The organism is Enterobacter sp. SGAir0187 (assembly GCF_002952735.2).
Taxonomy (GTDB): Bacteria; Pseudomonadota; Gammaproteobacteria; order Enterobacterales; family Enterobacteriaceae; genus Enterobacter; species Enterobacter quasiroggenkampii.
Genome location: NZ_CP025034.2, coordinates 1,422,785 through 1,479,734, shown reverse-complemented (window position 1 = coordinate 1,479,734; position 56,950 = coordinate 1,422,785). Strand labels below are relative to the sequence as shown.

Below are 56,950 nucleotides of genomic sequence, written 5' to 3'. Positions count from 1 at the left end.
CGTGACGGGAAAGTGCCGTTTGAGGAGTGGGTAGCGAAGATGAAGCGAAAGGATCCGGAATCAGTGTTTCGGATTCTTTTGCGAATTGACCGTGCAGAGAAAGGGAATTTCGGCGATTACCGGTATCTCAGAGAAGGTATCTGGGAATTGAAAATTGATTGTGGTCCCGGATATCGAATCTATTTTGCAGTACAACATCGGGAGATTCTATTGTTGCTGATTGGGGGTAACAAAAAGAGTCAAAGGACCGATGTGAAACTGGCAATAGATTACTGGAGAGAACATCAAAAGGATAAACCGGATGAGCAAGAGCCAACGAAAATTTTCTAGTTCCGTCAGCCATGATGAAGCCGTCGTAAAAATGCTTCGCGAAAACCCTTCCTACGCTCAACTCTATCTGCAGGTTGCGTTGGATGAGATTTATGAGGAACAGGGGATCCCAGCATACTTGATCGCGTTAAGACGTGTCATCGAATCCCGCGGCGGCATAGGTACAATCGCTGCCAAAGCAGGCCTGTCCCGTCAGCAGCTATACCGAACGTTATCAGACAACGGCAACCCAACGCTGACAACGCTGATGAAAGTCACCCGTGCTGCCGGCGTGAAACTGTTCGACAGCACGGTTAAGTAGCCCTATTTAAGCCCGGTTTTTTTCTGCATAGCGGCCATCACGCCGGCTTTATCCGCCAGATAGTGGTTCAGCCCATTCGCGCGCAAATTACAGGCGGCGCACTGCCCGCAACCGTCGCCTTTGATGCCGTTATAGCAGGTGAGGGTTTCGCTGCGAACCAGATCCAGCTTGCCCCAGTAGTCCGCCAGCGCCCAGGTTTCGGCTTTATCCAGCCACATCAGAGGGGTTTCAAAGCGGGTCTCTTTCGCCATCCCCAGATTGACGGCGTGGTTTAATGCCTTCACGAACTCATCACGACAGTCCGGGTAGCCGGAGAAATCTGTTTCACACACGCCCGTGATCACCGCTTCGGCTTTCACCTGGTAGGCGTAGATCGCCGTCAGGGTCAGGAAGAGGATATTACGGCCCGGCACGAAGGTATTCGGAATGCCGCTGGCATCGGGTTCGTAGTCCGGGACGGGAATACTGTCCCGGGTGAGGCTACTCACGGCCAGTTCATTTAACAGCGTAACGTCCAGCACCTTGTGCGCGCGTGCGCCCAGTTTCAGGGCCAGTTCACGGGCAACGTCGATCTCAGCGCGATGACGCTGACCATAATCGAAAGTCACACAGTGAACTTCATCGTACTGATGAAGAGCCTGAACCAGGCAGGTAGTAGAATCTTGTCCTCCGCTGAACACGACGACGGCACGTTTCATAAATCATCTCGACTGTTACGGTAAAAACATTATGTTACCGTCTGACCACGACGGCGACCAGCTTCTTCACGCTTTGGGGGCGGGCAGCCAGGCTTCGGTAAAGTCAAACCAGCCGCGGGTGTTGAGGCGTATGCCGTTGACACCCGGCGGGGCGCTGATCTGGTATTGATAATTGAACAGTGGGGTGATCACCGCCTTTTCCATGAGTCCAGAGAATATGGCCCTGAGCCCGGCATGTCTGGCCTGCTCATCGGACTGAGTCTGTACCGCATCCAGCGTGGCCTGCAGATGGGCATATTGCGGCGCGCTCAGCAGGTGTGGCCAGAGGGCATCACAGCGTAGCCACTGCTCAAGCGTATATTCCGGCGCTTCGCCAATCAGCCTGTCACCCATCATGAGATCCGCGTCCGCCAGTTGCTGGCATCCGTCCCAGGTTTTTGCGTCGTGAAAGATAACCGTTAGCTCGCAGCCCTGCTGTGCAAGGTACTGTTTTAGCTGACGCGCCATCGTGTGCAACTCAACCGGCAAATGGTAAATCAGGGTTAAGGTCTCCGGCAGGGGGACATGGGCCAGATCAGACCACTGAGGGATCGCCCATCCGGGCAGTAGCTCCTCTGTTGGGGTAATCAGCCCCTCGTTAAGCGGTAGCGTATGCAGAAGCGATGAGAGATGAATGATGTTGATGAGCCGTCGTGCCTGCATTTCACTCAGCCGCGGGCTTTGCTTCAGGGTGAGGTAACAAAATCCCAGACTGGTGCTGTTCGTCACCAGGCGCAGGCTCTCCAGTTCATCCGGCTCGCCAATGGCGATCTGCACCGGATGGCGACAGCTGGTCCCTAACCCATAGTCAAACAGCGACGGGGTGATCCAGTATTCGATAGCCTTAAGCAGCGGATGGCTGAGATGGTACTGCTCATGGCTTTCCAGACGAACCAAATCCGGTTCATACACGCTGACTCTGAAGGGGCCGCTGCCCGTCATGGGCTGTTCGGGATGTGCAAGCCGACTACAGTAGGTGGCCAGGCGATGCGCCAGCCAGTAGTCCGGCTGGTGCAGCGTAAACGTCAGACACTGAGGATGGGTAACGTCAACGCGTAAGACGCTCTGGAACAGTTTACGCAGGGCAGGCAAGGCGAAAAGCGCATCCAGGCTTTGCTGAAGCTGTCCGGTTTCGATTTTATCGCCGTTATGCCAGTGCAGCGTGGAACGAATGTAGAAATGCCAGCGCAAACCGTCCTTCGACACCTCCCAGTGATGGGCAAGGTCGCCAGTCGGTTCACTGCTGTTGCCGTGAAAGCGCGTCAGTCCGGAAAAAATCTGTCCTGCCAGATGCTGTTCCGCCCGACCGGGTAAAAAACCCGGATGCAGCGGATCCAGCGAGCGGTAATAGGGGATGCGCAGCGTTGGCGTGTCGTTTTGCCACTGCCCGCCTAAAAACGGATGCAGCAACGATCGTAATTCTGCGGGGGCAAGCTGGGCCAGTTCCAGCGCGTTATGCTGCTGCCCGCTCTTCAGCGCCTCCTCCATCATCGCATTGCGCAGTGACTCCGGCGTGACATGGAACGTAAGCTCACCCCGCTTACCGCGGCCAGACTGCGCTCGCCAGCTCAGCCAGCCCGCCTCCTGGGCCTGACGCAGCAGCGTTCGGACATGCCGCTCGCTACAAAAACAGCGGGCGGCCAGCTCGCTGATGGTGACCTGTTGCGTTGCACCCTCGGAAGGCTGCCAGAGCCGGTGATACTGGTTAAGTCGATTGAGCTGGCGCATGCTAAACCCGGAACAATAATTATCATCTTTTCACTATTACTTCCGTATATCTCACACGATACTGATGCACAAGTTAACCGCATCACATTTCGGGAGTAATCATGGCTCGGCTCGCTGCATTTGATATGGACGGTACGCTGTTAATGCCGGATCACCGTTTAGGGGAGAAAACCCTGAACACGCTGAAGCGTCTGCACGAGCGTAATGTCACCCTGACGTTTGCCACTGGCCGCCATGTACTGGAGATGCGCCACCTGCTGGGCGCGTTTTCCCTCGACGCCTTTCTGATCACCGGCAACGGGACGCGAATTCACTCCGTGGAAGGCGATGTGCTGCACCGACAGGATCTCAACCCGGAAGTGGCGGACATCGTGCTGCACAGCACCTGGGACACGCAGGCCAGCGTCCACGTCTTTAACGATCGCGGCTGGTTTACTGGAAGCGACATCCCGGAATTATTGCACGCGCATGTGTATAGCGGTTTTACATATCAGCTTATCGATCTGCGCCGGATCCCCGCCCATGCGGTGACCAAGATCTGCTTCTGTGGCGATCACGACGATCTCTGTCGCTTACGGATTCAACTGAATGAGGCGCTGGGTGACCGGGCACACCTGACCTTCTCGGCGGTGGATTGCCTGGAAGTGCTGCCGGTGGGCTGTAACAAAGGTTCCGCTCTGGCGGTGCTGAGCGACCACCTGGGCTTAACGCTGCAGGAGTGTATGGCGTTTGGTGACGCCATGAACGACCGCGAAATGCTGGGTAGCGTAGGTCGCGGTCTGATCATGGGGAATGCGATGGCGCAGCTGAAAGCAGAACTTCCCCATCTGCCGGTTATTGGTCACTGCCGTAATGAAGCGGTGTCCCATTTTTTGACGCATTGGCTGGACAATAACAACCTCCCCTATTCCCCCGAATAGTGAGACCCTTCCAGCAAGCCAGACTTCGGTCTGGCTTTTTTTTATTTCAGCAGCTGCGCAATCTGCGCTTTCCACGGGGCAATATCGCCGATGTTAGCCTGCACCCACTCCGCATTGTAGTAGCTCTCAAGGTAACGCTCGCCGCTGTCGCACAGCAGCGTGACGATGGAACCGCTGCGCCCCGTTTCGCGCATGCGTGCGGCAAGCTGCAGCGCGCCCCACATATTGGTGCCCGTCGAGGCACCCACTTTGCGGCCCAGCTGCGTCTCCAGCCAGTGTGCGGTGGCCACGCTGGCGGCATCCGGCACGCGCATCATCTCATCCACCACGTCGGGGATGAAAGAGGGCTCGACGCGCGGACGGCCAATGCCCTCAATTTTACTGCCTACCGGGCTGCGCAGGCCGGCATCGCGGTTTTGCCAGTAGTCGAGGAACACGGAGTTCTGCGGGTCAACCACCATCAGCTGCGTATCGTAGCCCTGACAGCGGATGTAGCGCCCGATCGTGGCTGAGGTGCCGCCGGTACCGGCGCTCATGACAATGTACGACGGAACCGGATGCGGTTCGTGGGTCATCTGGCGGAAAATACTGTCGGCAATGTTGTTATTCCCGCGCCAGTCCGTTGCGCGCTCGGCGAAGGTGAACTGGTCCATATAGTGGCCGTTCAGCTCACGGGCCAGCATTTCGGAGGCGGCGTAGATTTCGCAGGCGCTTTCCACAAAGTGGCAGCGACCGCCGTAAAATTCGATCTGCTCGATTTTGCGTTTTGCGGTGCAGGACGGCATCACCGCGATAAACGGCAGACCCAGCAGGCGGGCGAAATAGGCTTCGGATACCGCCGTTGAACCGGAAGAGGATTCAATAATGGTGGTACCCTCTTTAATCCAGCCGTTACATAAACCGTATAAAAACAGCGAGCGCGCCAGGCGATGCTTCAGGCTGCCGGTAGGATGGGTGCTTTCATCTTTCAGATAGAGCTGAATGCCGTCAAATCCCGGCAGGGAAAGGCGAATCAGGTGCGTATCCGCCGAGCGCTGATAGTCGGCATTGATTTCGCTGATCGCATGTTTAACCCAGGTGCTATTCATCGTCGTTATCCGTTTGTCATTTTGTGCCTAGCATAGCGAAAAGCACAGAAAAAATTGTTGCTATCTGGCCTTTAAAATAGAATGAAGGGAGAAAAATTTTCTCTGTGAGGTGGGTATGCTAGATAAAATTGACCGCAAGCTCCTTTCATTGCTGCAAAGTGACTGTACCCTCTCTTTGCAGGCGCTGGCAGATGCCGTTAATCTGACCACCACCCCGTGCTGGAAGCGTCTTAAGAAGCTGGAAGATGACGGCATTCTTCTGGGGCGCGTCGCGCTGTTAGATCCCGAAAAACTGGGGCTTGGGTTGACGGCATTTGTGCTGATAAAAACCCAGCATCACAGCAGTGAGTGGTATTGTCGCTTCGTCACCCAGGTGTCTGAGATGCCCGAAGTGCTCGGTTTCTGGCGCATGGCCGGCGAGTACGATTACCTGATGCGCGTCCAGGTGGCCGACATGAAGCGCTATGATGACTTCTACAAGCGGCTGGTGAACAGCGTGCCGGGGTTATCTGACGTCACCTCAAGCTTCGCCATGGAACAGATTAAATACACCACAGCATTACCTATTGAATAACTTCGTAAAATACCTTCAGGAACAAACCGCGTGCGATTATTTGCCCAATTAAGCTGGTACTTTCGTCGGGAGTGGCAACGCTACCTCGGTGCAGTCGCCCTGCTTATTATCATTGCCATTCTGCAGCTGATCCCGCCGAAAGTGGTGGGCTACGTCGTGGATGGCGTCACCGAACAGCATTACACCACCGCACGGGTGTTGATGTGGGTTGGCACGCTGGTGCTGACGGCGGTCATTGTTTATCTGCTGCGCTACGTCTGGCGCGTGCTGCTGTTTGGTGCGTCCTATCAGCTGGCCGTTGAGCTGCGCGAAGATTTTTATCACCAGCTGAGCCGACAGCATCCCGAATTCTATCTGCGCCACCGCACCGGGGATCTTATCGCGCGCGCCACTAACGACGTTGACCGTGTGGTCTTTGCCGCCGGGGAAGGGGTGTTGACGCTGGTGGACTCGCTGGTGATGGGATGTGCGGTGCTGATCGTCATGTCCACGCAGATCAGCTGGCAGTTGACCCTGCTGGCCCTGCTGCCGATGCCGCTCATGGCGCTGGCGATCAATCGCTATGGCGAACAATTGCACGAGCGCTTCAAGCTGGCGCAGGCGGCGTTTTCGTCGCTGAACGATCGCACCCAGGAGAGCATGACCAGCATCCGCATGATCAAAGCGTTTGGCCTGGAAGACCGGCAGTCTGCGCTGTTTGCAGCCGATGCCGCGGACACGGGAGCGAAGAACATGCGCGTCGCGCGCATTGACGCCCGCTTTGACCCGACGATCTATATCGCAATCGGCATGGCAAACCTGCTGGCCATTGGCGGCGGCAGCTGGATGGTGGTACAGGGCACGCTCACCCTGGGGCAATTGACCAGCTTCGCGATGTATCTGGGGCTGATGATCTGGCCGATGCTGGCGCTGGCCTGGATGTTTAACATTGTGGAGCGCGGCAGTGCCGCCTACAGCCGCATTCGCGCCATGCTGGCCGAAGCGCCGGTGGTCATCGACGGTAGCGAAGCCGTACCGGAAGGGCGCGGCGTCATGACCGTCGACATCCGCAAGTTTGTCTACCCGCATACCGAGCATCCGGTGCTGGAGAACGTCAGCTTTACGCTGCAGCCAGGGCAGATGCTCGGCATCTGCGGCCCGACGGGATCCGGTAAAAGTACCGTGCTCTCGCTGCTCCAGCGCCACTTTGACGTCACGCTGGGCGATATTCGCTTCCATGATATTCCGCTCACCAGACTGCTGCTGGATGAGTGGCGTGGTCGCCTGGCGGTTGTCAGCCAGACGCCGTTTCTTTTTTCTGACACCGTGGCGAACAACATCGCGCTTGGGTGCCCGGCGGCAACGCAGGAAGAAATCGAGCATGTGGCGCGTTTAGCTAGCGTACATGATGATATTTTGCGCCTGCCGCAGGGCTACGACACCGAAGTCGGGGAACGCGGCGTCATGCTGTCCGGAGGGCAAAAACAGCGTATCTCCATTGCCCGCGCGCTGCTGCTGAATGCGGAAATCCTGATCCTTGACGATGCGCTCTCCGCTGTGGATGGCCGTACCGAGCATCAGATCCTGCATAACCTGCGCCAGTGGGGCGACGGACGCACGATAATCATCAGTGCCCACCGTTTGTCAGCGCTTACCGAAGCCAGCGAAATTCTGGTATTGCAGCACGGCCATCTTGCCCAGCGCGGGCAGCATGACGCGCTGGCCGAGCAGCCGGGCTGGTATCGCGATATGTACCGCTATCAGCAGCTTGAAGCGGCGCTGGACGATGCGCCGGAGCAGAATGAGGAGGCCGCAAATGCGTAAGCTCGGAACGATGTGGCCGACGCTCAAACGTCTGCTGGCCTACGGCTCGCCGTGGCGTAAACCGCTCTCGGTTGCCGTGCTTTTACTCTGGATAGCGGCGGTTGCTGAGGTGAGCGGTCCACTGCTCATCAGCTATTTTATCGACAACATGGTCGCCAAAAGCTATCTGCCGCTGGGGCTGGTGGCGGGCTTAGGCGTGGCCTACGTTGGCTTACAGCTGACGGCGGCAGGATTGCACTATGCTCAGTCGCTGCTGTTTAACCGGGCCGCCGTGGGCGTCGTTCAGCAGCTGCGTACCGATGTCATGGACGCGGCGCTTCGCCAGCCGCTCAGCGAGTTTGATATCCAGCCGGTCGGGCAAGTGATTTCGCGCGTGACCAACGATACCGAGGTGATCCGCGATCTGTACGTCACCGTGGTCGCGACGGTATTACGCAGCGCGGCGCTGATTGGCGCGATGCTGGTGGCGATGTTCAGCCTCGACTGGCGCATGGCGCTGGTGGCGATCACCATCTTCCCGGCGGTGCTGATCGTCATGGTGATTTATCAGCGTTACAGCACGCCGATTGTGCGTCGTGTTCGCGCCTACCTGGCCGATATCAACGATGGCTTCAACGAAGTGATTAACGGCATGAGCGTCATCCAGCAGTTCCGCCAGCAGGCGCGCTTTGGCGAGCGCATGGGCGAAGCCAGCCGTTCACACTATATGGCGCGTATGCAGACGCTGCGCCTCGACGGTTTCCTGCTGCGACCGCTGCTGAGCCTGTTCTCGGCGCTGGTGCTGTGTGGGCTGCTGATGCTCTTTGGCCTGAGCTCAAACGGTACGATTGAGGTGGGCGTGCTGTACGCTTTTATTAGCTATCTGGGACGCCTCAACGAGCCGCTGATCGAGCTCACTACGCAGCAATCGATGCTGCAACAGGCGGTCGTCGCCGGTGAGCGCGTCTTTGAGCTGATGGACAGGCCGCGTCAGGCCTACGGCAATGATGAGCGACCTCTGCAAAGCGGGACTATCGCCTTTGATAACGTCTCGTTTGCCTACCGCGAAGACCGTCTGGTGTTGCAGAACATCACGCTTGACGTTCCGTCGCGCGGTTTCGTCGCGCTGGTGGGTCATACCGGCAGCGGTAAAAGCACGCTCGCCAGCCTGTTGATGGGCTACTACCCGGTCACGCAAGGCGAAATCCGCCTCGACGGGCGCCCGCTCGCGTCTCTTAGCCACACGGTGTTACGCAAAGGCGTTGCGATGGTGCAGCAGGATCCGGTCGTACTGGCCGATACCTTCTTTGCCAACGTAACCCTGGGACGGGACTATTCGGAGGAGCAAGTTTGGGCGGTACTGGAAACGGTGCAGCTGGCAGAGCTGGCGCGCGGGTTCAGCGACGGGATCAACACGAAGCTGGGCGAGCAGGGCAACAATCTCTCCGTGGGGCAAAAACAGCTCCTGGCGCTGGCGCGCGTCCTGATTGAAACGCCGCAGGTGCTGATTCTTGACGAAGCCACGGCCAGCATAGATTCCGGTACCGAGCAGGCGATTCAGCAGGCGCTGGCCGCCGTACGCGACCATACGACGCTGGTGGTGATTGCCCACCGTCTTTCCACCATCGTCGACGCGGACACTATTCTGGTGCTGCATCGCGGACAGGCCGTGGAGCGCGGTACGCACCGCGAGCTGCTGGAAGCAAAAGGGCGCTACTGGCAGATGTATCAGCTGCAGTTGGCGGGCGAAGAGCTGGCCGCCAGCGTGCGTGATGAAGAGTCGCTTAGCGCCTGATGCACTAAAATGAGGCGCCGCGCTAACAGTCATTCCTGTTGGTGCAAAACTGAAACGCACCCTGCACCGGCATGGTGCGTTTTTTTTCACCGGTTCATTTATCAGGACCGTGTAACGCACATCGCACCGCGATTCCCTCCTGTTTTCATTTCTGGCACATCCCTTGCAATACCTTCCTCGTAAGCTGCGGCCATTACCGAATTCTGACTGGAGGGGATCTATGAAGCTGGTTACGGTTGTAATCAAACCATTCAAACTCGAAGACGTGCGTGAAGCATTGTCTTCAATGGGTATTCAGGGACTGACTGTCACCGAAGTGAAAGGCTTTGGTCGTCAGAAGGGTCATGCCGAGCTTTATCGCGGGGCGGAATACAGCGTTAACTTTCTGCCAAAAGTAAAAATTGATGTCGCGATTGCTGACGATCAGCTTGATGAAGTCATTGATGTCATTAGCAAAGCGGCCTACACCGGCAAAATTGGCGACGGCAAAATTTTCGTTGCCGAACTGCAGCGCGTCATTCGCATCCGTACCGGCGAATCTGACGAAGCGGCTCTGTAATTAACGCCTGGCACACAGTGATAGGGATCGAGAAAATGAAGATAGCAACACTTAAAACGGGTCTGGGTTCGCTGGCGCTGCTGCCGGGCCTGGCGCTGGCTGCTGCCCCTGCGGTGGCCGACAAAGCCGATAACGCCTTTATGATGATCAGCACCGCGCTGGTGCTGTTCATGTCCATTCCGGGCATTGCGCTGTTCTACGGCGGCCTGATCCGTGGCAAAAACGTTCTCTCCATGCTGACGCAGGTTGCCGTGACGTTCGCACTGGTCTGCGTGCTGTGGGTGGTTTACGGTTACTCGCTGGCGTTCGGCACGGGCAACGCCTTCTTTGGTAACTTCGACTGGGTGATGCTGAAAAACATTGAACTGACCGCGCTGATGGGCAGCTTCTATCAGTATATTCACGTGGCGTTCCAGGGCTCCTTCGCCTGCATTACCGTCGGGCTGATTGTGGGCGCGCTCGCCGAGCGTATTCGTTTCTCTGCGGTCCTGATCTTCGTGGTGGTCTGGCTGACGCTCTCCTATGTGCCGATTGCGCACATGGTCTGGGGTGGCGGTCTGCTGGCGACACACGGTGCACTGGACTTCGCAGGCGGTACCGTTGTTCACATTAACGCCGCGGTCGCGGGTCTGGTGGGCGCATACCTCATTGGCAAACGCGTGGGCTTCGGTAAAGAAGCGTTCAAACCGCACAACCTGCCGATGGTCTTTACCGGTACCGCGATCCTCTACTTTGGCTGGTTTGGCTTCAACGCCGGCTCAGCCAGTGCCGCGAACGAAATTGCCGCACTGGCCTTCGTGAACACCGTGGTGGCCACGGCGGGTGCAATCCTCTCCTGGGTATTTGGCGAGTGGGCGGTGCGCGGTAAACCTTCCCTGCTGGGTGCCTGTTCAGGTGCGATTGCCGGTCTGGTTGGTATCACCCCTGCGTGTGGTTATGTCGGTGTCGGCGGCGCGCTGCTGGTCGGTCTGGTGTCCGGTCTGGCGGGTCTGTGGGGTGTCACCGCACTGAAACGTGTTCTGCGCGTGGATGACCCTTGCGATGTGTTCGGCGTGCACGGCGTGTGCGGGATTGTCGGCTGTATCATGACCGGTATCTTCGCGGCGAAATCACTCGGTGGTGTGGGCTATGCAGAAGGCGTCACCATGGTTCATCAGGTGCTGGTGCAGCTGGAAAGTATTGCTATCACCGTGGTGTGGTCTGCCGTTGTCGCGTTCATCGGCTATAAGCTGGCGGACATGACGGTTGGTCTGCGCGTACCGGAAGAGCAGGAGCGCGAAGGTCTGGACGTCAACAGCCACGGCGAGAATGCGTATAACGCGTAATAAACAGCAAAACGGCAACCTTAGGTTGCCGTTTTTAGTGTGTATTCCCTCTCCCCGTGGGAGAGGGGCAGGGTGAGGGCATCTGGCCGCACAACATCAACCTCTGTTACGCATTACCCCTTCCTGCACCGTTGAAGCGACCAGCACACCGTCCTGAGTATAAAACTCCCCACGCACAAACCCGCGGGCACTGGATGCCGACGTACTCTCCACGCTGTAGAGCAGCCACTCATTCATGTTGAAGGGACGGTGGAACCACATCGAGTGATCGATCGTCGCGACCTGCATCCCTTTTTCCAGGAACCCAACGCCGTGCGGCTGCAGCGCCACCGGCAGGAAGTTGAAGTCAGACGCATAGCCCAGCAGATACTGATGAACGCGGAAATCTTCCGGCACGGTGCCGTTGGCACGGATCCACACCTGGCGTTTTGGCTCGGCGGTGTGGCCCTTCATCGGGTTGTGGAATTCGACGGGGCGGATCTCAAGCGGCTTATCGCAGAGAAACTTCTCTTTGACCTGCGGCGGCAGCAGATGCGCCAAGGCGCGAGCGATATCCGTTTCCGATTTGAGATCGTCCGGCGAGGGGGCAGGGGGCATGACTTTCTGATGCTCATAACCCGGCTCTGGCGCCTGGAAGGAGGCGGTCATGTAAAAGATCGGCTTACCGTTTTGAATGGCCGCGACGCGGCGCGCGCTGAAGCTGTTACCGTCTCGCAGAACTTCAACATCATACACGATGGGTTTCGCGCTATCGCCAGGGCGTAAGAAATAGCTGTGGAATGAATGCACCAGACGGTCTGCCGGGACAGTCTCCTTTGCAGCGTACAGCGCTTGTCCAACGACTTGCCCCCCGAAGACCTGGCGTAAGCCTAAATCTTCGCTCTGTCCGCGAAAGAGTCCTTCCTCAATTTTTTCCAGATTCAGTAATGTCAGCAGATTGTTCAGTGCCTGACTCATAGTTGTCCTCAATAAACGCCGTAGCGAAAGATAGGCAGAGTATAACGCAGAAATGAAAGTGGTCCGATGGGTAGAATAATCTGAATATCGGGATGATTTCAGGCATTAATCAGTGAGTTGTGCCACACTTAACTACGTTATGTGATTGAAACGACATCGGATGGGATCGATCCCGCTGGTGCATTGATGATAAGGAGACTTCAATGAAACTCGTGCCTATGCTAAGTGGTGTAGCGATTGCGGTGGCGTTGTCCGCCTGTGCCGGTAAGAGCGCCCAGGTGCCAGTGCCAGCAGCTGACCCGAACGGGATTAATACCCTTTCGCAGCAGTCCATTCAGCAGCCTAACGTTTCCGGTACCATCTGGATTAAACAGAAAGTTGCGTTGCCGCCGGATGCGGTATTAACGGTGACATTGTCCGATGCTTCCCTGGCCGACGCACCGTCGAAAGTCGTGGCTCAGCGTGCCGTCCGTACTGAAGGCAAGCAGGCGCCGTTTAGCTTCGTGTTGCCGTATAACCCGTCGGACGTGCAGCCTAATGCCCGTATTCTGCTGAGCGCAGCGGTCACCATCAACGGTAAGCTGGTGTTTATCACCGATACGGTCCAGGAAGCGATTAACAATGGTGGGACCAAAATCGACCTGAACCTGGTGCCTGTGCAGCAGACCGAAGTGCCGATCGCCCCGCAGACCAATCAGCCGTCCCTGCCAACCCCACCCACTCAGATGTAATGGGTATTCCCCTCTCCTTCGGGAGAGGGGTTAATACACCCACCGGTACTTCTGCAGATCGATCTGACCCGACCCTGACACCTGCACCCCCTCTGAAAGTAACGCCTGACGCTGACGCTGGAGATCCGGCCCGGTGAGCGAGATGACACCATGACGGTTCACCACCCGATGCCAGGGCAGCGTACTGCCTTCCGGCAGCCGTTTCAGGACGCCTCCAACCTGTCGCGCCGCGCGCGGGGAACCGGCCAGCCGCGCGACATCACCATAGGTGGTGACATAGCCCTCCGGGATTGAAGCCACGATTTGCCATACGCGCTGTGGAAAGGAGTCGTGCTCGTCCATACCTTCACCTGTGGGGAGTTTCTGGAGAGCCATGGTAAACGAAGATCGTCATGATTGCTGCGCCTGTTTGCGCAAGAAACCAGCATCCGGTTCCTGGCGGCTTGCAATTGGGCCTTCGCACAGGGATAATGTGCCAGCGCGTTGGTTATCAACGCTCTCAATGGGGGCTCTGTTGGTTCTCCCGCAACGCTACTCTGTTCACCAGGTCAGGTCCGGAAGGAAGCAGCCAGGGCAGACGACGTGTGTGCCGGGATGTAGCTGGCAGGGCTCCCACCCATTTCCGCCTTCATAAAATCTTCCTGCTTTCAGCTCTCACTTTTGACCGCTATCCCACATTAATATTATGCCTATATCGTGTAATATATATTTCATCCCGCTGCAATATTATTGTCATAAACTTGTAATAATAGTCGGGCATTTTATTATTGGACGGTTATTTTCTGGCATAACTCAAAAAAATATATATCTGGATAACATTGTTAACTTCGTGTATTAAATAAAGTACTTATTCCGAAGGGAAGTGACAAACATGGCTACAGCGGTGTTAAACGTTAAGATTGATGATGCGCTGAAAGAAAGACTTCGCCACTATGCGGAAGTGAATAACGAGAATTTAAGCGTGACGACAGAGAAACTGCTGCTGCTGGCGTTCGAAGCAGTAGAAGAGGCGGGAGTATCGGAAGAGGATATTGATAATCAGCACACGGAAGAAGAGAGTGTTTCTCCTTTTACTCCTAAAGAAATCAAGGCTCTACGCAAACTTCTGAAGAAGAGAAAATGAAACAACAACTGTCAACTGCCAGTGACTACAAAGAGGCCTGCGACCTGCTGCGTTCAGGCTACGTGAAGCATGTACGTCTTGGCTGGAATGTCGGAAGTGATGAGTTCTTTCGTATTGCGTCTGACTGGTGTGATACTGGCGCAAAAATAAAGAAAGACGGTGAAAACTTCGTTATTTCACTGAAAGGTTTTCCTATTCCTGCTCAGCATTAATTCCGGATGGGTGAAAACTGCTGACTGTATCCGTGACAGTCAGCAGTTTTTATTTTTTATGATCGGCTTCAAACTTTTGCTATTAAACCACGCTGCGTTTAACGGCTGGCACGTTTTTATTCAGGGCGAGCCATAACGGTTTAATCCTCAGCAGCGCCTGTTCAAGCTCTGTTGGCTCGAGCGAGAAGGGCATCCGCAAATAACGGTCAAACGCGCCCGATAAGCCAAACCGCGTACCGGTTCCCAGATTAATCCCCAGAATCTCAGCCCGCGCGGCAAGCTGTGTCGCCAGCATGCCCGGTAGCTCGATCCAGTAAGAGAGCCCGCCTTCCGCTTCATGGAATTTCCAGTCCGGGAAATGTTCACGCAGCAGTTCACCGCATCGATTGCGTCGTTCCGCCAGCATTTTGCGGCGGGCGGGTAGAAACGTCTCGCTGTTGTTGATGAGCCACAGCGCCGCCAGTTGTTCCAGCAGTGGCGAACCTAAATCGAGGGTATCCCGCGTCTGGGCAAGCGTGGCGATCGTGCGCGAGGAGGCGCGGATCCAGCCGAGACGCAGCCCGCCCCAGAAACTTTTTCCGGCGGAGCCTAAGGTGATGACGGTGGCCTGCGGGTTAAAGGAGGCCAGCGGAGGCGGAGGAGGGGCGTCAAACCAGAGATCCACCATCGTTTCATCCACCACCAGCGCCGTACGGGTTTGCGCAGCAATATCGGTAATGGCCTTGCGCGTCGCAATATTCATACAGCGCCCGGTGGGGTTATGAAAATCAGGCATCAGGTACGCCAGGCGCGGCGCGGTTTGGGCAAGCGTGGCGGCGAAACCATCCGTATCCCAGCCCGTTTCCGGCAGCGACACCCCCACGGGCCGACACTGCGCGCCCTGAATGGCGGCAATCGCCAGCGGATAGGTGGGGTGATCGACTACGACGCGATCACCGGGCCCGGTCATCATCCGCAGGACCAGCGCGAAGCCGCTGACGGCGCCATTGACCACCATCACTTCGTCTGCGCGGGTGGGAAGACCCCGCGCGGTATAACGCGCAGCGATGGCCTCCCGCAGCGTTGGCAGTCCTAGCTGATCGTAGCCCGTCAGCGAGAGGTGCTGCGTAATGGCCGTGAGCGCATGGGTATACGCCTGGTGGATCTCCGGCCCGGCATTGAGGGCGGCAGTGGAGAGATCCAGTGCGGCACTCGCTGCGGAAAGCGTGGGAACGGCGCGCGTATCCGGGAGGATCACGCGTGACCCGCTGCCGTGGCGGCTCTCAAGATATCCCTCCTCGCGCAGATGGGCGAGGGCGCTGCTGATGGTGGTCCGGCTTACGTCCAGCGCCGTGGCCAGCTCGCGCTCTCCCGGTAGCCGTGAATTCAATGCCAGACGTCCATCAAGGATTAACAGGCGCAGCGCATCGGCCAGCTGCCGCCAGAGCGGCGTGCGGGATGAGGTTTGCTGCCAGTGGCCTAAAAGGCGTACCAGAGACTGGCTTCCGAAGCGACGTGATGACATATGCAGTCCACTATTTGAAAACTGGACATTAATCATAGTGCCATTTTAGGTCAGGATGAAAGCCTGGTTCACTGGAGAAGATAAAAATGGTACGTCGTCTGCTACAACTCTATGTCGGTTTAGGACTGTATGGCCTGTCCACCGCGATGTTTATTCGTTCCGATTTGGGTGTCGATCCCTGGGATGTTTTTCACCTTGGGGTGGGGATACAGCTGGGGATGACCATCGGGACGGTGATCATTTTAACCGGTGCTGCGGTGCTGCTGCTGTGGATCCCCCTGCGCCAGATGCCGGGCCTTGGCACCATCAGCAATGTGATTTGTATCGGTCTGGCGGCGGACGCCAGCATGGCGCTTATTCCTGAACTGGATTCGTTACCTGTGCGCATCGCTTTCCTGGTGTCGGGCATCGTGATGAACGCGATTGCGACCAGCATGTACATTGGCGCCGGTTTTGGCCCTGGCCCGCGCGACGGCCTGATGACCGGCATTCATGCCCGGTTAGGGTGGTCCATTCGCAGCGTGCGTACCTCCATTGAGGTGTCCGTCCTGCTGATTGGGTGCGTGCTTGGCGGCACGTTTGGGGTGGGAACCCTAGTGTATGCCTTGACCATTGGCCCCCTTATCCAGCTCTGTCTGCCCTGGTTCCGCCAGAAGCCGCGCATTGAAGAAATACCTCAGCCGGAGCGGGTTGTCTAAATTTGCGAAGCGCTCACATGCTTTAACGGCGTCGCTGTGCCACAATAATGGGCCATGACTCACGCGATGCCACAATGCATGAAAGCGATCACTCTCTATGATGTCGCCCTCCTTGCGGGGGTTTCTTATCAGACCGTCTCTCGCGTCATTAACGACGCGGAGCATGTCTCTGCCCGCACACGGGAAAAGGTGCAGCAGGCGATGGCGGAGCTGCACTACGTGCCTAACCTGCGGGCACAGCAGCTGGCGGGTAAACGCACCCGCACGCTGGGACTCATCACCACCGATCTTGCCCTGCATGCGCCCTCGCAAATTGTGTCGGCGGTAAAATCACGTGCGGCCGAAAAAGGGGCGAGCGTCCTTATCTCCATGGTCGAGCAACCGCAGCAGTGTCAGGCCGCGCTTCAGGCGCTACTGGCGCAGCGGGTGGACGCGCTGCTGGTGAATGTGCCGCTCGACGATCCTGACGCCGAAGCGCTCAGGGCGCTGGCATCACCTGTTCCGGTGCTGTTCCTTGATGTCTCGCCTTCAGCGCAGGTAAACAGCCTCGTGTTTAACGCCGGGCAGGGGGCGCATCTTGGCGTTGAGCACCTGCTTTCGCTGGGGCATCAGCGCATTGCGCTACTGAGCGGGCCGGAAAGCTCGGTCTCTGCTCGGGCGCGTCTGGCAGGATGGAAAGCGGCTCTGGCCCGCGCGGGGCATGACGCCGCTGCGGTGGTCTACGGGGACTGGAGCGCGGCCAGCGGATATGAGAAGGGGTATCTGCTGTTATCTGCGGCGACATTACCGGACGCGATTCTGGTGGCGAACGATCAAATGGCGCTCGGAGTGATGCGCGCCTGTGCTGAAAAGGGGATCGCGATTCCAGGTCAGATGTCGGTGGTCGGGTTCGACGATACGGCTGACAGCGCCTGGTTTTCCCCGCCGCTGACGACCATTCGCCAGGCATTTCGCGAGGCGGGCGAACGCAGCGTGGAGTGGCTGCTGGCCCCCACCGAAGGCGAGACGTGCTGGCAGGTTCAGCTGCCGGTGGCGCTGGTTACCCGGCATTCCAGCGCGCGCCGCGCGCCACAGCAGGCCGAACGCGAGGAGCTGGCGCAGCAGCTCAGAAGCCTTGCCTTGCTGGCCGAGCAGCTTGCCCGCAAATAAAACTTTGTGATCGGACTCGCTACCCTGCGATCGAACGCTTTACCGTCGAATAATGCCAGGGCATGTTAACCAAAATTGTGAGCGCTTCGCAAAGAGGTTGATATGTCTCATACACCTTCGCTGACCCTCAGCGACATCCTGGCCCGTCGGGACTGGGAAAACCCCGGCGTTACCCAGTGGAACCGCCTGCCTGCACACGCGCCATTGCACAGCTGGCGTAATGAATCTTCCGCCAGGGATGACGCTGGATCCCTCAGCAGGCGCTCCCTCAACGGGATCTGGCGGTTTAGCTACTTTTCTGCTCCCGAGCGGGTTCCTCAGGCATGGGTAACAGAAGATTGCGCTGATGTCGTCGCGATGCCCGTGCCGTCTAACTGGCAGATGCAGGGGTTCGATACGCCCATCTATACCAATGTCACCTATCCGATCCCCGTAAACCCACCTTTTGTACCGCAGGAAAACCCGACCGGTTGTTACTCGCTCACATTCGACGTGGATGACGCCTGGCTTCAGAGCGGGCAAACCCGAATTATTTTTGATGGCGTGAACTCGGCGTTCCATCTGTGGTGCAACGGGCAGTGGATAGGCTATTCCCAGGACAGTCGATTGCCCGCCGAGTTTGACCTCTCGGCGGCATTACGCCCCGGGCAGAACCGCCTGGCGGTCATGGTCTTGCGCTGGTGTGACGGCAGCTATCTGGAAGATCAGGACATGTGGCGCATGAGCGGCATTTTCCGTGATGTCTCCCTGCTGCATAAGCCGGAGACGCACATTGCGGATTATCATGTGGTCACCGATCTGAATGCGGAGCTGGACCGCGCGGTGCTGAAAGTCGAGGTCGCGTTGACAGGCGCTGACTACGCGGAGTGCGACGTGACGATAACGCTGTGGCGCAACGGTGAACGCTGTGGCAGCACTACCCAACGGCCAGGCTCTGCCATTGTGGACGAGCGCGGCAACTGGGCCGAGCGGTTAACGGCGGCGATCCCGGTTACAGCCCCCGCGTTATGGAGTGCGGAAACCCCGGAACTCTATCGCCTGACGATCGCGCTTTTGGATGCGCAGGGCAGCGTGCTGGAGACGGAAGCCTGCGATGTCGGCTTCCGCCGGGTTGAAATCAGCAGCGGCCTGCTGAAGCTCAACGGTAAACCGCTGCTGATCCGCGGGGTTAACCGGCACGAGCATCACCCGGTAAACGGCCAGGTGATGGACGAAGCGACGATGCGTCGCGATATCGAGATCATGAAGCAGCACAACTTCAACGCCGTGCGCTGCTCGCATTACCCGAATCATCCGCTGTGGTACCGGCTTTGCGACCGCTATGGGCTGTACGTTGTTGACGAAGCCAACATCGAAACCCATGGCATGGTGCCGATGAGCCGCCTTGCTGACGATCCGCGCTGGCTGCCCGCCATGAGCGAGCGCGTGACCCGTATGGTGCAGCGCGATCGTAATCATCCCTCAATTATCATCTGGTCGTTGGGCAATGAGTCCGGCCACGGTGCAAACCACGACGCGCTGTACCGCTGGGTGAAATCCACGGATCCGACGCGTCCTGTGCAGTATGAAGGTGGCGGCGCGAACACGGCGGCGACCGATATTGTCTGTCCGATGTATGCCCGGGTCGATCAGGATCAGCCCTTCCCGGCAGTGCCTAAATGGTCAATCAAGAAATGGATCGGCATGCCGGATGAAACACGCCCGCTGATCCTCTGCGAATACGCCCACGCGATGGGGAACAGCTTCGGCGGGTTCGCGAAATACTGGCAGGCGTTTCGCAGCCACCCTCGCCTGCAGGGGGGATTTGTCTGGGACTGGGTCGATCAGGCTCTGACGAAGCAAGATGAAAAGGGCAATTCGTTCTGGGCATACGGCGGGGACTTTGGCGATAAGCCAAACGACCGACAATTCTGCCTGAATGGGCTGGTCTTTCCCGATCGCACGCCGCACCCGGCGCTGTACGAGGCGCAGCGCGCCCAGCAGTTCTTCACCTTTACGCGGGTCAGCACCTCTCCGCTGGTGATTGAGGTGCAAAGCGGCTACCTGTTCCGCCATACCGATAACGAAGTGCTGAGCTGGACGGTCGCCCGGGATGGGGAGGTGCTGGCTTCGGGCGAGGTGACGCTGGCGATAGCCCCTGAAGGCGCTCAGCGTCTGGAGATCGCTCTGCCAGAATTGAAAGCCGAGCCGGGGGATGTCTGGCTGAATGTTGAAGTGCGCCAGCCGCGTGCAACGGCGTGGTCACCGGCTGACCATCGCTGCGCGTGGGAGCAGTGGCCGCTTCCGTCTCCGCTGTTTGTCGCACCGCCAGCCTCTGCGGGCGAGCCGCCGGTTTTGACGCAAAACGACCGCATCCTGGCGATCGCGCATCGTCAACAGCGCTGGCAGTTCGATCGCGCATCCGGAAACCTGACCCAATGGTGGCGAAATGGCGTGGAAACGCTGATGTCACCTCTGACGGATAACGTCAGCCGTGCGCCGCTGGACAATGATATTGGGGTGAGTGAAGCGACGAGGATCGATCCGAATGCCTGGGTTGAACGCTGGAAAGCGGCGGGCATGTACGATCTCACCTTACGCGTTTTGCGCTGCGAGGCAGAGCAGCATGCGGGCGAAGTCGTGGTCAACACCCTTCACGTCGGGGAGTATCATGGCAAAACGCTGTTCCTGAGCCGTAAAGTCTGGCGGGTGGATGACCAGGGGAAGCTGCACGGCGATATTCAGGTCGATATTGCGTCCGATATCCCGGAACCCGCACGTATTGGCCTGAGCGTTCACCTCGCCGAAACGCCGGAAAACGTGTCCTGGCTGGGGCTGGGGCCGCATGAAAACTACCCGGACAGAACGCTGGCGGCGCAGCAGGGGCGCTGGACATTACCCCTGGCGGAGATGCACACGCCGTATATCTTCCCGACGGAAAATGGTTTGCGCTGCGATACGCGGGAGCTGGTGCTGGGAACGCATCAGCTACATGGACGGTTCCATTTCTCGGTGAGCCGCTACAGCCAGCAGCAACTGCGCGAGACAACCCATCACCATCTGCTGCGGGAAGAGCCGGGGTGCTGGCTCAACCTCGACGCGTTCCATATGGGCGTGGGCGGCGACGACTCCTGGAGCCCCAGCGTTTCACCGGAATTCATTTTGCAGACACGCCAGCTTCGCTACGCCTTTAGCTGGCAGCAAAATCCTTAACTGACCGAGAGATGCGGCCACAGGGCGTGGCCGCAGGCTTACGCCATAATGCCGCTCAGACCGTGCAGGCTCATATAAATCCCTACCAGGGTAATCAGCGCAGCGGAAATCCATGGCGCTTTACGGGAAAGTTCATTAAACCCGGGCCAGCGTTTTGTCGCGTGCTTAAGGCTTAAGGCGGCAATCGCGCCGGAAGCGACAAGCGTTAACGCCAGTCCAATACTGAAGCTGAACACCAGCGTTGCACCGAGGGCAAAATGCTTCAGCTGCAGGCAGATCAGCAGAACGGTAATGGACGCCGGGCAGGGGATAAGCCCGCCGGTCAGGCCAAACATAACGATCTGTCCTGTGGTGACGTTTTGTCCGCTAAAGCGCCGGTTGATATCCTGCGCGTGCGCACGTTGGTGGGCATCCTGCCACTCCTCTTCAACCAGCGGGTGTTCGTGGTGGTAATGATCATGATGATGGTCATGGTGGTGATGATCGTGATGGTGATGATCGTGTGGCTGGCTCTCTTTCCAGGTTCGCCACGCCATCCACAGGGCGATCGCAACGATCAACACCCCGGAGATCAGCTGGAACCAGGGTTCGGACGTATGCGCATCCCATCCCCGCCCAAACCATAATCCCGCCATAGCAACGAGCCAGACCACCGCCGTATGGGAAAGCGTGGCCGCCAGGCCGAGCAGGACCGCCTGTTTCAGCGTACCGCGGATAGCCACGATAAAGGCGGCCATCATGGTCTTTGAGTGGCCCGGTTCCAGGCCATGCAGCGCGCCAAGCAGGATGGCGCTGGGAACAAACAGCCAGGCATTACCCTGTTGCAGAAGTGAAGCAAAATCGGTCATGGGGGATTCCGGCATGGAAAATGTCTGCAAATACTACTCCCCCCCAGTAGGCTAATACTACCCCCCAGTAGAAAAATACTCAGGGGGAGTAGAGCGTGTTATGCTTTAAAAGCCAAAAATAAGGATAGAGAGATGTCACATACCGTTCGCGACAAGAAAATGTTACTGACTCGGCTGAAGAAAATTCAGGGCCAGAGTAACGCCCTGGAGAAAATGCTGAACAGCGATCACGAATGCGCCGAGGTGTTACAGCAGCTGGCGGCGATCCGCGGGGCGGTCAATGGCATGATGATGCAGGTGATCGAAGGGCATTTAACCGATCATGTGGTGAAAGAGCCTGAAGAAGCGCAGCGTGAAGCCGATCTCGGCGTGGTGTTGCGGGTGATGAAATCCTATCTCAAGTAGCGTGCGTGCCGAGGTTATTCTCTGCCCAGAGAATAAATTCCGCTTTTGGCAGCGCTTTGCTGTAGTACCACCCCTGCCCGTATTGCACGCCGTGCTGGTGCAGCCAGGCGAGCTGCCCGGCGGTTTCGACACCTTCCGCCACCATTGCCAGCTTCAGCGACTTTGCGATTTCAATGATGTGTGGCGTCACGTTTTTATATTCCAGCGCATCCACGAACGATTTATCAATTTTAAGCGTGTCGACATCCAGATCCTGCAGATAGCTCAGGCTGGAATAGCCCGTACCAAAATCATCTATATAGACAGGGTGCCCCGAACGGCGGAATGCAGCGATAGCCGGCGCGCTAATTTTGGGATCGGCAAAGCCGCGCTCGGTGAGTTCAAGGGCGATTTGGCTCGGGTGGACCTTCCATTTGTTCAGCAAGTGACTCAGCAGCGGCGGCAGCGTGCCGGAGGTCAAATCGGCGGGCGCGAGGTTGATGGAGATATGCTGATCGGGGTGAAGGTGCAGCCAGTTGCCCATATCCTCGAACACTTTTTCGATAACGAGCTGCGTCAACTGGGAGATAAGCCCGGTTTGCTCGGCAAGAGGAATAAAAATATCAGGCGAGAGGCTGCTTCCGTCCGGCTGTGGCCAGCGCGTCAGCGCTTCTGCGCCGACAATTTTTCCGCTACACAGCGCCACGATGGGCTGATAGTGAACCACAAAATCGCGGCTGTTAATGGCATCGAGCAGGCGGTTGCGCGGCGACTGGATGCGACGCAGTATCCGCAGGACAAAGAGCGCGGCAAGCAGGCTTATCAGGATGCCGAAGGGCAGCCACAAAAGCAGCTGCCGGTGCCAGGTTTCCGCCAGCGGTTTGAGCGTAGCCCATGCAACGACGGTAAACCCCAGTTCAGGGACGGGCTTCATAACGTACATTGAACCGTCGTACTGTATGCTGGTCATCTCCTGACCTTTGATCATGTCACGGATATGCGGATCGAGTGTATTGCTGCTGGCGAAGATGCGGCGTGTGGTATTTCCTACCAGGGCAGCATCAATCGCTATCTCGCCGAAAGGGATGACATCCACCAGTGAGGCCGGATCGACCAGGACAAGGTAGTGACCTTGCCCCAGCACGGCCATGTAGCGATGAAACCCAAGATCGTTTTGCGTGGTCAGCCATGCGCTGTAACCGTCTTCGGTAATGCGCATCGGCGGGGGGAAAGGGGCGGCATGGCTGGTTTGCTCAAGAGAGGAGCAGAGCGGCCTGAGGTTGTCGATATAAATCACTTCCTGAATGTATCGCCACGAGAAAGCGACCCGTCGCATCTCTCTTAACTGCAACGGGCTGCACGGCACGCCTTCAAAGGCCTGCAGATGATTAAGCGCTTCTTTCGCCTGATCCACGACCTTGTCGGTGCGTATCAGCACGCGTGAGGCATAGTTTTCCAGCGCATCGACAAATTTATCTTCCGCCTGGCGATGGGCCAGCCAGATGCTCAGGCAAATGGGGACCAGCACGGAAAAGATGAGTACGCCAGTCACCAGACTGACCAGATGTCGGGTTTTCATGCTGTCGTGTCCTTCCTCGTATACCCGTTCCTGAGTACTGAGTTCCCTGCCTGAAGAGAAAGATTTTACCGCGAAATGATATAGTTATAGCACGTGGGTGGCCTGGTTTTCATTTTATCTCAGGTAAACCAGAAATTATCGTCAGAGGGGAGGGGTTGTTTTTTGAATCTGGCCTGGATATTATTTTGTTATGTTATAACAAAACATAACAGGATTGACGATGAAACCCAATATCCATCCCGCCTATCGCACCGTGGTCTTCCATGACACCAGCGCGAATGAATACTTCAAAGTGGGCTCAACCATTAAGACCGACCGCGAAATTGAACTCGACGGTGAAACGTATCCATACATCACCATCGAGGTTTCTTCAAAATCGCACCCGTTTTATACCGGTAAGCAGAAAACGTTCTCCACGGACGGTAGCGCAGCGCGCTTCCGCAAGCGTTTTGGTGGCTTTCTCAATGCGAAGCGGGGCTAACCATGCAGGTACTTAACTCATTGCGCAGTGCAAAACAGCGTCACCCGGATTGCCAGATAGTCAAACGCAAGGGACGCTTGTACGTGATTTGCAAATCCAATCCGCGCTTTAAGGCGGTTCAGGGACGTAAAAAAAGACGCTAAACGCGCGTTTCTCGCCAGCTTTCCAGGGATCTTTTCTGTTTGCCATCGGCAGTAAAATTGTCGGTGGCAAGCCAGCTCTCAAAGGCGTTCGCCAGCGTCGGCCACTCTTTATCGAGAATCGAAAACCAGTCGGTATCCCGGTTATGGCCTTTTATCACCAGCGCCTGACGAAAACGCCCCTCAAACTGAAAACCCAGACGCAGTGCCGCTTTGCGGGAAGGTTCGTTCAGGCTATTGCACTTCCACTCATAACGCCGGTAGCCCAGGGTATCGAACACATACCGCATCAGCAGATATTGCGCCTCTGTCGACATGGGCGTGCGGCTTAACAGAGGCGAGAAGTGAACGTGCCCCACCTCCACGACCCCGTTTTTAGGATCAATCCGCATCAGGGACAGCGTCCCGACCGGAGACCGGGTCTGGTTATCGATAACGGTAAAGTGTATGGGGTCGGATAACTCACTCACGCTCGCCACCCATTCGGCAAATTCCTCTGCGGTAGCGTCGGGTTCACGCAGCAGCCACGTCCAGCTGCGCGTATCTCCGGCCAGGGAATAGGCGGAGAACAGCGCGTTGGCATGTTCCACGCGCAGCGGTTCAAGGCGACAATACCGGCCCTGAAGCACGACCCGGGATGGGGGCTGACGAGGTTGCCAGTCGCTAAGCGCTTCGCCCACTGGCTGTCCGAACTGATTGAATGTCTTCATCTTCATTTCCGTGACGTTGAAAAGAGTTTCAGACTAGTGAATTGCTGGTTCCTTAAAAAGAACCACTGCGCTATGTTTTTATGGTGCCACGAGGAGGCGAGATGAATATACCGGGTGATGAATTTTATACCTTGCTCAACGCAGCCCTGAAAAAACGCGGGGAAGAGACGCTCCAGCGCGCGCTTTATCTTGCTTTACGGGAGGCGATTCTGTGCGGAAGACTCCTGTCCGGCAGCCAGCTTCCCGGTTCGCGAACGCTGGCCCAGCAGCTCTCCCTTTCCCGCAATACCGTCAATGCGTCGCTGGACCAGCTCACGCTGGAAGGGTATTTGCAGCGTAACCGCCAGGGAACGCGGGTGGCACAGCTGGCTTACCGCTCGACCACCCGGACATTGCCGGACCCTGACATCAGGCTCGCCCGGCGGGTTGGCCTGCTGCCTGCGCCGGTGCAACGGGATACTCCGGTTCTGGCATTTACGCCGGGGACACCCGCCATCAACTATTTCCCTCTGCCGCTGTGGCGGCGATTGTACGATCGCGTGATGCGGGAGGAGGGAAATGCCCTGCTGGGGTATGGCGACCCGGCCGGTGAACCGTCGCTGCGGGCAGCGATTGCCCGGCATCTCGCCCTGTCCCGCGGTATCGACTGCGACGCGAGCCAGATTGTGATCACGGAAGGCGCGCTTGAGGGCGTCAACCTGTGCACAATGCTGCTGAGCGAGCCGGGGGATATCGCGTGGGTAGAAAACCCCGGCTATAGCGGGGCAAAAAGCGCGTTTGTTAAAACCGGCCTGACCATGACGGGGATCCCGGTTGATGACGAGGGGATGTGCTGGGAGGGACTGAATGCCCCTTCTCCCTCGTTAATTTTTACCTCACCTTCACACCAGTTCCCCTTCGGGAGCGTGCTCAGCGCCCAACGGCGTCTGGCGCTGCTGGAGCTCGCCCGGCAGCACAACGCGTGGATCATAGAAGACGATTACGACAGCGAATTCCGTTATGCCGGAGAGCCCGTGCCGGCGATGCTGGGAATGGTCAATAATGCGCCCGTGGTTTATCTCGGGACGTTCAGTAAAACGCTGTTTCCGTCGCTCCGAATAGGGTTCATGGTCTTGCCGCCTGCGCTGGCCAAGGCGGTTCGTCCGGCCATCGGCTCGCTGTTGCGCGGTGGGCATCGTGCCGAACAGCGCACGCTTGCGCTGTTTATCGAAGAAGGTCACTATGCCCGTCATCTTGCCGCCATGCGTCGGCTCTATCGTAAACGATACCGCCAGCTGCGAGAGGTGCTGGGCGCAGAGCTTCATGCGCCGCACCGGATTCTGGCCGGTGAAGGCGGGATGCATCTGACGCTGGCGATAGACGATATTGATGACCAGAAACTGGTGGCGCAGGCGAGGGCGTTTCAGCTGGCACCCGCTGCATTGAGCGGGTACTACCTGGAGGCGAAGCAGGGGCAAACCGGTCTGGTTTTAGGTTACGGCAATACCTCTGCTTCTCAGTTTGCCCCGGGGATCCGGCGTCTGCAGGCGTTAATTACGCAGCAGCAGGGCGCGAAAGGGTAAAGACGTCATAGAAAGAGAGCTGACCTTTGGTAGAGACCATTTTCTGCAGCTTCTCTTTTTGCACGGTTTCAACGGCCGGAGAGTGCAGGATGCTGTCGATCAACTCCTCTGGCACGTAACGCGTGTTGTACCATTCGCCGTTATAGCAGACCCGAAAATCGAGGACGTCGATATCTTCGTAACGGTAGCGCGGATTCACGTCGAAAAAGAAAAAGGCGTTAAAGACCACAAACAGCACCACCAGCAGCCAGACGGAGTCCACCAGCGTTTCAGACTTCAGCATCACAATAAGCGTCGCCAGCCAGGCGGCATACATGGCGACAAACAGTCCAGGATGTTTGCGAATAAAGCTAATGCTAAAGCGCGGGCGATTGTCGCGCTTTTCGCGGAGGTTAAGATCGTCGATGGTGGCGATGAGCAGGCGCTGTATCTCGGTCATTTTTTGCCTTTATGAGAGTTGACAATACAGGGTGTCTGCCAATTTTAGGGGAGCCATTGGGCTGAAAAAAGTAACAGTCTGGCGCTAAAAGACCATAACAGTTGACTCCCCACTCCCTCAGAGCGTTTTAATGATTTTTGCCGGATTGCCGCCCACGACAACGTTAGCCGGGACGTCTTTCGTCACCACGGCACCGGAGGCCACCACCACATTATCACCAATGGTGACGCCAGGGTTAATAACCGCCCGTCCACCGATCCAGACATTATTCCCAATGGTGACGGGTTTGCCAAACTCCACGCCGCTGTTCCGTTCCTCTGCATCCAGCGGATGGGTGGCCGTATAAATATGCACACCCGGCGCGAGCATGCAGTTATCGCCGATACGAACGGGGCAGACATCCAGCATCACGCAGTCGAAGTTCGCGTAAAAGTTTTTACCCAGAGAGATGTTATATCCATAGTCGCAGCGGAAGCTCGGTTCGATATAAGCGCCTTCGCTTTGCCCCAGCAGTTCCGCCAGGATGTTCTGGCGTTCTGTCTTTTCATCGGGCGCGGTGTGGTTATAGCGGTACACCAGATGGCGGGCCCGCAGTCTGTCGGCCCGTAACGTCTCATCGCCGGGGCGGTAGTGTTCACCGGCAATCATCTTCTGTTTTTCTACGCTCATAGGAAACCTCTCTGGAAATGATTACCGCAGGGTAATAGGAACAGGCCAGGAGGGGAACGTTCCCGAAAAGCCGATGTGACTTTCGTCACAACAATGTTGCTGATAAACACGTTTTACACGGAGACCTGGCCTGGGCACAGGGAGCATAACGGGATAGGTAAAAACAGCTTAGAACGTGGCGTAGAACTCTACAGACACCCTTCAAACATTAACGGACAAATTTCCATACAGAAGTAGGGATTTTGTCATACAGCTTATTCATGGTCAGTTCAGCAAGACGATGGTCCGCGGCTGAATAAAATACGGCCAGTTCATTATCAGAAAGCTCGTATTTATTCTTTTCAATGACGCGTTCGAGCGTGTCAATTGACTGGCAACGTCGTAAGCGCATCAAATAATCGATTTTTGTGAGTGGTTTATCAGACATAAATTCACCTTAGTAATTGTAATAATTTTAACAGGAAAGACTAACCGGGTTAGCTCTGCTCACGTTGACGAAACAGCGGAATAGCCGGTTTCCCGATTTACGCCATTTTTGCAAATCCTGGGCGTTAATGCCGTAACTACTGAACAACATAAAGGTGTCGTCCAGGTATTCATCAATTTGCTCAATGAGCTTATTATCTTCATTGTACTTAATTTTATAATTAAGTGCGAAGGTTGCGATATGCTCTATCAGCTCATTCAACTGTAAATTGATGGCAGACGTTGGGTCGTTTACCCAGCCATGGTTACTTTCATCAAGGTTGGCAAGGCAGTCATGGTACAAGGATTCGCAGAGAAATTTCAACTGCGCGATATCATGCCTTTTTGGCGAGTACTCGTCCATAGCGCATCCCCTTCTGAGTGATTTCTTACTCACCGAACATCATAGTCGGGATGGATACAACTGACTTAGCTACATGAGTGCTGTGTTCCTGATAACTTAACTATAAGCCACTCCTTCCTGGATTTCATCGCGCTATTACGAAAAATTACAAATAAAACCGTAGACTGCGAGAACGTACGCAATGTTCCGTCCTGGGCACCTTTTTTTATCCAAATTAACGCGATTTCTTATCGCTTCCTTACGTTTCATTGGCTTAGCAAAACGGCCTGAAAAGTTCAGATTCGAACTTATCTTTGTCAGAACTTCCTATTAGGAATATTCCTAATGGCTTAAGCGGGGAAATGAAATTAAAAAAATCCTGAATTCACCGATTAAGTTATCAGTTAATTATGATATGTCTAATTAAGATGGCAGAAAATAAATAGAACCACAATAAGCGTAATTTATGATTTTTTCTGAAAATGAAAAAGGCCGCTAATGCGGCCTTTTTATCATGTGAAACCGGTATCAGTGAGGTTCTACCGAATGCGTGTGTTCAATATCCTCATTTTTCCGGCTGAAGCGGCGGCGAACCACCACGAAGAACACCGGTACGAAGAAGATAGCGAGTACGGTTGCGGTAACCATACCACCCATCACGCCTGTACCAACCGCGTTCTGCGCACCGGAGCCAGCACCGGAGCTGATAACCAGCGGCAGTACGCCGAGGATAAACGCCAGTGATGTCATCAGGATTGGGCGCAGACGCATACGAACAGCCTCAAGCGTCGCCTCAATCAGACCTTTACCTTCTTTCTCCATCAGATCTTTGGCGAATTCAACGATAAGTATCGCGTTCTTCGCCGACAAGCCAATGGTTGTCAGCAGGCCTACCTGGAAGTACACGTCGTTGGTCAGTCCACGGAACGTTGCCGCAAGCAGCGCACCGATAACCCCAAGCGGTACCACCAGCATAACGGAGAACGGAATTGACCAGCTCTCGTACAGCGCTGCCAGACACAGGAAGACGACGATCAGTGAAATCGCGTACAGGGCAGGGGCCTGGTTTCCGGACAGACGTTCCTGATAGGACATACCGGTCCAGTCATAGCCGATACCCGCAGGCAGCTTGCTTGCCAGCTCTTCCATCAGGTTCATGGCTTCACCGGTGCTTCGGCCCGGAGCGGCCTGACCCAGGATCTCCATCGATGGCAGACCGTTATAGCGTTCCAGACGCGGCGAACCGTATTCCCAGCGAGACGTTGAGAACGCCGAGAACGGTACCATCTGACCATTGCTGCCGCGCACGAACCAGCTGTTGATATCGTTTGGCAACATACGGTATTGCGCCTCGGACATCACGTACACTTTCTTCACGCGACCGCGGTCGATGAAGTCGTTAACATAGCTACCGCCCCAGGCGGCGCCCAGCGTGGTATTAATGTCACTGATGGATACGCCCAGCGCCTGGGCTTTCTCCTGGTCGATGTCGATTTTGTACTGCGGCGTATCTTCCAGGCCGTTCGGACGCACGCCGACCAGCAGGTCAGGGTGCTTAGCCACTTCGCCAAACAGCTGGTTACGCGCCTGCGTCAGTTTTTCGTGACCCAGACCGCCCTGGTCAATCAGCTGGAAGTCGAAGCCGGTCGCGGTACCCAGTTCAACAATCGCTGGCAGGTTGAAGGCGAACACCATCGCATCTTTAATCTGCGAGAAGGTGCCCATCGCACGGCCGGTAATGGCTTCAACCTTGTTCTCTTTGCCCGGACGTTCAGACCAGTCTTTCAGAGAAACGAAGGCAATACCGGTGTTCTGACCACGACCCGCAAAGCCAAAGCCGTTAACCGCAAACACGGATTCAACGTTGTCTTTCTCTTTGGTGAGGTAGTAGTCCGTCACTTCGTCCAGCACTTTCTGGGTACGCTCTTGCGACGCGCCCGCAGGAAGCTGTGCCATCGTCAGGAACACGCCCTGGTCTTCATCCGGCAGGAACGAGCTTGGCAGACGAACGAACAGGAACGCCATCCCCACGACGATGATGATATAGAGCAGCAGGTAACGACCGGTGCTGCGCAGGATGTTGCCCACGCTGTCGGTGTAGTGGTGCGTGCTCTTATCAAACATGCGGTTAAACCAGCCGAAGAATCCTTTATGCTCCCCGTGACCGCCTTTCTGAATCGGCTTCAGCATGGTGGCACACAGGGCAGGGGTCAGGATCAATGCGACCAGCACCGACAGCGCCATCGCGGAAACGATGGTAATCGAGAACTGACGGTAAATCGCACCGGTAGAGCCCCCGAAGAAGGCCATTGGGATAAATACCGCAGACAGCACCATCGCGATACCGACCAGCGCGCCCTGGATCTGACCCATTGATTTACGGGTCGCTTCCTTCGGCGGCAGACCTTCTTCTGCCATTACGCGCTCGACGTTCTCGACCACGACGATGGCGTCATCCACCAGCAGACCGATGGCGAGCACCATCCCGAACATCGTCAGAGTGTTTATCGAGTAGCCAAATATCGACAGGATCGCAAAGGTCCCGAGCAGAACAACCGGCACGGCAATCGTTGGGATAAGCGTCGCGCGGAAGTTTTGCAGGAACAGATACATCACCAGGAACACCAGGATGATGGCTTCTACCAGCGTTTTAACCACTTCGTGAATCGAAATTTTGACGAACGGCGTGGTGTCATACGGGTAAACGATTTTCAGACCTGACGGGAAGAACGGTTCCATTTTCTTCAGCTCTGCGCGGATCGCCGTGGCGGTGTCCAGGGCGTTAGCCCCTGTCGCCAGTTTGATACCCAGACCGGAAGCCGGTTTACCGTTAAACTTCGCGATGATGTCGTAGTTCTCACCGCCCAGCTCGACTTTCGCCACGTCGCGCAGGCGAACCTGGGAACCGTCCTGATTCACTTTCAGCAGAATTTTGCTGAACTCATCGGCAGAGGTCAGACGGGTCTGTGCGATGATCGAGGCGTTAAGCTGCTGGCCTTTCACCGGCGGCGTACCGCCTAACTGACCGGCTGCCACCTGGGCGTTCTGCGCTTTAATCGCATTGATCACGTCAACCGGGGTCAGCTGGAAGTTGTTCAGTTTGTTCGGATCCATCCAGATACGCATCGCGTACTGAGAACCGAACAGCTGAACGTCACCCACACCGGAAGTACGGCTGATGGCGTCCTTCATGTTGGCCCCCACGTAGTCGGAAATATCCTCCTGCGTCATGGTGCCGTTGGTGTTGATAACGCCGACAACCATCAGGAAGCTGCTGGACGATTTCTCGACGCTCACACCCTGCTGTTGTACTTCCTGCGGCAGCAGAGGCATCGCCAGCTGCAGTTTGTTCTGCACCTGAACCTGCGCAATGTCAGCATCCGTACCTGACTGGAAGGTCAGGGTGATCTGCACCGTACCGGTAGAGTCACTGTTTGAGGACATGTACATCAGGTTATCGATACCGTTCATGTTCTGTTCGATAACCTGAGTGACGGTGTCCTGCACCGTTTTCGCATCAGCCCCCGGGTAGGTTGCGGAGATAGTCACCGCCGGTGGCGCAATCGTTGGATATTGCGCGACAGGCAGCTTCAGGATCGCAAGTCCCCCGGCCAGCATGATGATAATGGCGATCACCCATGCAAATATGGGGCGATCGATAAAGAAATTAGGCATGTCTTAACGGCTCCTGTTTAAGTTAAGACTTGGTTTGTTCTGACTGGCCAGCGGCCGAAGCTTGTTGTTTATCGTCAGATTTCACTTCCTGTGCTTTAACCTGCGCGCCAGGACGAACTTTTTGCAAACCAGAAACAATCACGCGATCGCCATCTTTCAGACCTTCCGTCACCAGCCATTTATCGCCAATCGCCTGGGTGGCGGTGATATTGCGCGTTTCGACTTTGTCATCTGCTCCGACAACCAGCGCGCTCGCATCGCCGCGTGGCGTACGGGTCACACCCTGCTGTGGAACCAGAAGTGCGGTTGGATTCGTCCCTTCTTCCAGACGCGCGCGGACGAACATACCTGGCAGCAGATTCTTGTCAGGGTTCGGGAAAATCGCACGTAAGGTGATGGAACCGGTGGTCTGGTCGACCGTCACATCAGAGAATTCCAGGGTACCTTCCTGCGGGAACTTGATACCGTCGTTGGTGATCAGCTCCACTTTGGCTTTGCCGTTTTCCTGTTTCAGGGTGCCGTTAGCCAGCTCCTGTTTCAGGCGCAGGAAATCATTGCTGGACTGCGTAACGTCAACGTAGATCGGATCGAGCTGCTGCACGGTCGCCAGCGCAGTGGTCTGACCGTTCTGCACCAGAGCCCCTTCCGTCACGGAAGACTTACCAATACGACCGCTGATAGGCGAGGTCACTTTGGTATAGGCCAGGTTAATGCGCGCGGTTTCGACGGCCGCTTTGGCTGCCACCACGGCTGCGTTAGCCTGCTGGGCATCCGCCAGGGCGGTATCGTAATCCTGCTGACTGATGTACTTGGTACCGAGCAGTTTTTGATAGCGGTTCAGCGTCAGCTGAGCAATTTTAGCCGCGGCCTGTGCTTTAGCCAGATCGCCTTTCGCGCTTTCATAAGACGCCTGATAGGTTGCGGGATCAATCTGATACAGAGACTCACCGGCCTTCACATCACCGCCTTCGGTGAAGTTACGTTTCAGGATAATGCCGCTAACCTGAGGACGCACTTCCGCAATACGGTAAGCATTTGTACGGCCGGGTAATTCGGTGGTGATTTGTAGAGGTTCAGATTTGAGCGTCACAACGCCTACTTCTGGCGCCTGCTGAGCTCCTTGTTGAGCCGGTTTGTCGTCACATCCTGTTAGCGCTAAGCTGCCTGAGAGCATCAGAACGACCGCCAGAGGCGTTAACCCTCTGTTTTTGTTCATATGTAAACCTCGAGTGTCCGATTTCAAATTGATCAAGGGTCCTGAGTCTAAAAACCCATTGCTGCGTTTATATTATCGTCATGCTATGGTACATACATTCACAAATGTATGTAAATCTGACTCCTGTAAATTCACCCACCTATGGCACGAAAAACTAAACAACAAGCGCTGGAAACCCGACAACACATTCTGGATGTGGCAATACGTTTGTTCTCGCAGCAGGGTGTTTCATCTACCTCGCTGGCGCAAATTGCTCAGGCCGCCGGTGTGACGCGAGGAGCGATTTACTGGCATTTTAAAAACAAGTCAGATCTGTTCAGTGAAATCTGGGAGCTTTCAGAGTCCAGCATTAGCGATCTCGAGAGTGAGTATCGGGCAAAATTCCCTGACGATCCACTCTCAGTATTGAGAGAAATATTAGTATATATCCTTGAAGCAACGGTAGTTGAAGAACGTCGCAGATTAATGATGGAAATAATCTTTCATAAATGCGAATTCGTGGGCGAGATGGCGATTGTTCAGCAGGCACAACGCAGCCTCAGCCTGGAGAGCTATGACCGTATTGAATACAACCTGAATCAGTGCATGCAGGCAAAACTGCTACCGGCCAACCTGTTGACCCGCCGGGCGGCGATTCTGATGCGTAGCTACATTTCCGGTCTGATGGAAAACTGGCTGTTTGCACCACAGTCGTTTGATCTTAAAGCGGAGGCCCGCAGCTACGTCGCGATTTTACTGGAAATGCTACAGCTCTGCCCCACGCTGCGCAGCGACGCGCCGTCGCTAACCGCCTGACCCATTTCCAGGATTTATCTCAGAGGCTCACGTTCGCGCTATTCTGCTTTCGGCGAGCGTGATATTCTTCACGCCGGACTATTTTCGGTCATCTTCTGACATCATTCACAACTATGCTGCCCATCAATCGCTCGCAACATCCTGTTTTTGCATTGCTCTTTGCGATGCTGTTTTTCTTCGCCACGGCGCCGCTGACCTGGGCCCGCGCCGACAACAGCAACGATATCCCCACGCGTGCGGATGTTCAGTCGCAGCTCGACACGCTGAACAAACAAAAAGAACTCTCTCCTCAGGAAAAACTGACGCAGCAGGATCTGACGGAAACGCTGGAAACGCTGGATAAAATTGAACGCGTTAAGGCTGAAACCGCACAGCTTCGTCAGAAGGTGGCGCAGGCCCCAGAAAACATGCGCAAAGCGACGGAATCGCTGAATGCCCTGAGCGATGTGGATAACGACGACGAAACGCGCAAAACGCTCGCCGCGCTCTCCTTACGCCAGCTCGAGTCGCGCGTGGCGCAACTGCTCGACGACCTGCAAACGGCGCAGTCCGATCTCGCCACCTACAACAGCCAGCTTGTCTCCCTGCAAACCCAGCCCGAGCGCGTGCAAAATGCGATGTATACCGCGTCTCAGCAGCTGCAGCAGATCCGCAACCGCCTGAACGGCACGACGGTGGGCGAAGGCACGCTGCGCCCGACGCAGCAAACCCTGCTGCTGGTGCAGCAGTCATTGCTCAATGCGCAGATCGAACAGCAGCGTAAAAGCCTGGAAGGGAATACGGTGCTGCAGGACACCCTGCAGAAACAGCGCGATTACGTCACCGCGAACATTAATCGTCTGGAGCACCAGCTACAGCTGCTGCAGGAAGCGGTTAACAGCAAGCGCCTGACGCTGACGGAAAAAACCGCCCAGGAGGCCGTATCCCCTGACGAAACCGCCCGCATCCAGGCCAACCCGCTGGTGAAGCAGGAGCTCGAAGCCAACCACCAGCTTAGTCAGCGCCTGATACTGGCGACCGAAAATGGCAACTCGCTGGTTCAGCAAAATATCAAGGTGAAGAACTGGCTGGATCGCGCCCTGCAGGCGGAACGCAACATCAAAGAGCAGATCGCGGTCCTGAAAGGCAGCCTCCTGCTGTCGCGTATTCTCTACCAGCAGCAGCAGACGCTTCCGTCCGCCGATGAGCTGGAAGACATGACTAACCGCATTGCGGATTTACGTCTGGAACAGTTTGACGTCAACCAGCAGCGTGATGCTCTTTTCCAGAGCGATACCTTTGTCGCCAAAATTGAAGAAGGGCACTCCAGCGACGTGAACCCGGAAGTGCATGACGCGCTGCTCCAGGTCGTGGATATGCGTCGCGAGCTGCTGGATCAGCTTAACAAACAGCTGGGCAACCAGCTGATGATGGCCATTAACCTGCAAATCAACCAGCAGCAGCTGGTGAGTGTCTCGAAAAGTCTGCAGGAGATCCTGACCCAGCAGATTTTCTGGGTGAACAGCAACAAACCGATGGACTGGGACTGGGTTAAATCCTTCCCAGAGACGCTGAAAACGCAGATTAAGAGCATGAAGATCACCGTAAACTGGGAGAAAGCCTGGCCTGCGGTAATGATTGCTTTTCTGGCCGGTTTGCCGCTGCTGCTGATTGCCGGTCTGATCCGCTGGCGTCTGGGCTGGCTGAAAAAATACCAGGCGAAGCTGGCCTCCGAAGTAGGGCAACTGCGCAACGATAGCCAGCTCCATACGCCAAAAGCGATTCTGATCGATCTCATCCGCGCCCTGCCGGTGTGCCTGATTATTCTGGCCGTGGGCCTGATCCTGCTCACCATGCAGCTCAACGTCAGCGATCTGCTGTGGGCGTTCAGTAAAAAACTGGCGCTGTTCTGGCTGGTGTTTGGCCTGTGCTGGAAGGTACTGGAAAAAGACGGCGTGGCGGTGCGTCATTTCAACATGCCTGCGCAACTGACCAGCCACTGGCGTCGTCAGATTGTGCGCATCAGCCTGGCGCTCCTGCCGCTGCACTTCTGGTCGGTTGTCTCTGAGCTTTCCCCGCTGCATCTGATGGATGATGTGCTGGGCCAGTTGGTTATCCTGCTGAACCTGCTGCTGATTGCTATCCTGATGTGGCCGATGTGCCGCGACAGCTGGCGTGATAAAGAGTCCCACAATATTCGCCTGGCCACCGTGACGGTGCTGGCGATCATTCCGCTGGCGCTGATGGTGCTGACGGCAACGGGCTACTTCTATACCACGCTGCGCCTGTCCGGGCGCTGGATTGAAACGGTCTATCTGGTGATCGTCTGGAACCTGCTCTATCAGACCGTGCTGCGCGGCCTGAGCGTGGCGGCCCGCCGCATTGCCTATCGCCGTGCCATCGCGCGTCGTCAGCATCAGGTGAAAGAGGGGGCCGAAGGCGCGGAGCCGCAGGAAGAGCCGACCATCGCGCTGGAGCAGGTTAACCAGCAGACGCTGCGCATCACCATGCTGGTGATGATCGCCCTGTTTGCCGTGATGTTCTGGGCGATCTGGTCCGATCTTATTACCGTTTTCGCCTATCTCGACAGTATTACCCTCTGGCAATACAACGGAACCGAAGCCGGCGCGGCGGTCATGAAAAGCGTGACCATGGGCAGCCTGCTGTTTGCGCTGGTGTCGTCGGTGGTCGCCTGGGCGCTGATCCGCAACCTGCCTGGCCTGCTCGAAGTGCTGCTCCTGTCACGTCTGAATCTTCGCCAGGGGGCGTCCTACGCCATCACCACGATCCTCAACTACGTCATCATTATTGTTGGAGCGATGACGGTCTTTGGTTCGCTTGGCGTCTCGTGGGATAAACTGCAGTGGCTGGCGGCCGCCCTCTCGGTCGGTCTGGGTTTTGGCCTGCAGGAGATCTTCGGTAACTTTGTCTCCGGCCTGATCATCCTGTTTGAACGTCCGGTACGTATCGGCGATACCGTCACCATCGGCACGTTCTCGGGAACGGTCAGCAAGATCCGCATTCGTGCGACCACCATCACCGACTTCGATCGCAAAGAGGTGATCATCCCGAACAAAGCGTTCGTGACCGAGCGTCTGATCAACTGGTCGCTCTCGGATACGGTGACGCGCGTGGTGATCCGCCTGGGCGTGGCCTATGGATCGGATCTGGATAAGGTGAAAGAGGTGCTGCTGAAGGCGGCGTCTGAGCATCCGAAAGTGATGCACGATCCGGCTCCGGCGGTCTTCTTCACCACCTTTGGGCCGAGTACGCTGGATCACGAGCTGCGTTTATACGTGCGTGAACTGCGTGACCGCAGCTACACGGTGGATGAGCTTAACCGCTCTATCGATCGTCTGTGCCGTGAAAACGATATTAATATCGCCTTCAACCAGCTTGAGGTTCACCTGCGTAACGAGAAAGGTGATGAGCATACGGAAGTGAAGCGCGACATTAAAGGCGACGACCCGACTTCGGCTTAATCTATTTTCCCTCTCCGTGTGGGAGAGGGTTAGGGTGAGGGGGAAGTTTCCCCTCAAAATCCCGCCGTACAATCTCCAGTGCCTTAAGCACCGTCCCGGCGGGGATCTCATGATTCTCCAGCAGCATAATCAAATCGACGGCCAGCTTGACCTCATCGGGTGCATTTTCCAGTGACATGGGTGTGGCTCCTGTTAACGGGTCAAACGTTCAATGACGCGTTCAATGTCATCCAGCGCCTGACGGCAGCGGACGATGCGTCCTTTCAGCGCGCTAATCTCGCGCATCAATAGCTGCTGCTCTTCCAGCGTTTCGCTGTTGTTCAGACGCACCTCGCGTTCACGCTTCATCTCAAACAGCCGGCGCTCAAACTCCTGGTTTTCCAGCCGCTTGCGCTGCCATTTGCCGAGCCCCGGCGAGGCGCTGTCCCAGGCGCGCAGCGGCCAGGCGGCGATTTCGCGATGCAGCGCGGTGATCTGCTCGGTGAGATGCTCCGCAAGCCACGTCACCTGTTCCTGCTGTTCACTCTCAACCGCATGGCGAAGCTCGTCGAGGTTCGTCTGCGCTTCCGCCAGGTAATCCTGAATGACGGTGCTGCGGGTACGAAAAAGCTGCCGGTCAAAGCGCGGCTTCAGCGTGGCGTGCCCCATCAGCGGCGTGGCCTGCTCCCGCAGAGCAATCAGCTGATTTTGCAGCCTCTCAAGAAGCAGTGCTGTTTTCAAGGCGCTCTCCAGTGGTAAAGTAGCCGTTCAGTTTGATAACGATTCGCATTATGCAGCGTACTATTTTAATCATCATTGGCTGGCTCGCGGTAGTGCTTGGCACGCTGGGTGTGGTTTTACCCTTGCTGCCGACCACGCCGTTTATCCTGCTGGCGGCCTGGTGCTTCGCCCGCTCGTCGCCGCGTTTTCACCACTGGCTGCTCTATCGCTCATGGTTTGGCGGCTATCTGCGGCACTGGCAAAAACACCGGGCCATGCCGCCCGGCGCCAAGCCGCGCGCGATCGCGGTGATCCTCATCACCTTCGCCATTTCATTATGGCTGGTGAAAATGATGTGGGTACGCATTCTGCTGCTGGCGATCCTGACCTGCCTGCTTATCTTCATGTGGCGGATCCCCGTGGTTGATGAAAAGCAACAAAAGCACTGAAGCCTTATCATGGCTGTTGCAATTATTGCTTACAGCCAGTAAATTCGACCGTTTTCGAGCACAGGCGCGCCTGGTTAAAGGTTAAACAATTGTTACCTTTGCCGACTCGTTGCGCGCCGTGAGTAACACTGTTTCATTTAGGCACAAACCGATGACCGCAACTGCACAGCAGCTTGAATATCTGAAAAACAGCATCAAAAGCATCCAGGACTATCCAAAGCCTGGCATTCTTTTCCGTGATGTCACCAGCTTGCTGGAAGACCCGAAAGCGTACGCGCTCAGCATTGAACTGCTGGTCGAGCGTTATAAAAACGCCGGGATCACCAAAGTAGTAGGTACCGAAGCCCGTGGCTTCCTGTTTGGCGCACCTGTCGCGCTGGCAATAGGCGTAGGTTTTGTGCCGGTGCGTAAGCCGCGCAAGCTGCCGCGTGAAACCATTGCAGAAAGCTACGAGCTGGAGTACGGCACCGATCAGCTGGAGATCCACGTTGACGCGATCAAGCCTGGCGACAAAGTGCTGGTGGTTGACGATCTGCTGGCGACCGGCGGCACCATTGAAGCGACCGTGAAGCTGATCCGCCGTCTGGGTGGGGAAGTGACCGACGCGGCCTTCATCATCAACCTGTTCGATCTCGGCGGTGAACAGCGCCTGGAAAAACAGGGTATTACCAGCTACAGCCTGGTGCCTTTCCCGGGTCACTAATCCCGGTTTTCACAACCTCGCTCAATGGGTGAGGTTGTGATAGCATTCCCCTTCATAAATTCACCTTCCAGCGTTGCAGAGCCTGCCCATGAGTTATCAGGTGTTAGCCCGTAAATGGCGACCACAAAACTTTGCTGACGTTGTCGGTCAGGAACATGTGCTGACGGCCCTGGCGAACGGCTTGTCGCTAGGTCGCATCCATCACGCCTATCTTTTTTCCGGCACCCGCGGCGTCGGTAAGACCTCTATTGCCCGTTTGCTGGCAAAAGGTCTCAACTGCGAAACCGGGATCACCGCCACCCCGTGCGGCGTTTGCGATAACTGCCGGGAGATCGAGCAGGGGCGTTTTGTCGATCTGATCGAGATCGATGCCGCTTCGCGCACCAAAGTGGAAGATACCCGCGACCTGCTCGACAACGTGCAGTACGCTCCGGCGCGCGGCCGCTTCAAGGTCTACCTGATCGATGAAGTGCACATGCTGTCGCGCCACAGCTTTAACGCCCTGCTGAAGACGCTGGAAGAGCCGCCCGCGCATGTGAAGTTCCTGCTGGCGACCACCGATCCGCAAAAGCTGCCGGTCACCATCCTGTCGCGCTGCCTGCAGTTCCATCTGAAGGCGCTGGACGTTGAGCAGATCCGCGCGCAGCTTGAGCATATCCTTGATGAAGAGAACATTGTCCACGAACCGCGCGCCCTGCAGCTGCTGGCCCGCGCGGCGGACGGCAGCCTGCGTGATGCATTAAGCCTGACCGACCAGGCGATTGCCAGCGGTGACGGAAAGCTCTCCACCGAGGCGGTCAGCACCATGCTCGGCACGCTGGATGACGATCAGGCGCTGTCGCTTATCGAAGCGATGATTGCCGCTAACGGCGAACGCGTGATGTCGCAGGTGAACGCGGCCGCTGCCCGCGGTATTGAGTGGGAAGGGCTGCTGGTTGAGATGCTCAGCCTGCTGCACCGCGTGGCGATGCTGCAGCTTTCTCCCTCCGCGATTGGTGCGGATATGGCGGCCATTGAACAGCGGATGCGTGAGCTTGCCCGCACCGTGCCGCCTGCCGACGTGCAGCTTTATTACCAGACGCTGCTGATTGGCCGCAAAGAGTTACCGTTTGCGCCGGATCCGCGGATGGGCGTTGAAATGACGCTGCTGCGCGCGCTGGCGTTCCACCCGCGCATGCCGCTGCCGGAGCCGGAAGTGCCGCGACAGTCTTTCGCGCCGGTCGCCCCCACGGCGGTGATGTCGCCGCAGCAGGTGCCGCCGCAGCCGACGCCGCCACCGCAGCAGAACGTACCGCTGTCGGATGCCACCAGTTCGGTGCTTGCCGCGCGCAGCCAGCTGCAGCGTGCTCAGGGAGTAACCAAACCAAAAAAGAGTGAACCGGCAGCGCCAGGAAGAGCGCGGCCGGTGAACAACGCCGCGCTTGAACGACTGGCCTCGGTAACGGAGCGCGTACAGTCGCGTCCGGCACCGTCCGCGCTCGAGCAGAAAGCCCCGGTGAAAGAAGAGGCTTACCGCTGGAAGGCAACCACCATCACCGAAACGGTGAAGGAAGAGGTGGCCACGCCGAAAGCGCTGAAAAAGGCGCTGGAGCATGAAAAAACGCCGGAGCTTTCCGCGAAGCTTGCCGAAGAGTCGATTGCGCGCGATGCCTGGGCCGCCGAGGTCAGCAAACTCCAGCTGCCGAAGCTGGTGGAGCAGGTCGCGCTGAACGCCTGGAAAGAGCAGGACGGCAATCAGGTGCGTCTGCACCTGCGTCCGGGCCAGCGTCACCTGAATTCACCGGGCGCGCAAAAGGCGCTGGCCGAGGCGCTTGCCGCTTTACAGGGGGCACCGGTTGAATTGACTATCATTGAAGATGATAATCCGGCAGTGAAAACGCCGCTCGAGTGGCGCCAGGCCATTTATGAAGAGAAGCTCGCGCAGGCGCGCGAGGCGATTATTGCGGATAACAACATTCAGACCCTGCGCCGGTTCTTCGACGCCGATCTGGATGAAGAGAGTATTCGCCCCATTTGATCGTGAGTCTGACTTACGGTTGTAATCCTTAAACGTGAAAGAAGAGAGAAGCCTATGTTTGGTGGAAAAGGCGGTCTGGGTGGCCTGATGAAGCAGGCTCAGCAGATGCAGGAAAAAATGCAGAAGATGCAGGAAGAGATCGCTCAGCTGGAAGTCACGGGTGAATCCGGTGCCGGTCTGGTCAAGGTGACCATCAACGGTGCGCACAACTGCCGTCGCGTTGAAATCGACCCGAGCCTGCTCGAAGACGACAAAGAGATGCTGGAAGATCTGGTTGCAGCCGCGTTTAACGATGCCGCTCGCCGTATCGACGAAACCCAGAAAGAGAAAATGGCCTCCGTTTCCAGCGGCATGCAGCTGCCGCCTGGCTTCAAGATGCCGTTCTGATGCAAACCAGTCCGCTGCTCACGCAGTTAATGGAAGCACTGCGCTGCCTGCCGGGCGTTGGCCCGAAGTCGGCGCAGCGCATGGCGTTTACGCTATTGCAGCGCGACCGCAGCGGCGGGATGCGCCTGGCGCAGGCTTTAACCCGCGCCATGTCAGAAATCGGTCACTGTGCGGATTGCCGTACCTTTACCGAGCAGGACGTGTGTAACATCTGCACGAACCCGCGTCGTCAGGAAAACGGCCAGATTTGCGTGGTGGAGAGTCCGGCGGACATCTACGCCATCGAACAAACCGGGCAGTTTTCCGGCCGCTACTTCGTGCTGATGGGGCATCTCTCCCCGCTGGACGGTATTGGCCCGGACGATATCGGTCTTGACCGCCTTGAACAGCGTCTTGAGTCCGAAACCATCAAAGAGGTGATCCTCGCCACCAATCCCACGGTGGAAGGGGAGGCAACTGCCAACTACATCGCCGAGCTCTGCTCGCAGTACGGCGTTGACGCCAGCCGCATCGCCCACGGCGTGCCGGTCGGCGGCGAGCTGGAGATGGTGGACGGCACCACGCTGTCACACTCTCTGGCCGGGCGTCACAAGATTATTTTCTGACCAAACGGAGGCAGCGCGCGCGGCCTCCGCTTGAAAATTTCCCCCCGTATCCCCATCTCTCACTCAACGTTTTAAAACCCCATTAAATGGCATTGTTGAGGTCGACATAGATGAAAGGACAAGAAACCCGTGGTTTCCAGTCAGAAGTAAAACAGCTTCTGCACCTGATGATCCATTCCCTGTATTCCAACAAAGAAATTTTCCTGCGTGAGCTGATTTCCAACGCCTCGGATGCGGCGGACAAGCTGCGCTTCCGCGCGCTGTCTAACCCGGATCTGTACGAAGGCGACGGCGAGCTGCGCGTGCGCGTCTCGTTTAATAAAGAGAACCGCACCCTGACCATCGCCGATAACGGCATCGGGATGAACCGCGACGAGGTGATCGACCACCTCGGGACCATCGCGAAATCTGGCACCAAAGCGTTCCTGGAGTCCATGGGCTCTGACCAGGCGAAAGACAGCCAGCTTATCGGCCAGTTCGGCGTCGGTTTCTACTCGGCGTTCATCGTGGCGGACAAAGTCACCGTGCGCACCCGTGCGGCGGGCGACAGCGCCGAGAACGGCGTGCTGTGGGAGTCCAAAGGGGAAGGCGAATACACCGTTGATGACATCACCAAAGCGGATCGCGGCACCGAAATCACCCTGCACCTGCGCGAAGGCGAAGACGATTTCCTGAACGACTGGCGCGTGCGCTCCATCATCAGCAAATATTCTGACCACATCGCCCTGCCGGTTGAGATTGAAAAACAGGAAGAGAAAGACGGTGAAACCGTGGTTTCCTGGGAGAAAATCAACAAGGCGCAGGCGCTGTGGACGCGCAACAAGTCTGAGATTAAAGACGACGAGTACAACGAATTCTACAAGCACATCGCCCACGACTTTACCGACCCGCTGACCTGGAGCCACAACCGTGTGGAAGGTAAGCAGGAATACACCAGCCTGCTGTACATCCCGGCACAGGCGCCGTGGGACATGTGGAACCGCGATCACAAGCACGGCCTGAAGCTGTACGTGCAGCGCGTCTTCATCATGGACGACGCCGAGCAGTTCATGCCGAACTACCTGCGCTTTGTGCGCGGCCTGATCGATTCCAACGATCTGCCGCTGAACGTCTCCCGTGAAATTCTGCAGGACAGCACCGTCACCCGTAACCTGCGCAACGCCCTGACCAAACGTGCGCTGCAGATGCTGGAAAAACTGGCGAAAGACGATGCGGAAAAATATCAGACCTTCTGGAAACAGTTCGGTCTGGTGCTGAAAGAAGGCCCGGCTGAAGACATGGCGAACGTTGAAACCATCGCCAGACTGCTGCGCTTTGCTTCTACGCACACCGACTCCTCCGCGCAGACCGTGTCGCTGGAAGAGTACGTCTCCCGCATGAAAGAAGGGCAGGAGAAGATCTACTACATCACCGCCGACAGCTACGCCGCGGCGAAGAGCAGCCCGCACCTGGAGCTGCTGCGTAAGAAAGGCATCGAAGTGCTGCTGCTTTCCGACCGCATCGACGAGTGGATGATGAACTACCTGACCGAGTTCGACGGTAAGGCGTTCCAGTCCGTTGCCAAAGCCGACGAGTCTATCGACAAGCTGGCGGATGAAGTGGATGAGAACGCGAAAGAAGCCGAGAAGGCGCTGGAGCCGTTCGTTGAGCGCGTGAAAACCCTGCTGGGCGACCGCGTGAAAGAGGTGCGTTTCACTCACCGTCTGACCGACACCCCGGCCATCGTCACGACCGATGCCGACGAAATGAGCACCCAGATGGCGAAGCTGTTCGCGGCAGCGGGTCAGGCGGTACCGGAAGTGAAATATATCTTTGAGCTTAATCCGGATCATCCGCTGGTGAAACGCGCGGCGGATACCCAGGACGACGCCCGCTTTGCCGAGTGGGTTGAACTCCTGCTGGATCAGTCCCTGCTGGCCGAACGCGGCACGCTGGAAGATCCTAACCTCTTCATTAAACGTGTGAATGCGCTGCTGCTGGCGTAATTGACCACGCCTCTCCTGGTCTTCTCCCTTTCCCCGAGGGAGAGGGCCAGGGTGAGGGCACCAGACCGCACTATCCCAAATTATCTCCCCCCATTAACCGTTTCAGCCTTCCTGCCTTCCTTGAGCGATGCCCGTTCTGGTGGTATTGTTTAGCGCTTTTGAAAAATTGAAACGACTTTTGAGGGGATTTTCGCAATGCGTATTATTCTGCTTGGCGCTCCGGGCGCGGGTAAAGGAACTCAGGCTCAGTTCATCATGGAGAAATACGGTATTCCGCAAATCTCCACCGGTGATATGCTGCGCGCCGCTGTTAAATCTGGCTCCGAGCTGGGTAAACAGGCGAAAGACATCATGGACGCAGGCAAGCTGGTGACCGACGAGCTGGTGATTGCTCTGGTCAAAGAGCGCATTGCTCAGGAAGACTGCCGTAACGGTTTCCTGCTGGACGGTTTCCCACGCACCATTCCTCAGGCTGACGCCATGAAAGAAGCGGGCATCAACGTGGACTACGTTCTGGAGTTCGACGTACCGGACGAGCTGATCGTTGACCGCATCGTTGGTCGTCGCGTACACGCAGCCTCTGGCCGCGTTTACCACATCAAATTCAACCCGCCTAAGGTTGAAGGCAAAGACGACGTGACTGGCGAAGAGCTGACCACCCGTAAAGACGATCAGGAAGAGACCGTGCGCAAGCGCCTGGTGGAATACCATCAGATGACCGCGCCGCTGATCGGCTACTACACCAAAGAAGCGCAGGCGGGTAACACCAAATACGCCAAAGTCGACGGCACCAAAGCCGTGGCTGACGTACGTGCAGAGCTGGAAAAAATCCTCGGCTAATTGCACTTCTCTCACCCGGGCCCTCCGGGTGAGAAATATTCTCATCTTACCTATTGCAGCAATGGGTTCCGTTTAAACGCATTTCCGCTACAATTGACAACCATTCAAATGGTTAAGAGGCGTGAATGAGTCAGGCGAAAACCGGCATCCTGCTTGCCAATCTGGGCACTCCAGAAGCACCTACATCAGACGCGGTAAAACGCTACCTGCGACAATTTTTAAGCGACACGCGCGTCGTGGATTTTCCGCGACTGCTGTGGTGGCCGCTGCTGCGTGGCGTCATTCTGCCGATTCGTTCTCCGCGCGTCGCCAAACTTTATCAGTCCGTGTGGATGGAAGAGGGCTCGCCGCTGATGGTTTACAGCCGTCGCCAGGAAAAAGCGCTGGCCGCCCGCCTGCCGGAGATGCCTGTCGCGCTCGGCATGAGCTACGGCAAACCCTCTCTGGAAAGCGCGGTAGAATCCCTGCTGGCGCAGGGCGTGGACCATATCGTCGTGCTGGCGCTCTACCCGCAGTACTCCTGCTCGACGGTGGCCGCCGTCTGGGACGAGCTGGCGCGCATTCTGGCGACCCGCCGCCGCATTCCGGGCGTGACCTTTATTCGCGACTACGCGGATAACGAGCTGTACATCAAGGCGCTTGCCAACAGCGCGCGCGCGTCGTTTGAAAAGCACGGCGAGCCGGATCTGCTGCTGCTCTCCTATCACGGTATCCCACAGCGATTCGCCAATGAAGGGGATGATTACCCGCAGCGCTGCCGCGATACCACGCGCGAGCTGGTCTCCGCCCTTGGCCTGCCGCCGGAGAAGGTGATGATGACCTTCCAGTCGCGCTTCGGCCGCGAGCCGTGGCTGACGCCGTACACCGATGAAACCCTCAAAATGCTGGGTGAGAAGGGCGTGAAGCACATTCAGGTGATGTCGCCGGGCTTCTCGGCCGACTGTCTGGAAACGCTGGAGGAGATCGCGGTGCAAAACCGGGAATTTTTCCTGGAGGCTGGCGGCGAAAAGTACGAGTACATTCCGGCGCTTAACGACTCGCCTGAGCATATCGACATGATGGTCTCACTGGTGACGAACAGCCGCTGATCGCACTCCGGGCCGGGTTTGTGCTACCATTCCCGGCCCATATTCTTCGTACAGTTCAGACCATGAAATTTCCCGGTAAACGTAAATCCAAACACTACTTCCCCGTCGATGCCCGCGATCCGCTCCTGCAGCAAATCCAGCCAGAAAATGAAACCAGCGCGGCGTGGGTCGTCGGTATCGACCAGACGCTGGTGGACATTGAAGCGAAAGTGGATGATGCGTTTGTCGCCCGTTACGGTCTGAGCGCCGGTCACTCGCTGGTGATTGAAGATGACGTTGCCGAAGCGCTGTACCAGGAGCTGGTGCGCGAAAACCTGATTACCCATCAGTTCGCCGGCGGTACCATCGGCAATACCATGCATAACTACTCCGTGCTGGCTGACGACCGTTCGGTACTGCTCGGCGTGATGTGCAGCAATATCGAAATCGGTGGCTACGCCTATCGCTACCTGTGCAACACCTCCAGCCGTACCGATCTGAACTATCTCCAGGGCGTCGACGGGCCGATTGGCCGCTGCTTTACGCTGATCGGCGAATCCGGCGAGCGGACCTTTGCCATCAGTCCTGGGCATATGAACAAGCTGCGCGCGGAAAGCATTCCTGAAGAGGTGATTGCGGGCGCCTCGGCGCTGGTGCTGACCTCCTACCTGGTGCGATGCAAGCCGGGCGAGCCGATGCCGGAAGCGACCATGAAGGCGATTGAGTACGCGAAGAAGTACGACGTGCCGGTCGTTCTGACGCTGGGCACCAAATTCGTGATTGCCGATAACCCAGAGTGGTGGCAGGCGTTCCTGAAAGAGCACGTCTCGATTCTGGCGATGAACGAAGAGGAGGCCGAAGCGCTGACCGGTGAAAGCGATCCGCTGCTGGCGTCCGATAAAGCGCTGGACTGGGTGGATCTGGTGCTCTGCACCGCGGGCCCTGTCGGACTGTATATGGCTGGCTTCACGGAGGAAGAGAGCAAACGCAAAACCCAGCACCCGCTGCTGCCCGGCGCGATTGCCGAGTTTAACCAGTACGAGTTCAGCCGCGGCATGCGTTACAAAGATTGCATTAACCCGCTGCGCATCTACTCTCACATCGCGCCATATATGGGCGGTCCGGAGAAGATCATGAACACCAATGGCGCAGGCGACGGCGCGCTGGCCGCGCTGCTGCACGACATTACCGCCAATGCCTACCACAAAACCAACGTGCCGAACTCCAGCAAGCATAAGTTCAGCTGGCTGACCTATTCGTCGCTGGCGCAGGTGTGCAAGTACGCCAACCGCGTAAGCTATCAGGTGCTGAACCAGCACTCACCGCGCTTAACGCGTGGCCTGCCGGAACGGGAAGACAGCCTCGAAGAGGCGTATTGGGATCGGTAAATGTAAAAAGGCAACGTAAGTTGCCTTTTTTAATGTTTGTTCCCTCTTCCCGTGGGCTGAGGAATCCCCACAAAATAATACCAGCACGGACGACCCCCTCTCCCTTGAGGGAGAGGGCTGGGGTGAGGGGGAACATACGGCTCTGGTGGTCATTCCGTTCACTTTATGTTCCTTGCTACTCTGTAAGGACATGGCCGGTGAACGTGCCAGGGCGGCTCAATCGCCACCGCCCTGGCGACCCGGGCTCCCGGCGGTAAATCGCCGCTTCGCGGTGCCTTCGGCTTATTCCTTCCGGCTTTTCGGGGACGGGCGGAGGTAACGTCCCTGTAAAGCCCGCCCTCTCGGCGCATCCATGCGCCTCGCCCCGGCCTACAGGAAACGCCTCAGCGATTTACAGCCGGACCAGGGCATCGCTGTAAGCCATTCATTTTCCTGAAGTCACATGCATCGCTTCAGGTATAAAATTACTGGGGATTCCTCACCCCTGTGGGAGAGGGCCAGGGTGAGGGCATCAGACTGCACCAAACTTACCCCGTCACCGCCTCTTCAACCGGCGGTTTCTCCAGCAGCGTCAGCATCGTATTCGCAATCTCGCGCTCGCCCATCACCACCTTATCTGCACCGCGCTCGGTAATGTACTCCACCTCGTCGTCATAGTGCGCCCGGGCGATAATCTCAATCGTTGGGCACTTCGCGCGCGCGGAAGCCACTATCTCACCCGCTTCATAGCCGTTGGGTATGGTGAGCAGCAGCCAGCGGGCGCAGTCCAGATGCGCCAGATTCATGATCTCTTCGTTCGCCGCATTGCCCAGCACCGCGCGAATACCGCGCTCGCGCAGCTCGTCGACGCGGGTGCGTGAGGTTTCAATCACCACCAGCGGGATACCCTGCGCCATCAGCTTCTCGCCGAGCAGGCTGCCCACGCGGCCAAAGCCGACCAGCAGGGCGTGATTGCAAATATCCACCGGGATCTGCTTCTCTTCTTCGATGGCCTCTTCCAGCGTCTGCTCTTCCAGCGTTTCGGTTTTGTCGAGGTATTTTTCCAGCAGGGCAAACAGGACCGGGTTCAGCATAATCGACAGGATCGCCCCCGCCAGCACCAGGTTTTGCCCCGCCTGCGGCAGCAGGTTCAGGGCCATGCCCAGACCGGCCAGAATAAAGGCGAACTCGCCAATCTGCGCCAGGCTGGCGGCAATGGTCAGCGCCGTCCGCGGGGAGTGACCGAACATTCGCACCAGGAAGAAGGCGGCGAGCGACTTACCAAAAATAATGATCGCCAGCGTGCCCAGTACGGCCAGCGGCTGCTGGATCAGCACCAGCGGATCGAACAGCATCCCGACGGAGACGAAGAACAGCACGGCAAACGCATCGCGCAGCGGCAGCGTATCGTGCGCCGCACGGTGGCTCAGCTCGGATTCGTTCAGCACCATCCCGGCGAAGAACGCGCCCAGGGCAAAGGAGACATCAAACAGCTCAACGGCACCAAAGGCGATGCCCAGCGCCAGCGCCAGCACGGAGAGGGTAAACAGCTCGCGGGAGCCGGTCGCTGCGCTGCGGGACATGATCCACGGTACCAGACGGCGGCCCACCAGCATCATGATGGCGATAAACGCCACCACTTTACCGATGGTGATGCTCATATCCAGCGCCAGCGAGGCGAAGCCGACGTTGTCTTTTTCCATCATCCCGGCGACGGCGGGCAGCAGCACCAGCGTCAGGACCATGACCAGATCTTCAACAATCAGCCAGCCAATCGCGATCTGCCCGCGCTGGCTGTCAATCAGCTGTCTCTCCTCAAGCGCGCGCAGCAGCACCACGGTACTGGCGGTTGAGAGACACAGCCCAAATACGATGCCGGTCATTAACGACCAGCCCAGCACGGCCGAAAGAGCCATCCCAAGCAGCGTCGCCACCCCTATCTGGGCGATCGCTCCCGGTATGGCAATCGACTTTACCGCCATCAAATCCTTCAGGGAAAAGTGCAGACCGACGCCAAACATCAGCAGAATCACGCCCAATTCCGCCAGTTCAGGGGCCAGTTTGGTATCCGCAACGAAACCTGGCGTGAACGGTCCCGCCAGCACACCTGCCAGCAGATAGCCGACAAGAGGAGAAATACGCAGTTTATTGGCAATCATGCCGAGGATAAAAGCGAGCACAAGTCCACCAACAATGGTGGTGATAAGCGGTGTGGCGTGGTGCATTCCGTCTCCTTTCGTTGTGGGTGTTCCTTTTTGGTGAAAAACCAAAAAACCGAGTAATAGTTTATGACAATTTTTACTCTTATGTTTATGAATAATTGTTGAAGTTTGAATAAAACAGCAATATGCGCGTAAAAAAGCGCATTTTGATAAATTCAGCGAGAGGAGAAAGAAGAAACCCTTATGGCATCAGGGTGTCAGGCAGCCAACGTCACACTTTGGCTGCCCGTAATTCACGCTTTGTGGCGGTTATCAGGCAGGAATATGGTCAACATCCCAAGAAGTGGCAGGAAAGCGCAGATTTTATAAACCAGGAAGATGCTGGTGTGATCCGCAACCATCCCTAACACCGCTGCACCCAGCCCGCCCATGCCGAAGGCAAAACCGAAAAAGAGTCCGGAAACCATACCGATACGGCCAGGCAGCAGCTCCTGAGCATAGACCAGAATGGCGGAAAACGCGGAAGCGAGGATAAAACCAATAATCACGGTTAAAATTCCCGTCCATTCAAGGCTGGCGTACGGCAAAATGAGGGTAAAGGGCGCCACGCCGAGGATAGAGCCCCAAATGACATATTTACGCCCAATCTTATCCCCCACAGGCCCGCCAATGACCGTACCGGCCGCAACGGCGAACAGAAAGGCAAACAGATGGAACTGCGCGTTTTGTACCGATAATCCGAATTTTTGCATCAGATAAAAGGTGTAATAGCTGCTGATGCTCGCCATATAGAAGTATTTCGAGAAAATCAGTATCAGCAGGACGGCCACCGCCAGGATAACCTTATTGCGCGGCAGGGGATTGATAACCTTCGCTTTAGGTTTTCCTTTATTGACGCGATGCTGAGCGGCATACCAGCGGCTGATCTGCGCCAGCACGATAATCGCCAGCAGCGCGGCCAGCACAAACCACGCCACGTTGCCTTTACCGTAAGGGGCAATAATCACCGCGGCCAGCAGCGGGCCGAGAGAGCTACCAAAGTTACCGCCCACCTGGAAAAGTGACTGCGCCAGACCGTGACGACCACCGGACGCCATCCGCGCCACGCGGGAGGACTCCGGATGGAACACGGACGAGCCGGTACCCACCAGCGCGGCGGCGATCAGCACGGCTTCAAAACTCCCGGCCATGGCGAGCAGCACCAGACCGCTTAGGGTAAAGCACATGCCGATCGGCAGCGACCACGGCATCGGGTATTTATCCGTCCAGTAGCCCACCACCGGCTGAAGCAGCGAGGAAGCCAGCTGGAAGGTCAGGGTGATCATCCCGATCTGCACGAAGGTTAACGAAAACTCGGACTGCAGCAGCGGATAAATTGCCAGAATCAACGACTGGATCATGTCGTTGAGCAGGTGTGAAAGACTGATTGCCCCTAAGACTTTAAAGGAGGTGCGCGACGCCGGCGCGCCCGGAACGGGCTGGGTTGATTCACTGATTGCCATAAATACCACGTTTTGTTAGCAGAAGTGCAGGGAGTAATTATTATCCGACTAACATACCCGCCTGCGACATTTGAAGAAAGTCGCAATTATGAAAACTTATTTGTCTATTCTTATTAGTCACTGTAATTTCTGCCTTTGTCTATTGGTCAGGGAGAGAGAAGATGAAGTTAATGAAGCGGGGCGTCGCGCTGGCGCTCATCGCGGCGTGGGGGCTGGTAAGCCTGCCCGCGCAGGCGTATGAAAAAGACAAAACCTATAAAATTACCATTCTGCATACCAACGACCACCACGGTCACTTCTGGCGCAGTGAATACGGCGAATATGGCCTGTCGGCGCAAAAAACGCTGGTGGATGGCATTCGCAAAGAAGTGGCGGCTCAGGGCGGCAGCGTACTGTTGCTATCAGGCGGTGATATTAATACCGGCGTGCCGGAATCCGATTTGCAGGACGCCGAACCCGACTTTCGCGGCATGAATCTGATTGGCTACGACGCGATGGCCGTCGGTAACCATGAATTTGATAATCCGCTGACCGTACTCCGTCAGCAGGAAAAATGGGCCAAATTCCCGTTCCTCTCCGCCAATGTTTATCAGAAAAGCACCGGCGAACGCCTGTTTAAACCCTGGGCGCTGTTTAAGCGTCAGGATCTGAAAATCGCGGTCATCGGCCTAACCACTGACGATACGGCGAAAATTGGCAACCCTGAGTTCTTCACCGATATCGAATTCCGTAAACCGGCAGACGAAGCGAAGCTGGTGATTCAGGAATTGCAGCAGAACGAAAAACCGGACGTGATTATCGCCACCACCCACATGGGCCACTACGATAACGGCGAGCACGGCTCCAATGCGCCCGGCGACGTCGAGATGGCGCGCAGCCTGCCCACGGGCTCGCTGGCGATGATTGTGGGCGGTCACTCACAGGATCCGGTGTGTATGGCATCCGAGAACAAAAAGCAGGTGGACTACGTGCCGGGCACGCCGTGCGCGCCGGACCGTCAAAACGGTATCTGGATTGTGCAGGCGCACGAGTGGGGCAAATACGTGGGCCGGGCGGACTTTGAGTTCCGTAACGGCGAGATGAAGCTGGTCCACTACCAACTCATCCCGGTCAACCTGAAGAAGAAAGTCACTTACCCGGACGGGAAAAGTGAGCGCGTACTTTACACGCCAGAGATTGCAGAGAACCAGCAGATGCTCTCCCTGCTGACGCCGTTCCAGAACAAAGGCAAGGCGCAGCTGGACGTGAAGATTGGCACGCTCAATGGCCGCCTTGAAGGGGACCGCAGTAAAGTTCGCTTCGTGCAGACCAACATGGGCCACCTGGTGCTCGCGGCGCAAATGGCGCGCACCGGGGCTGACTTTGGCGTAATGAGCGGCGGCGGCATTCGTGATTCCATCGAAGGTGGAAACATCACCTATAAAGACGTCCTGAAGGTGCAGCCGTTCGGTAACGTGGTGGTTTATGCCGACATGAGCGGGAAAGAGGTTGTTGAGTACCTGACCGCTGTGGCGCAGATGAAGCCGGATTCCGGGGCCTATCCGCAGTTTGCTAACGTCAGCTTCGTCGCGAAAGACGGCAAGCTTAACGACCTGAAGATCAAAGGCGAACCGGTTGACCCGGCTAAAACCTACCGTCTGGCGACGTTAAGCTTTAACGCTACCGGCGGCGACGGCTATCCGCATATTGATACTAAACCGGGATACGTGAACACCGGCTTTATCGATGCGGAAGTGCTGAAACAGTATATCGAGCAGAATTCGCCGATTGACGTGAATGCCTATGAGCCAAAAGGCGAGGTGAGCTGGCAGTAGTGCCGTGCGGCCTGATGCCCTCACCCCAACCCTCTCCCACCGGGAGAGGGCGCGAACACAAAAAACGGTAACGCCTGTTACCGTTTTGCTTTTACCTCGTAGCCGCCACCCGGCTTTTTCTTTTACTCCCGTCGCGCAATATCCGCAAACTTCGCGTCCAGCATTTTCGCCAGATCGCCCGCGGCCAGCTCAATATCCAGCCCGCGCTTGCCGCCGGAAATATAGATGGTCTCAAACTCCTGTGAAGGGGCATCGATCAGCGTCGGCAGGCGTTTTTTCTGCCCGAGCGGGCTGATGCCGCCCACCAGGTAGCCCGTGGTGCGCTGCGCCACCATCGGATCGGCCATATCCACCTTCTTTGCCCCCAGCGCTTTGGCGACTTTCTTCAGATCCAGCTGTCCTGCCACGGGCGTCACCGCGACGGCGAGGTGCTTCATATCGCCGTTCACCGCCACCAGCAGCGTTTTATAAACCTGGTCAGCGTTCAGCCCCAGCTTGCGCACCACTTCATCACCAAAGTTGGTCTCGTTCGGATCGTGATCGTAGGTGTGGATCCGGAAAGAAATATTGTTTTTTTCGAGTAATTTAACGGCGGGAGTCATAGCTATCCTTCTTACGACAGACAAATCATGCAGCCAGCATACGCCTGACGTTTGTCTAAAAAATAGCACCATCTTGCGCAATAATGTTGGCAGTGATGGTCACTTTGAGCGACAATCGGCTCAACCGAAGGTCTCCTTCGGCATAATAAAAACGATGAAATTCCTCTTTGACGGGCCAATAGAAATATTGGCCATTTTTTTATTTTAACAGCGACGGCAAATTCCCTTCTCCGTACAAATGTAACGCCCCAACCGCCACCACGTAATGCCCCGCAGGTAACGCATGCAGCGTCTGCCGCCAGGCTTTGTTGCGCGCGTTCATCAGCACGTCATACAGCGATTCGCTGAACGTCGACGGTAACGCCAGCCTGCCGTCCGCGGGCGGCGCATCCAGCCACCAGCCAATCATGGTCTGCAGCAGGCGCGCGTTGGTGTGCCAGTGGGTCAGCGTATCATCCAGCAGCATCAGACCGTCGTCGGGAAGCTGTCGCAGGAGCGCAATCTGGCTGTCCGTTCCTTCCAGCTCGATGATGGGCAGGCTGCGCGCCCTTGCCGCGTTCAGCAGCTGGTAATCAATGCCGTAATCACCGCGCAGGCCCAGACGCTGCGCCTGCGTAGCCTGCAATACCATCGCGATTTGCCAGAGCGGGAGGGTGTCAATCATGGAGAGCGAGACGCCGGTTTCCTCGGCGACGCGCGTCAGTTCCGCAAGCTGGGCTTCATCCAGGCGCTCCGCCAGTGTGAGATCGCTCTCGAGCCCGGCAAACGGTGACTCCTGACCCGAAATGTCCGCCTCAACGACCAGCGCATCGGCGTGTTTTAGCAGTTTAATCAGGCCGGGTGGCAGGGGAGACATATCCTGTGTGCCCATATGGATGCTGCCAACCAGGTGCAGATGTTGCCCGCCGGGAAGCGAAATATCCAGACCGGGCCAGGCGTAACGGCGAGGGAAAAGGGCGCGAAACGATGTTTTTATACGATGAAACAGACCCATACGCGCTCCATAAACGGAAAGGTTCATGCTAGCGCGTACGGGTACAAGGTTCAATCCTTCGGTTTAAACCGCAACAGCCGGTTGGCGTTGCTGACCACGGTGATGGAGGAGAGCGCCATCGCCGCACCCGCGACGACCGGATTAAGCAGCGTGCCGGTCAGCGGCCACAAAATGCCGGCAGCAATCGGGATGCCGAGCGAGTTGTAGATAAACGCCCCCAGCAGGTTCTGCTTCATGTTGCGCAGCGTAGCTTTCGAAATGGCTAGCGCATCGGCCACGCCCATCAGGCTGTGGCGCATCAGCGTGATGGCCGCGGTTTCGATGGCTACGTCGCTGCCGCCGCCCATTGCGATCCCCACATCCGCCTGGGCCAGCGCCGGGGCATCGTTGATGCCGTCGCCGACCATCGCCACCTGACGGCCCTGACGTTGCAGGTTTTTAATGGCGTCCGCTTTGCCGTCCGGCAGTACGCCCGCAATCACCTCATCAATACCGGCTTCTTTCGCGATGGCGTTGGCGGTGGTCGGGTTATCCCCGGTCAGCATCACCAGACGATAGCCCGCACGGTGCAGGCGCTGTAAGGCATCCACGCTGTCCTGGCGAAGCGGATCGCGCACGGCCAGCAGCGCGGCGGCTTTGCCATCCACCGCCAGCAGAACCGGGGTGGCGCCCTGTGACGCCTGCGCCTTCAGCTCACTTTCCAGCGCGGCGGTATCAATGCCGTTTTCATTGAGCAATGCCTGGTTGCCAAGCAGCAGCGTGTGGCCTTCTGCTTCACCGCTCACGCCGAGTCCGCGCAGGGTGCGGAAGTTGCTCACCTGCGGCAGGGCAGATGCATTGGCTTTATCGAGAATGGCGCGCGCCAGCGGATGGCTGGAGCCTTGCTCCAGCGCGGCGGCGAGACGCAGTGCATCCTCTTCCGAAATGCCCACGGTGCGGACGGCGACTACCTGCGGTTTACCTTCGGTCAGCGTACCGGTTTTATCAAACACCAGCGTGTCCAGGGTGCTGGCCCGCTGCAGCGCGTCCGCATCCCGCACCAGCACGCCAAATTCGGCCGCGCGGCCTACGCCGGAGATAATCGACATTGGCGTCGCCAGACCAAGGGCACAAGGGCAGGCGATGATCAGCACCGTGGTGGCGATCACCAGGGTATAAACAATCTGCGGCGCGGGGCCGAAGAAGTACCAGATCGCCGCACTCAGCAGGGCAATGCCGACCACCACCGGCACAAAAATGGCCGAGATTTTATCAGCAAGCTGGCCAATTTCCGGCTTGCTGCTCTGCGCCTGGCGCACCATGCGAATAATACGCGACAGCGTCGTGTGGCTACCGACGGCGCTGGCGGTGAACAGCACGCTGCCGTCCTGCACGACCGTACCGGCATGCACGGCGTCGCCGTCTGATTTCTGCTGAGGGATAGGCTCCCCGGTCAGCATCGCTTCATCCAGCCAGGCTTCGCCCTGAGTTATCTTGCCGTCAACGGGAACCCGGTCGCCGGTAGTCAGACGCAGCGTCATGCCGGGCTGAACTTCCGCCAGCGGGACGCTTTTTTCCCCTTCGTCCGTGACCACGCGGGCCGTCGGTGGGGTTAAATCGAGCAATCTTTCGAGCGCTTTCGAGGAGCGCTGGCGGGCGCGGGCTTCCAGCATATGGCCTAAGTTAATCAGGCCGATAATCATCGCGCTCGCTTCGTAATAGAGATGCCGCGCTTCCATCGGGAACCACTGGGGCCAGACGTTCACGCTCATCGAATAGAGCCACGCCGCGCCGGTCCCGAGGGCGACCAGGGTATCCATCGTCGCGGTGCGATTTTTCAGGCTCTTCCAGGCACTGGTATAGAAATGTCCGCCTGCAAACACCATCACCGCAAGGGTAATCAGACCAATCACCAGCCACAGCGTGCGGTTGTCGTCGGTGACCATCATGTTGTCGCCGAGCATGCCCCACACCATCACCGGAATACCGACCAGCAGGGCGACAATCGCCTGCCAGCGGAAGCGCTTCATGGTGGCGATAGCCGTTTCCTGCTGGCGCTCGCGGCGTTCGGCATCATCTTCGATGGCCTCCGCGCCGTAGCCCGCTTTCTCAACGGCCTGCACTAACTCTGCGGCGGAGGCGCTGCCCATTACCAGCGCAGTACGCTCCGCAAGATTGACCCGTGCCTGCGCGACACCCGGTACCGCCTGCAGGGCGTTTTGTACCCGGGAGACGCAGCTGGCGCAGCTCATGCCGTTGATCAGCAGCTGTTGGCTGTCATCAATATCATCCGCTGCCGGAAGCTC

At 57.0% G+C, this 56,950-nt stretch carries 51 protein-coding genes, 1 other RNA gene, 1 pseudogene and 1 other annotated feature (2 of these 54 cut by a window edge); of the genes and pseudogenes, 31 read left to right on the top strand and 22 right to left on the bottom strand.

Annotation, left to right across the window (positions count from 1 at the left end):
• Positions 1 to 330, top strand: partial view of a type II toxin-antitoxin system RelE/ParE family toxin gene (locus tag CWR52_RS07175; protein WP_104949258.1) — the 3' portion only. 36 nt of this gene lie to the left of the window's left edge; 330 of the gene's 366 nt are visible here — the last part of the coding sequence; its start codon lies off the left edge, out of view; it ends in the stop codon at positions 328 to 330.
• A complete protein-coding gene (locus CWR52_RS07170) occupies positions 302 to 631 on the top strand; it encodes a DNA-binding protein (RefSeq protein ID WP_045909774.1) in 330 nt (109 codons plus the stop codon). The genes CWR52_RS07175 and CWR52_RS07170 overlap by 29 nt, the downstream gene beginning before the upstream one ends.
• A 2-nt stretch (positions 632 to 633) precedes the next feature.
• Here CWR52_RS07170 and queC read toward each other — a convergent pair whose 3' ends face one another.
• Positions 634 to 1,329 carry a 7-cyano-7-deazaguanine synthase QueC gene (gene queC, locus CWR52_RS07165; RefSeq protein ID WP_008503311.1) on the bottom strand — a complete coding sequence of 232 codons (696 nt, stop codon included), beginning with the start codon at positions 1,327 to 1,329 and terminating at the stop codon, positions 634 to 636.
• 66 nt (positions 1,330 to 1,395) lie between these two features.
• The gene (locus CWR52_RS07160) at positions 1,396 to 3,096 is read right to left on the bottom strand and encodes an SgrR family transcriptional regulator (protein ID WP_104949257.1); all 1,701 of its coding nucleotides are present in this window, start codon (positions 3,094 to 3,096) and stop codon (positions 1,396 to 1,398) included.
• Positions 3,097 to 3,197: 101 nt separating this feature from the next.
• Between CWR52_RS07160 and cof the strand changes: the two genes are divergently transcribed.
• Complete coding sequence (gene cof / locus CWR52_RS07155) at positions 3,198 to 4,016, top strand: HMP-PP phosphatase (RefSeq protein WP_104949256.1); 819 nt, start codon at positions 3,198 to 3,200, stop codon at positions 4,014 to 4,016.
• A 41-nt stretch (positions 4,017 to 4,057) separates the two neighbouring features.
• Here the strand turns inward: cof and CWR52_RS07150 are convergent, their stop codons facing one another.
• The gene (locus tag CWR52_RS07150; protein ID WP_104949255.1) at positions 4,058 to 5,104 is read right to left on the bottom strand and encodes a PLP-dependent cysteine synthase family protein; all 1,047 of its coding nucleotides are present in this window, start codon (positions 5,102 to 5,104) and stop codon (positions 4,058 to 4,060) included.
• A gap of 115 nt (positions 5,105 to 5,219) precedes the next feature.
• Between CWR52_RS07150 and CWR52_RS07145 the strand changes: the two genes are divergently transcribed.
• From CWR52_RS07145 to amtB, 5 genes are all read left to right on the top strand, one after another.
• The gene (locus CWR52_RS07145; protein WP_008503307.1) at positions 5,220 to 5,678 is read left to right on the top strand and encodes an Lrp/AsnC family transcriptional regulator; all 459 of its coding nucleotides are present in this window, start codon (positions 5,220 to 5,222) and stop codon (positions 5,676 to 5,678) included.
• 30 nt (positions 5,679 to 5,708) lie between these two features.
• Complete coding sequence (locus CWR52_RS07140; RefSeq protein ID WP_104949254.1) at positions 5,709 to 7,481, top strand: SmdA family multidrug ABC transporter permease/ATP-binding protein; 1,773 nt, start codon at positions 5,709 to 5,711, stop codon at positions 7,479 to 7,481.
• Positions 7,474 to 9,255 carry a SmdB family multidrug efflux ABC transporter permease/ATP-binding protein gene (locus CWR52_RS07135; RefSeq protein WP_104949253.1) on the top strand — a complete coding sequence of 594 codons (1,782 nt, stop codon included), beginning with the start codon at positions 7,474 to 7,476 and terminating at the stop codon, positions 9,253 to 9,255. The genes CWR52_RS07140 and CWR52_RS07135 overlap by 8 nt, the downstream gene beginning before the upstream one ends.
• A gap of 220 nt (positions 9,256 to 9,475) precedes the next feature.
• The gene (gene glnK / locus CWR52_RS07130) at positions 9,476 to 9,814 is read left to right on the top strand and encodes a P-II family nitrogen regulator (RefSeq protein ID WP_008503304.1); all 339 of its coding nucleotides are present in this window, start codon (positions 9,476 to 9,478) and stop codon (positions 9,812 to 9,814) included.
• Positions 9,815 to 9,849: 35 nt separating this feature from the next.
• Positions 9,850 to 11,139, top strand: a complete 1,290-nt coding sequence (gene amtB / locus CWR52_RS07125) for an ammonium transporter AmtB (RefSeq protein WP_008503303.1) — start codon at positions 9,850 to 9,852, stop codon at positions 11,137 to 11,139.
• Between the two features lie 96 nt (positions 11,140 to 11,235).
• Here amtB and tesB read toward each other — a convergent pair whose 3' ends face one another.
• A complete protein-coding gene (gene tesB / locus CWR52_RS07120) occupies positions 11,236 to 12,096 on the bottom strand; it encodes an acyl-CoA thioesterase II (RefSeq protein WP_023293157.1) in 861 nt (286 codons plus the stop codon).
• A gap of 203 nt (positions 12,097 to 12,299) precedes the next feature.
• Here tesB and CWR52_RS07115 point away from each other — a divergent pair, with 203 nt between their 5' ends.
• On the top strand, positions 12,300 to 12,827 hold the full coding sequence (locus CWR52_RS07115; RefSeq protein ID WP_045909766.1) for a YbaY family lipoprotein: 528 nt from the start codon (positions 12,300 to 12,302) through the stop codon (positions 12,825 to 12,827).
• A 30-nt stretch (positions 12,828 to 12,857) separates the two neighbouring features.
• On the opposite strand, the pseudogene CWR52_RS07110 reads toward CWR52_RS07115, so the two are convergent.
• A pseudogene (locus tag CWR52_RS07110) lies at positions 12,858 to 13,255 on the bottom strand (MGMT family protein).
• Between the two features lie 84 nt (positions 13,256 to 13,339).
• Here CWR52_RS07110 and ffs point away from each other — a divergent pair.
• From ffs to CWR52_RS07095, 3 genes are all read left to right on the top strand, one after another.
• Positions 13,340 to 13,436, top strand: an RNA gene (ffs, locus tag CWR52_RS07105) — signal recognition particle sRNA small type.
• Between the two features lie 262 nt (positions 13,437 to 13,698).
• The gene (locus CWR52_RS07100; protein WP_023310587.1) at positions 13,699 to 13,950 is read left to right on the top strand and encodes a hypothetical protein; all 252 of its coding nucleotides are present in this window, start codon (positions 13,699 to 13,701) and stop codon (positions 13,948 to 13,950) included.
• Positions 13,947 to 14,162: a hypothetical protein gene (locus CWR52_RS07095; protein WP_008503298.1), complete on the top strand. Its 216-nt coding sequence runs from the start codon at positions 13,947 to 13,949 to the stop codon at positions 14,160 to 14,162. Before CWR52_RS07100 ends, CWR52_RS07095 begins: the two co-directional genes overlap by 4 nt.
• An 82-nt stretch (positions 14,163 to 14,244) precedes the next feature.
• Here the strand turns inward: CWR52_RS07095 and CWR52_RS07090 are convergent, their stop codons facing one another.
• The gene (locus tag CWR52_RS07090; protein WP_104949252.1) at positions 14,245 to 15,666 is read right to left on the bottom strand and encodes a PLP-dependent aminotransferase family protein; all 1,422 of its coding nucleotides are present in this window, start codon (positions 15,664 to 15,666) and stop codon (positions 14,245 to 14,247) included.
• 86 nt (positions 15,667 to 15,752) lie between these two features.
• On the opposite strand from CWR52_RS07090, the gene CWR52_RS07085 reads away from it, so the two are divergent.
• The 3 genes from CWR52_RS07085 (at position 15,753) to CWR52_RS07075 (ending at position 20,705) form a co-directional block, all read left to right on the top strand.
• Positions 15,753 to 16,364 (top strand): YczE/YyaS/YitT family protein, encoded by a 612-nt coding sequence (locus CWR52_RS07085; protein ID WP_104949251.1) that lies wholly within the window; start codon positions 15,753 to 15,755, stop codon positions 16,362 to 16,364.
• A gap of 78 nt (positions 16,365 to 16,442) precedes the next feature.
• Positions 16,443 to 17,513 carry a LacI family DNA-binding transcriptional regulator gene (locus CWR52_RS07080; RefSeq protein ID WP_104949250.1) on the top strand — a complete coding sequence of 357 codons (1,071 nt, stop codon included), beginning with the start codon at positions 16,443 to 16,445 and terminating at the stop codon, positions 17,511 to 17,513.
• Positions 17,514 to 17,615: 102 nt separating this feature from the next.
• Complete coding sequence (locus CWR52_RS07075; protein ID WP_104949249.1) at positions 17,616 to 20,705, top strand: beta-galactosidase; 3,090 nt, start codon at positions 17,616 to 17,618, stop codon at positions 20,703 to 20,705.
• Between the two features lie 38 nt (positions 20,706 to 20,743).
• On the opposite strand, the gene CWR52_RS07070 is transcribed toward CWR52_RS07075, so the two are convergent.
• Positions 20,744 to 21,553: a nickel/cobalt efflux protein RcnA gene (locus CWR52_RS07070; RefSeq protein WP_104949248.1), complete on the bottom strand. Its 810-nt coding sequence runs from the start codon at positions 21,551 to 21,553 to the stop codon at positions 20,744 to 20,746.
• Positions 21,554 to 21,685: 132 nt separating this feature from the next.
• Here CWR52_RS07070 and CWR52_RS07065 point away from each other — a divergent pair, with 132 nt between their 5' ends.
• On the top strand, positions 21,686 to 21,958 hold the full coding sequence (locus CWR52_RS07065) for a metal-sensing transcriptional repressor (protein ID WP_063144750.1): 273 nt from the start codon (positions 21,686 to 21,688) through the stop codon (positions 21,956 to 21,958).
• Here the strand turns inward: CWR52_RS07065 and CWR52_RS07060 are convergent.
• Positions 21,951 to 23,516, bottom strand: a complete 1,566-nt coding sequence (locus CWR52_RS07060) for an EAL domain-containing protein (protein ID WP_104949247.1) — start codon at positions 23,514 to 23,516, stop codon at positions 21,951 to 21,953. The genes CWR52_RS07065 and CWR52_RS07060 overlap by 8 nt on opposite strands.
• Positions 23,517 to 23,736: 220 nt before the next feature.
• On the opposite strand from CWR52_RS07060, the gene CWR52_RS07055 reads away from it, so the two are divergent.
• Positions 23,737 to 23,997, top strand: a complete 261-nt coding sequence (locus tag CWR52_RS07055; protein ID WP_006176933.1) for a type B 50S ribosomal protein L31 — start codon at positions 23,737 to 23,739, stop codon at positions 23,995 to 23,997.
• 2 nt (positions 23,998 to 23,999) lie between these two features.
• Positions 24,000 to 24,140 carry a type B 50S ribosomal protein L36 gene (ykgO, locus tag CWR52_RS07050; protein WP_003859006.1) on the top strand — a complete coding sequence of 47 codons (141 nt, stop codon included), beginning with the start codon at positions 24,000 to 24,002 and terminating at the stop codon, positions 24,138 to 24,140.
• Here ykgO and CWR52_RS07045 read toward each other — a convergent pair.
• Entirely contained in the window at positions 24,137 to 24,847 is a 711-nt protein-coding gene (locus CWR52_RS07045; RefSeq protein ID WP_069720245.1) for a GNAT family N-acetyltransferase, read from the bottom strand. The two genes, ykgO and CWR52_RS07045, sit on opposite strands and share 4 nt — an antisense overlap.
• A 101-nt stretch (positions 24,848 to 24,948) precedes the next feature.
• Here CWR52_RS07045 and CWR52_RS07040 point away from each other — a divergent pair, with 101 nt between their 5' ends.
• The gene (locus CWR52_RS07040) at positions 24,949 to 26,409 is read left to right on the top strand and encodes a PLP-dependent aminotransferase family protein (RefSeq protein ID WP_104949246.1); all 1,461 of its coding nucleotides are present in this window, start codon (positions 24,949 to 24,951) and stop codon (positions 26,407 to 26,409) included.
• Here the strand turns inward: CWR52_RS07040 and CWR52_RS07035 are convergent.
• The 6 genes from CWR52_RS07035 to acrA form a co-directional block, all read right to left on the bottom strand.
• On the bottom strand, positions 26,381 to 26,848 hold the full coding sequence (locus CWR52_RS07035; protein ID WP_104949245.1) for a YlaC family protein: 468 nt from the start codon (positions 26,846 to 26,848) through the stop codon (positions 26,381 to 26,383). The genes CWR52_RS07040 and CWR52_RS07035 overlap by 29 nt on opposite strands.
• Positions 26,849 to 26,965: 117 nt before the next feature.
• Entirely contained in the window at positions 26,966 to 27,517 is a 552-nt protein-coding gene (maa, locus tag CWR52_RS07030) for a maltose O-acetyltransferase (RefSeq protein ID WP_045909755.1), read from the bottom strand.
• A gap of 208 nt (positions 27,518 to 27,725) precedes the next feature.
• Positions 27,726 to 27,944, bottom strand: a complete 219-nt coding sequence (locus CWR52_RS07025; protein WP_008499287.1) for an HHA domain-containing protein — start codon at positions 27,942 to 27,944, stop codon at positions 27,726 to 27,728.
• Between the two features lie 27 nt (positions 27,945 to 27,971).
• On the bottom strand, positions 27,972 to 28,346 hold the full coding sequence (gene tomB, locus CWR52_RS07020; protein WP_008499288.1) for an Hha toxicity modulator TomB: 375 nt from the start codon (positions 28,344 to 28,346) through the stop codon (positions 27,972 to 27,974).
• A gap of 507 nt (positions 28,347 to 28,853) precedes the next feature.
• On the bottom strand, positions 28,854 to 32,000 hold the full coding sequence (gene acrB, locus CWR52_RS07015; RefSeq protein WP_104949244.1) for a multidrug efflux RND transporter permease subunit AcrB: 3,147 nt from the start codon (positions 31,998 to 32,000) through the stop codon (positions 28,854 to 28,856).
• A 22-nt stretch (positions 32,001 to 32,022) separates the two neighbouring features.
• A complete protein-coding gene (acrA, locus tag CWR52_RS07010; protein ID WP_045909753.1) occupies positions 32,023 to 33,216 on the bottom strand; it encodes a multidrug efflux RND transporter periplasmic adaptor subunit AcrA in 1,194 nt (397 codons plus the stop codon).
• A gap of 141 nt (positions 33,217 to 33,357) precedes the next feature.
• Between acrA and acrR the strand changes: the two genes are divergently transcribed.
• Complete coding sequence (acrR, locus tag CWR52_RS07005; protein ID WP_104949243.1) at positions 33,358 to 34,011, top strand: multidrug efflux transporter transcriptional repressor AcrR; 654 nt, start codon at positions 33,358 to 33,360, stop codon at positions 34,009 to 34,011.
• A 113-nt stretch (positions 34,012 to 34,124) separates the two neighbouring features.
• The gene (gene mscK, locus CWR52_RS07000) at positions 34,125 to 37,472 is read left to right on the top strand and encodes a mechanosensitive channel MscK (RefSeq protein ID WP_104949242.1); all 3,348 of its coding nucleotides are present in this window, start codon (positions 34,125 to 34,127) and stop codon (positions 37,470 to 37,472) included.
• Position 37,473: 1 nt separating this feature from the next.
• Here mscK and rsmS read toward each other — a convergent pair whose 3' ends face one another.
• A complete protein-coding gene (rsmS, locus tag CWR52_RS06995) occupies positions 37,474 to 37,650 on the bottom strand; it encodes a pleiotropic regulatory protein RsmS (protein WP_104949241.1) in 177 nt (58 codons plus the stop codon).
• Positions 37,651 to 37,664: 14 nt separating this feature from the next.
• A complete protein-coding gene (gene priC / locus CWR52_RS06990) occupies positions 37,665 to 38,192 on the bottom strand; it encodes a primosomal replication protein N'' (protein ID WP_104949240.1) in 528 nt (175 codons plus the stop codon).
• A 50-nt stretch (positions 38,193 to 38,242) separates the two neighbouring features.
• Between priC and CWR52_RS06985 the strand changes: the two genes are divergently transcribed.
• The 9 genes from CWR52_RS06985 to CWR52_RS06945 all read left to right on the top strand — a co-directional run bounded on the left by CWR52_RS06985 (position 38,243) and on the right by CWR52_RS06945 (position 47,612).
• Positions 38,243 to 38,620 (top strand): DUF454 family protein, encoded by a 378-nt coding sequence (locus CWR52_RS06985; RefSeq protein WP_028017608.1) that lies wholly within the window; start codon positions 38,243 to 38,245, stop codon positions 38,618 to 38,620.
• Positions 38,621 to 38,771: 151 nt separating this feature from the next.
• Positions 38,772 to 39,323, top strand: coding sequence for an adenine phosphoribosyltransferase (gene apt, locus CWR52_RS06980; protein ID WP_104949238.1), 552 nt, complete (start codon positions 38,772 to 38,774; stop codon positions 39,321 to 39,323).
• A gap of 88 nt (positions 39,324 to 39,411) precedes the next feature.
• A complete protein-coding gene (gene dnaX / locus CWR52_RS06975; RefSeq protein WP_104949237.1) occupies positions 39,412 to 41,340 on the top strand; it encodes a DNA polymerase III subunit gamma/tau in 1,929 nt (642 codons plus the stop codon).
• Positions 40,670 to 40,734 (top strand) — a sequence feature (DnaX frameshifting element). It overlaps the preceding gene by 65 nt.
• A gap of 54 nt (positions 41,341 to 41,394) precedes the next feature.
• On the top strand, positions 41,395 to 41,727 hold the full coding sequence (locus tag CWR52_RS06970; protein ID WP_003858972.1) for a YbaB/EbfC family nucleoid-associated protein: 333 nt from the start codon (positions 41,395 to 41,397) through the stop codon (positions 41,725 to 41,727).
• A complete protein-coding gene (gene recR, locus CWR52_RS06965; protein ID WP_008499298.1) occupies positions 41,727 to 42,332 on the top strand; it encodes a recombination mediator RecR in 606 nt (201 codons plus the stop codon). The genes CWR52_RS06970 and recR overlap by 1 nt, the downstream gene beginning before the upstream one ends.
• Before the next feature lie 110 nt (positions 42,333 to 42,442).
• Positions 42,443 to 44,317, top strand: coding sequence for a molecular chaperone HtpG (htpG, locus tag CWR52_RS06960; protein WP_104949236.1), 1,875 nt, complete (start codon positions 42,443 to 42,445; stop codon positions 44,315 to 44,317).
• 195 nt (positions 44,318 to 44,512) lie between these two features.
• Positions 44,513 to 45,157, top strand: a complete 645-nt coding sequence (adk, locus tag CWR52_RS06955) for an adenylate kinase (RefSeq protein WP_006809841.1) — start codon at positions 44,513 to 44,515, stop codon at positions 45,155 to 45,157.
• Between the two features lie 125 nt (positions 45,158 to 45,282).
• Positions 45,283 to 46,245 (top strand): ferrochelatase, encoded by a 963-nt coding sequence (gene hemH / locus CWR52_RS06950; protein WP_045909746.1) that lies wholly within the window; start codon positions 45,283 to 45,285, stop codon positions 46,243 to 46,245.
• 62 nt (positions 46,246 to 46,307) lie between these two features.
• The gene (locus CWR52_RS06945; RefSeq protein ID WP_045909745.1) at positions 46,308 to 47,612 is read left to right on the top strand and encodes an inosine/guanosine kinase; all 1,305 of its coding nucleotides are present in this window, start codon (positions 46,308 to 46,310) and stop codon (positions 47,610 to 47,612) included.
• 527 nt (positions 47,613 to 48,139) lie between these two features.
• On the opposite strand, the gene ybaL is transcribed toward CWR52_RS06945, so the two are convergent.
• Entirely contained in the window at positions 48,140 to 49,816 is a 1,677-nt protein-coding gene (gene ybaL, locus CWR52_RS06940; RefSeq protein WP_045909744.1) for a YbaL family putative K(+) efflux transporter, read from the bottom strand.
• 230 nt (positions 49,817 to 50,046) lie between these two features.
• A complete protein-coding gene (locus tag CWR52_RS06935) occupies positions 50,047 to 51,255 on the bottom strand; it encodes an MFS transporter (RefSeq protein ID WP_104949235.1) in 1,209 nt (402 codons plus the stop codon).
• Between the two features lie 161 nt (positions 51,256 to 51,416).
• Here CWR52_RS06935 and ushA point away from each other — a divergent pair, with 161 nt between their 5' ends.
• A complete protein-coding gene (ushA, locus tag CWR52_RS06930) occupies positions 51,417 to 53,069 on the top strand; it encodes a bifunctional UDP-sugar hydrolase/5'-nucleotidase UshA (RefSeq protein WP_104949234.1) in 1,653 nt (550 codons plus the stop codon).
• 122 nt (positions 53,070 to 53,191) lie between these two features.
• On the opposite strand, the gene ybaK is transcribed toward ushA, so the two are convergent.
• The 3 genes from ybaK to copA all read right to left on the bottom strand — a co-directional run.
• A complete protein-coding gene (gene ybaK / locus CWR52_RS06925) occupies positions 53,192 to 53,671 on the bottom strand; it encodes a Cys-tRNA(Pro)/Cys-tRNA(Cys) deacylase YbaK (RefSeq protein WP_008499307.1) in 480 nt (159 codons plus the stop codon).
• Positions 53,672 to 53,870: 199 nt separating this feature from the next.
• Positions 53,871 to 54,665, bottom strand: a complete 795-nt coding sequence (locus tag CWR52_RS06920) for a TraB/GumN family protein (RefSeq protein ID WP_104949233.1) — start codon at positions 54,663 to 54,665, stop codon at positions 53,871 to 53,873.
• A gap of 50 nt (positions 54,666 to 54,715) precedes the next feature.
• A protein-coding gene (gene copA / locus CWR52_RS06915; RefSeq protein ID WP_104949232.1) for a copper-exporting P-type ATPase CopA crosses the window boundary here: on the bottom strand, positions 54,716 to 56,950 show its 3' portion. 264 nt of this gene lie beyond the right edge of the window; only the last 2,235 of its 2,499 coding nucleotides appear in the window; its start codon lies off the right edge, out of view; the stop codon is at positions 54,716 to 54,718.

Excerpts from the sequence above, each read along its gene's own strand:
- CWR52_RS07135 (WP_104949253.1), top strand. The coding sequence starts at position 7,474 with ATGCGTAAGCTCGGAACGATGTGGCCGACGCTCAAACGTCTGCTGGCC.
- glnK (WP_008503304.1), top strand. The coding sequence starts at position 9,476 with ATGAAGCTGGTTACGGTTGTAATCAAACCATTCAAACTCGAAGACGTG.
- apt (WP_104949238.1), top strand. The coding sequence starts at position 38,772 with ATGACCGCAACTGCACAGCAGCTTGAATATCTGAAAAACAGCATCAAA.
- CWR52_RS07170 (WP_045909774.1), top strand. The coding sequence starts at position 302 with ATGAGCAAGAGCCAACGAAAATTTTCTAGTTCCGTCAGCCATGATGAA.
- CWR52_RS07035 (WP_104949245.1), bottom strand. The coding sequence starts at position 26,848 with ATGACCGAGATACAGCGCCTGCTCATCGCCACCATCGACGATCTTAAC.
- CWR52_RS06935 (WP_104949235.1), bottom strand. The coding sequence starts at position 51,255 with ATGGCAATCAGTGAATCAACCCAGCCCGTTCCGGGCGCGCCGGCGTCG.
- CWR52_RS07100 (WP_023310587.1), top strand. The coding sequence starts at position 13,699 with ATGGCTACAGCGGTGTTAAACGTTAAGATTGATGATGCGCTGAAAGAA.
- CWR52_RS07115 (WP_045909766.1), top strand. The coding sequence starts at position 12,300 with ATGAAACTCGTGCCTATGCTAAGTGGTGTAGCGATTGCGGTGGCGTTG.
- CWR52_RS07040 (WP_104949246.1), top strand. The coding sequence starts at position 24,949 with ATGAATATACCGGGTGATGAATTTTATACCTTGCTCAACGCAGCCCTG.
- rsmS (WP_104949241.1), bottom strand. The coding sequence starts at position 37,650 with ATGTCACTGGAAAATGCACCCGATGAGGTCAAGCTGGCCGTCGATTTG.
- CWR52_RS06920 (WP_104949233.1), bottom strand. The coding sequence starts at position 54,665 with ATGGGTCTGTTTCATCGTATAAAAACATCGTTTCGCGCCCTTTTCCCT.
- CWR52_RS07060 (WP_104949247.1), bottom strand. The coding sequence starts at position 23,516 with ATGAAAACCCGACATCTGGTCAGTCTGGTGACTGGCGTACTCATCTTT.
- maa (WP_045909755.1), bottom strand. The coding sequence starts at position 27,517 with ATGAGCGTAGAAAAACAGAAGATGATTGCCGGTGAACACTACCGCCCC.
- ybaL (WP_045909744.1), bottom strand. The coding sequence starts at position 49,816 with ATGCACCACGCCACACCGCTTATCACCACCATTGTTGGTGGACTTGTG.
- queC (WP_008503311.1), bottom strand. The coding sequence starts at position 1,329 with ATGAAACGTGCCGTCGTCGTGTTCAGCGGAGGACAAGATTCTACTACC.
- acrB (WP_104949244.1), bottom strand. The coding sequence starts at position 32,000 with ATGCCTAATTTCTTTATCGATCGCCCCATATTTGCATGGGTGATCGCC.
- CWR52_RS07045 (WP_069720245.1), bottom strand. The coding sequence starts at position 24,847 with ATGAAGACATTCAATCAGTTCGGACAGCCAGTGGGCGAAGCGCTTAGC.
- dnaX (WP_104949237.1), top strand. The coding sequence starts at position 39,412 with ATGAGTTATCAGGTGTTAGCCCGTAAATGGCGACCACAAAACTTTGCT.
- ybaK (WP_008499307.1), bottom strand. The coding sequence starts at position 53,671 with ATGACTCCCGCCGTTAAATTACTCGAAAAAAACAATATTTCTTTCCGG.
- CWR52_RS06945 (WP_045909745.1), top strand. The coding sequence starts at position 46,308 with ATGAAATTTCCCGGTAAACGTAAATCCAAACACTACTTCCCCGTCGAT.
- adk (WP_006809841.1), top strand. The coding sequence starts at position 44,513 with ATGCGTATTATTCTGCTTGGCGCTCCGGGCGCGGGTAAAGGAACTCAG.
- amtB (WP_008503303.1), top strand. The coding sequence starts at position 9,850 with ATGAAGATAGCAACACTTAAAACGGGTCTGGGTTCGCTGGCGCTGCTG.
- cof (WP_104949256.1), top strand. The coding sequence starts at position 3,198 with ATGGCTCGGCTCGCTGCATTTGATATGGACGGTACGCTGTTAATGCCG.
- CWR52_RS07160 (WP_104949257.1), bottom strand. The coding sequence starts at position 3,096 with ATGCGCCAGCTCAATCGACTTAACCAGTATCACCGGCTCTGGCAGCCT.
- CWR52_RS07145 (WP_008503307.1), top strand. The coding sequence starts at position 5,220 with ATGCTAGATAAAATTGACCGCAAGCTCCTTTCATTGCTGCAAAGTGAC.
- recR (WP_008499298.1), top strand. The coding sequence starts at position 41,727 with ATGCAAACCAGTCCGCTGCTCACGCAGTTAATGGAAGCACTGCGCTGC.
- ushA (WP_104949234.1), top strand. The coding sequence starts at position 51,417 with ATGAAGTTAATGAAGCGGGGCGTCGCGCTGGCGCTCATCGCGGCGTGG.
- CWR52_RS07095 (WP_008503298.1), top strand. The coding sequence starts at position 13,947 with ATGAAACAACAACTGTCAACTGCCAGTGACTACAAAGAGGCCTGCGAC.
- CWR52_RS07080 (WP_104949250.1), top strand. The coding sequence starts at position 16,443 with ATGAAAGCGATCACTCTCTATGATGTCGCCCTCCTTGCGGGGGTTTCT.
- acrA (WP_045909753.1), bottom strand. The coding sequence starts at position 33,216 with ATGAACAAAAACAGAGGGTTAACGCCTCTGGCGGTCGTTCTGATGCTC.
- CWR52_RS07150 (WP_104949255.1), bottom strand. The coding sequence starts at position 5,104 with ATGAATAGCACCTGGGTTAAACATGCGATCAGCGAAATCAATGCCGAC.
- hemH (WP_045909746.1), top strand. The coding sequence starts at position 45,283 with ATGAGTCAGGCGAAAACCGGCATCCTGCTTGCCAATCTGGGCACTCCA.
- CWR52_RS07065 (WP_063144750.1), top strand. The coding sequence starts at position 21,686 with ATGTCACATACCGTTCGCGACAAGAAAATGTTACTGACTCGGCTGAAG.
- tesB (WP_023293157.1), bottom strand. The coding sequence starts at position 12,096 with ATGAGTCAGGCACTGAACAATCTGCTGACATTACTGAATCTGGAAAAA.
- CWR52_RS07090 (WP_104949252.1), bottom strand. The coding sequence starts at position 15,666 with ATGTCATCACGTCGCTTCGGAAGCCAGTCTCTGGTACGCCTTTTAGGC.
- tomB (WP_008499288.1), bottom strand. The coding sequence starts at position 28,346 with ATGGACGAGTACTCGCCAAAAAGGCATGATATCGCGCAGTTGAAATTT.
- CWR52_RS07055 (WP_006176933.1), top strand. The coding sequence starts at position 23,737 with ATGAAACCCAATATCCATCCCGCCTATCGCACCGTGGTCTTCCATGAC.
- mscK (WP_104949242.1), top strand. The coding sequence starts at position 34,125 with ATGCTGCCCATCAATCGCTCGCAACATCCTGTTTTTGCATTGCTCTTT.
- htpG (WP_104949236.1), top strand. The coding sequence starts at position 42,443 with ATGAAAGGACAAGAAACCCGTGGTTTCCAGTCAGAAGTAAAACAGCTT.
- CWR52_RS07085 (WP_104949251.1), top strand. The coding sequence starts at position 15,753 with ATGGTACGTCGTCTGCTACAACTCTATGTCGGTTTAGGACTGTATGGC.
- CWR52_RS06970 (WP_003858972.1), top strand. The coding sequence starts at position 41,395 with ATGTTTGGTGGAAAAGGCGGTCTGGGTGGCCTGATGAAGCAGGCTCAG.
- CWR52_RS07025 (WP_008499287.1), bottom strand. The coding sequence starts at position 27,944 with ATGTCTGATAAACCACTCACAAAAATCGATTATTTGATGCGCTTACGA.
- CWR52_RS07075 (WP_104949249.1), top strand. The coding sequence starts at position 17,616 with ATGTCTCATACACCTTCGCTGACCCTCAGCGACATCCTGGCCCGTCGG.
- CWR52_RS06985 (WP_028017608.1), top strand. The coding sequence starts at position 38,243 with ATGCAGCGTACTATTTTAATCATCATTGGCTGGCTCGCGGTAGTGCTT.
- CWR52_RS07070 (WP_104949248.1), bottom strand. The coding sequence starts at position 21,553 with ATGACCGATTTTGCTTCACTTCTGCAACAGGGTAATGCCTGGCTGTTT.
- ykgO (WP_003859006.1), top strand. The coding sequence starts at position 24,000 with ATGCAGGTACTTAACTCATTGCGCAGTGCAAAACAGCGTCACCCGGAT.
- acrR (WP_104949243.1), top strand. The coding sequence starts at position 33,358 with ATGGCACGAAAAACTAAACAACAAGCGCTGGAAACCCGACAACACATT.